Origin of the sequence: Arthrobacter sunyaminii, from assembly GCF_018866305.1 — a bacterium.
GTDB classification, from domain to species: Bacteria; Actinomycetota; Actinomycetes; order Actinomycetales; family Micrococcaceae; genus Arthrobacter_B; species Arthrobacter_B sunyaminii.
Genome location: NZ_CP076456.1, coordinates 1,547,879 through 1,605,549 on the forward strand (window position 1 = coordinate 1,547,879; position 57,671 = coordinate 1,605,549).

At 64.5% G+C, this 57,671-nt stretch carries 47 protein-coding genes and 3 pseudogenes (2 of these 50 running past the window's edge); 42 read left to right on the plus strand and 8 right to left on the minus strand.

Translation table 11 applies throughout. From position 1 onward, the window contains the following. The 22 genes from rsmH to nrdR form a co-directional block, all read left to right on the plus strand. A protein-coding gene (gene rsmH, locus KG104_RS06800; RefSeq protein ID WP_104160758.1) for a 16S rRNA (cytosine(1402)-N(4))-methyltransferase RsmH crosses the window boundary here: on the plus strand, positions 1 to 928 show its 3' portion. The gene continues 71 nt to the left of window position 1, outside the view; the window shows 928 of its 999 coding nt (coding positions 72-999); its start codon lies beyond the left edge, outside the window; it ends in the stop codon at positions 926 to 928. Beyond that, the gene (gene ftsL / locus KG104_RS06805; protein WP_207346535.1) at positions 925 to 1,638 is read left to right on the plus strand and encodes a cell division protein FtsL; all 714 of its coding nucleotides are present in this window, start codon (positions 925 to 927) and stop codon (positions 1,636 to 1,638) included. The genes rsmH and ftsL overlap by 4 nt, the downstream gene beginning before the upstream one ends. 34 nt (positions 1,639 to 1,672) lie before the next feature. Then, the gene (locus KG104_RS06810; RefSeq protein WP_237688687.1) at positions 1,673 to 3,463 is read left to right on the plus strand and encodes a peptidoglycan D,D-transpeptidase FtsI family protein; all 1,791 of its coding nucleotides are present in this window, start codon (positions 1,673 to 1,675) and stop codon (positions 3,461 to 3,463) included. Positions 3,464 to 3,602: 139 nt separating this feature from the next. Then, positions 3,603 to 5,243, plus strand: coding sequence for a UDP-N-acetylmuramoyl-L-alanyl-D-glutamate--2,6-diaminopimelate ligase (locus KG104_RS06815; protein WP_104160760.1), 1,641 nt, complete (start codon positions 3,603 to 3,605; stop codon positions 5,241 to 5,243). Positions 5,244 to 5,249: 6 nt separating this feature from the next. Further along, positions 5,250 to 6,767 (plus strand): UDP-N-acetylmuramoyl-tripeptide--D-alanyl-D-alanine ligase, encoded by a 1,518-nt coding sequence (locus tag KG104_RS06820; protein ID WP_207346536.1) that lies wholly within the window; start codon positions 5,250 to 5,252, stop codon positions 6,765 to 6,767. Beyond that, entirely contained in the window at positions 6,767 to 7,870 is a 1,104-nt protein-coding gene (mraY, locus tag KG104_RS06825; protein WP_104054696.1) for a phospho-N-acetylmuramoyl-pentapeptide-transferase, read from the plus strand. Before KG104_RS06820 ends, mraY begins: the two co-directional genes overlap by 1 nt. Then, positions 7,852 to 9,429 carry a UDP-N-acetylmuramoyl-L-alanine--D-glutamate ligase gene (gene murD, locus KG104_RS06830; RefSeq protein WP_207346537.1) on the plus strand — a complete coding sequence of 526 codons (1,578 nt, stop codon included), beginning with the start codon at positions 7,852 to 7,854 and terminating at the stop codon, positions 9,427 to 9,429. Before mraY ends, murD begins: the two co-directional genes overlap by 19 nt. After that, the gene (ftsW, locus tag KG104_RS06835; RefSeq protein ID WP_207346538.1) at positions 9,430 to 10,842 is read left to right on the plus strand and encodes a putative lipid II flippase FtsW; all 1,413 of its coding nucleotides are present in this window, start codon (positions 9,430 to 9,432) and stop codon (positions 10,840 to 10,842) included. Then, positions 10,839 to 11,948, plus strand: coding sequence for an undecaprenyldiphospho-muramoylpentapeptide beta-N-acetylglucosaminyltransferase (murG, locus tag KG104_RS06840; protein ID WP_104102966.1), 1,110 nt, complete (start codon positions 10,839 to 10,841; stop codon positions 11,946 to 11,948). The genes ftsW and murG overlap by 4 nt, the downstream gene beginning before the upstream one ends. Further along, a complete protein-coding gene (gene murC, locus KG104_RS06845; protein ID WP_207346539.1) occupies positions 11,945 to 13,438 on the plus strand; it encodes a UDP-N-acetylmuramate--L-alanine ligase in 1,494 nt (497 codons plus the stop codon). The genes murG and murC overlap by 4 nt, the downstream gene beginning before the upstream one ends. Continuing rightward, positions 13,431 to 14,363, plus strand: coding sequence for a cell division protein FtsQ/DivIB (locus KG104_RS06850; RefSeq protein ID WP_181032537.1), 933 nt, complete (start codon positions 13,431 to 13,433; stop codon positions 14,361 to 14,363). Before murC ends, KG104_RS06850 begins: the two co-directional genes overlap by 8 nt. A 227-nt stretch (positions 14,364 to 14,590) precedes the next feature. Beyond that, positions 14,591 to 15,787, plus strand: a complete 1,197-nt coding sequence (gene ftsZ, locus KG104_RS06855; RefSeq protein WP_104054691.1) for a cell division protein FtsZ — start codon at positions 14,591 to 14,593, stop codon at positions 15,785 to 15,787. Between the two features lie 53 nt (positions 15,788 to 15,840). Next, positions 15,841 to 16,593, plus strand: coding sequence for a purine nucleoside phosphorylase YfiH/LACC1 family protein (locus tag KG104_RS06860; protein ID WP_207346540.1), 753 nt, complete (start codon positions 15,841 to 15,843; stop codon positions 16,591 to 16,593). A 76-nt stretch (positions 16,594 to 16,669) separates the two neighbouring features. Beyond that, complete coding sequence (locus KG104_RS06865; RefSeq protein ID WP_207346541.1) at positions 16,670 to 17,446, plus strand: YggS family pyridoxal phosphate enzyme; 777 nt, start codon at positions 16,670 to 16,672, stop codon at positions 17,444 to 17,446. A 73-nt stretch (positions 17,447 to 17,519) separates the two neighbouring features. Further along, positions 17,520 to 18,080, plus strand: a complete 561-nt coding sequence (locus KG104_RS06870; RefSeq protein ID WP_207346542.1) for a cell division protein SepF — start codon at positions 17,520 to 17,522, stop codon at positions 18,078 to 18,080. Between the two features lie 66 nt (positions 18,081 to 18,146). Further along, positions 18,147 to 18,437: a YggT family protein gene (locus KG104_RS06875; RefSeq protein ID WP_104054687.1), complete on the plus strand. Its 291-nt coding sequence runs from the start codon at positions 18,147 to 18,149 to the stop codon at positions 18,435 to 18,437. Positions 18,438 to 18,592: 155 nt separating this feature from the next. Further along, positions 18,593 to 19,312: a DivIVA domain-containing protein gene (locus tag KG104_RS06880; RefSeq protein ID WP_104054686.1), complete on the plus strand. Its 720-nt coding sequence runs from the start codon at positions 18,593 to 18,595 to the stop codon at positions 19,310 to 19,312. A gap of 139 nt (positions 19,313 to 19,451) precedes the next feature. Beyond that, the gene (gene lspA, locus KG104_RS06885) at positions 19,452 to 20,081 is read left to right on the plus strand and encodes a signal peptidase II (protein WP_237685126.1); all 630 of its coding nucleotides are present in this window, start codon (positions 19,452 to 19,454) and stop codon (positions 20,079 to 20,081) included. Then, positions 20,078 to 21,013, plus strand: a complete 936-nt coding sequence (locus KG104_RS06890) for an RluA family pseudouridine synthase (protein ID WP_237686793.1) — start codon at positions 20,078 to 20,080, stop codon at positions 21,011 to 21,013. Before lspA ends, KG104_RS06890 begins: the two co-directional genes overlap by 4 nt. Positions 21,014 to 21,098: 85 nt before the next feature. Continuing rightward, on the plus strand, positions 21,099 to 24,635 hold the full coding sequence (gene dnaE, locus KG104_RS06895) for a DNA polymerase III subunit alpha (RefSeq protein WP_207346543.1): 3,537 nt from the start codon (positions 21,099 to 21,101) through the stop codon (positions 24,633 to 24,635). Between the two features lie 40 nt (positions 24,636 to 24,675). Further along, complete coding sequence (hisD, locus tag KG104_RS06900) at positions 24,676 to 26,028, plus strand: histidinol dehydrogenase (RefSeq protein ID WP_237688688.1); 1,353 nt, start codon at positions 24,676 to 24,678, stop codon at positions 26,026 to 26,028. A 201-nt stretch (positions 26,029 to 26,229) separates the two neighbouring features. Further along, on the plus strand, positions 26,230 to 26,715 hold the full coding sequence (gene nrdR / locus KG104_RS06905) for a transcriptional regulator NrdR (protein ID WP_104102978.1): 486 nt from the start codon (positions 26,230 to 26,232) through the stop codon (positions 26,713 to 26,715). Between the two features lie 138 nt (positions 26,716 to 26,853). On the opposite strand, the gene ppgK is transcribed toward nrdR, so the two are convergent. Beyond that, positions 26,854 to 27,657, minus strand: a complete 804-nt coding sequence (gene ppgK / locus KG104_RS06910) for a polyphosphate--glucose phosphotransferase (RefSeq protein ID WP_104054683.1) — start codon at positions 27,655 to 27,657, stop codon at positions 26,854 to 26,856. Positions 27,658 to 27,695: 38 nt separating this feature from the next. Further along, positions 27,696 to 28,574, minus strand: a complete 879-nt coding sequence (map, locus tag KG104_RS06915; protein WP_207346544.1) for a type I methionyl aminopeptidase — start codon at positions 28,572 to 28,574, stop codon at positions 27,696 to 27,698. Between the two features lie 130 nt (positions 28,575 to 28,704). Here map and KG104_RS06920 point away from each other — a divergent pair, with 130 nt between their 5' ends. After that, entirely contained in the window at positions 28,705 to 28,881 is a 177-nt protein-coding gene (locus KG104_RS06920) for an SPOR domain-containing protein (protein ID WP_146067205.1), read from the plus strand. Between the two features lie 36 nt (positions 28,882 to 28,917). On the opposite strand, the gene panB is transcribed toward KG104_RS06920, so the two are convergent. After that, positions 28,918 to 29,805, minus strand: coding sequence for a 3-methyl-2-oxobutanoate hydroxymethyltransferase (panB, locus tag KG104_RS06925; RefSeq protein WP_207346545.1), 888 nt, complete (start codon positions 29,803 to 29,805; stop codon positions 28,918 to 28,920). Positions 29,806 to 30,001: 196 nt separating this feature from the next. On the opposite strand from panB, the gene glnA (KG104_RS06930) reads away from it, so the two are divergent. The 14 genes and pseudogenes from glnA (KG104_RS06930) (at position 30,002) to KG104_RS06985 (ending at position 46,141) form a co-directional block, all read left to right on the plus strand. Beyond that, the gene (gene glnA, locus KG104_RS06930; RefSeq protein ID WP_104054680.1) at positions 30,002 to 31,342 is read left to right on the plus strand and encodes a type I glutamate--ammonia ligase; all 1,341 of its coding nucleotides are present in this window, start codon (positions 30,002 to 30,004) and stop codon (positions 31,340 to 31,342) included. A 16-nt stretch (positions 31,343 to 31,358) separates the two neighbouring features. Further along, on the plus strand, positions 31,359 to 34,376 hold the full coding sequence (locus tag KG104_RS06935) for a bifunctional [glutamine synthetase] adenylyltransferase/[glutamine synthetase]-adenylyl-L-tyrosine phosphorylase (RefSeq protein WP_207346546.1): 3,018 nt from the start codon (positions 31,359 to 31,361) through the stop codon (positions 34,374 to 34,376). Positions 34,377 to 34,510: 134 nt separating this feature from the next. After that, on the plus strand, positions 34,511 to 35,980 hold the full coding sequence (locus tag KG104_RS06940; RefSeq protein WP_372434078.1) for an amino acid ABC transporter substrate-binding protein/permease: 1,470 nt from the start codon (positions 34,511 to 34,513) through the stop codon (positions 35,978 to 35,980). Beyond that, a complete protein-coding gene (locus KG104_RS06945) occupies positions 35,977 to 36,705 on the plus strand; it encodes an amino acid ABC transporter ATP-binding protein (protein ID WP_104054677.1) in 729 nt (242 codons plus the stop codon). Before KG104_RS06940 ends, KG104_RS06945 begins: the two co-directional genes overlap by 4 nt. 672 nt (positions 36,706 to 37,377) lie before the next feature. Beyond that, positions 37,378 to 37,791 (plus strand): DUF2510 domain-containing protein, encoded by a 414-nt coding sequence (locus KG104_RS06950; protein WP_207346547.1) that lies wholly within the window; start codon positions 37,378 to 37,380, stop codon positions 37,789 to 37,791. Positions 37,792 to 37,927: 136 nt separating this feature from the next. Next, a complete protein-coding gene (locus KG104_RS06955) occupies positions 37,928 to 38,125 on the plus strand; it encodes a hypothetical protein (protein WP_207346548.1) in 198 nt (65 codons plus the stop codon). A 174-nt stretch (positions 38,126 to 38,299) separates the two neighbouring features. Further along, positions 38,300 to 38,430: pseudogene (locus tag KG104_RS18040) on the plus strand (recombinase family protein); the annotation flags it as partial. Positions 38,431 to 38,740: 310 nt separating this feature from the next. Further along, complete coding sequence (locus KG104_RS06960; protein WP_207346549.1) at positions 38,741 to 39,187, plus strand: hypothetical protein; 447 nt, start codon at positions 38,741 to 38,743, stop codon at positions 39,185 to 39,187. A gap of 49 nt (positions 39,188 to 39,236) precedes the next feature. Next, positions 39,237 to 43,673 carry a hypothetical protein gene (locus tag KG104_RS06965; protein WP_207346550.1) on the plus strand — a complete coding sequence of 1,479 codons (4,437 nt, stop codon included), beginning with the start codon at positions 39,237 to 39,239 and terminating at the stop codon, positions 43,671 to 43,673. A 37-nt stretch (positions 43,674 to 43,710) separates the two neighbouring features. Next, positions 43,711 to 43,842 (plus strand): hypothetical protein, encoded by a 132-nt coding sequence (locus KG104_RS18195; protein WP_273545210.1) that lies wholly within the window; start codon positions 43,711 to 43,713, stop codon positions 43,840 to 43,842. A gap of 5 nt (positions 43,843 to 43,847) precedes the next feature. Then, on the plus strand, positions 43,848 to 44,177 hold the full coding sequence (locus KG104_RS06970) for a PadR family transcriptional regulator (RefSeq protein WP_207346551.1): 330 nt from the start codon (positions 43,848 to 43,850) through the stop codon (positions 44,175 to 44,177). Positions 44,178 to 44,179: 2 nt separating this feature from the next. Further along, a complete protein-coding gene (locus KG104_RS06975) occupies positions 44,180 to 44,542 on the plus strand; it encodes a DUF1048 domain-containing protein (protein ID WP_207346552.1) in 363 nt (120 codons plus the stop codon). A 22-nt stretch (positions 44,543 to 44,564) separates the two neighbouring features. After that, positions 44,565 to 45,390: pseudogene (locus KG104_RS06980) on the plus strand (ABC transporter ATP-binding protein). Then, positions 45,390 to 46,141, plus strand: a pseudogene (locus KG104_RS06985) (ABC transporter permease). The pseudogenes KG104_RS06980 and KG104_RS06985 overlap by 1 nt, the downstream one beginning before the upstream one ends. A gap of 98 nt (positions 46,142 to 46,239) precedes the next feature. On the opposite strand, the gene glnA (KG104_RS06990) reads toward KG104_RS06985, so the two are convergent. After that, on the minus strand, positions 46,240 to 47,664 hold the full coding sequence (gene glnA, locus KG104_RS06990) for a type I glutamate--ammonia ligase (protein WP_104054675.1): 1,425 nt from the start codon (positions 47,662 to 47,664) through the stop codon (positions 46,240 to 46,242). A 250-nt stretch (positions 47,665 to 47,914) separates the two neighbouring features. On the opposite strand from glnA (KG104_RS06990), the gene KG104_RS06995 reads away from it, so the two are divergent. Continuing rightward, positions 47,915 to 48,355: an RDD family protein gene (locus KG104_RS06995; RefSeq protein WP_104160775.1), complete on the plus strand. Its 441-nt coding sequence runs from the start codon at positions 47,915 to 47,917 to the stop codon at positions 48,353 to 48,355. Positions 48,356 to 48,452: 97 nt separating this feature from the next. Here KG104_RS06995 and KG104_RS07000 read toward each other — a convergent pair whose 3' ends face one another. From KG104_RS07000 to lipB, 3 genes are all read right to left on the minus strand, one after another. Further along, positions 48,453 to 49,205, minus strand: a complete 753-nt coding sequence (locus tag KG104_RS07000; protein ID WP_104054673.1) for a DUF4191 domain-containing protein — start codon at positions 49,203 to 49,205, stop codon at positions 48,453 to 48,455. Between the two features lie 110 nt (positions 49,206 to 49,315). Continuing rightward, positions 49,316 to 50,320, minus strand: a complete 1,005-nt coding sequence (gene lipA / locus KG104_RS07005) for a lipoyl synthase (RefSeq protein ID WP_104054672.1) — start codon at positions 50,318 to 50,320, stop codon at positions 49,316 to 49,318. Beyond that, entirely contained in the window at positions 50,317 to 51,039 is a 723-nt protein-coding gene (lipB, locus tag KG104_RS07010) for a lipoyl(octanoyl) transferase LipB (RefSeq protein WP_207346553.1), read from the minus strand. Before lipB ends, lipA begins: the two co-directional genes overlap by 4 nt. Before the next feature lie 136 nt (positions 51,040 to 51,175). Here lipB and KG104_RS07015 point away from each other — a divergent pair, with 136 nt between their 5' ends. The 4 genes from KG104_RS07015 to crcB all read left to right on the plus strand — a co-directional run bounded on the left by KG104_RS07015 (position 51,176) and on the right by crcB (position 57,554). Then, the gene (locus KG104_RS07015) at positions 51,176 to 52,795 is read left to right on the plus strand and encodes a protein kinase domain-containing protein (protein WP_207346554.1); all 1,620 of its coding nucleotides are present in this window, start codon (positions 51,176 to 51,178) and stop codon (positions 52,793 to 52,795) included. A gap of 129 nt (positions 52,796 to 52,924) precedes the next feature. Next, positions 52,925 to 56,482 (plus strand): S41 family peptidase, encoded by a 3,558-nt coding sequence (locus tag KG104_RS07020; protein WP_207346555.1) that lies wholly within the window; start codon positions 52,925 to 52,927, stop codon positions 56,480 to 56,482. Between the two features lie 239 nt (positions 56,483 to 56,721). Further along, positions 56,722 to 57,180: a fluoride efflux transporter FluC gene (locus tag KG104_RS07025; protein WP_104160780.1), complete on the plus strand. Its 459-nt coding sequence runs from the start codon at positions 56,722 to 56,724 to the stop codon at positions 57,178 to 57,180. Further along, entirely contained in the window at positions 57,177 to 57,554 is a 378-nt protein-coding gene (gene crcB, locus KG104_RS07030; protein ID WP_207346556.1) for a fluoride efflux transporter CrcB, read from the plus strand. The genes KG104_RS07025 and crcB overlap by 4 nt, the downstream gene beginning before the upstream one ends. A gap of 73 nt (positions 57,555 to 57,627) precedes the next feature. Here crcB and KG104_RS07035 read toward each other — a convergent pair whose 3' ends face one another. Continuing rightward, positions 57,628 to 57,671, minus strand: the end of a protein-coding gene (locus KG104_RS07035; RefSeq protein WP_104054666.1) for a LacI family DNA-binding transcriptional regulator. Its footprint extends 973 nt past the window's final position; 44 of the gene's 1,017 nt are visible here — the last part of the coding sequence; its start codon lies off the right edge, out of view — the gene reads right to left on this strand; its stop codon occupies positions 57,628 to 57,630.

The window sequence follows — 57,671 nt, forward strand, 5'->3', positions numbered from 1 at the left end:
GCCTGCCATCGAAAAAGCCGTGGCGGACCACGGCAGCGCCGTGGTGGTGGACGCAACCCTGGGTATGGGCGGACACACCGAAGCCATGCTGGCACGCTTCCCGCAGCTGCATGTGATCGGCATTGACCGGGACCAGCAGGCACTGGCGCTGGCCGGAGCGCGCCTGGCGCCCTTCGAAGACCGCATCGATCTGGTGCACGCCGTGTACGACGAAATCGCCGACGTCGTCCGCGATTTGGGTTTTACCGGAATCGACGGAGCGCTCTTCGACCTCGGAGTGTCCTCACTTCAGCTCGATGAACGGGACAGGGGATTCGCCTACTCCTACGACGCACCGCTGGACATGCGGATGGACACCAGCCGCGGGCGCACCGCGGCTGACATCGTTAACAGCTACAGCGAAGCGGATCTGGTTTCCATCATCCGCAAGTGGGGTGAGGAAAAATTCGCCGGCCGCATTGCCTCGGCGATCGTTTCCACGCGCGCCGGCAAGCCCTTCACCACCACGGGGGAATTGGTCGATGCCATCCGTACCGTGGTGCCTGCCGGTGCGGCACGCACCGGGGGACATCCCGCAAAGCGGACCTTCCAGGCGCTGCGGATCGAGGTCAACGAAGAGCTGGACGTCCTGGAACGTGCCATTCCCGCTTCGCTCTCGGTCCTGAACCTCGGGGGCCGGGTGGTGGTCATGTCCTACCACTCGCTGGAAGACAAGATCGTGAAAGGTGTCTTCGCGGCCGGTGCCCGGTCCTCCGCACCCAAGGGATTCCCGGTGGAACTGGAACAGCACAAGGCGCAGCTGTTGCGGCTGACCAAGGGGACTGAAGTTCCCACCGACGAAGAAATTGCCGAAAATCCCCGTGCTGCCTCCGCGAAGCTGCGGGCCGTGGAACGGATTCGCATCGCTACCGACGGGGCAGATTCATGACGCAGGTACAGACCCGGCCCCATGCAGAGAGCGCCGCACACCGCCGGACCACGCACGGCAACACCGCCAGGGCTCTGGACTGGAGCCCGGTACCGGTTCGTCCGGCAGCCACCCCCGCCCCGCGCCGGAGGACTCCGCTGTCAGTGGTGCCCGCAGTGCGGCGCCGCCGCCGGGCCCCCGTTGTCATTTTCTGTTTCATTGCGCTCATCCTTGGATTGGGAGCAGTCCTGCTGCTGAACATCTCGGTTTCCAGCGGCCAGTACCAACTGGTCCAGCTGCAGAACGAGCGCACGGAACTTGCCCAGCGCAACGAGGCATTGACCCAGCAGCTGGAGAACCATCAGGCTCCCCAGGTACTGGCAGCCGAAGCCGCTGAACTGGGGATGGTGACTTCGTCCACGTTTGGAAGCATTGATTTGCAGACGCTGGCTGTGACAGGGGATCCCGTCCCGGCTGAGGAAGTCGAAGCACTGCCGGCCCTCATTCCCGCCCCCAATGTGCTGACGCAGCCGGTTGCCCCGGCCGTGACGACCGCGGAGGAAGAGGCGGCACCAGTGGCCGAGTCGGCAAGGGCGGCCGAAGAACGGGAAATGGCTGGAGCAGAATCGACGGCCGCCGGAGAAGCTGAAGCGGAACCGGCGCCCGCATTACAGGAAGCGGATCTGAACGGCGGAACCATTCCGGTTCCGGTCCAGAGAAGCGGACAATAGGTTTAGATTTACTAGGCAGTGACGAGGATACGTTGTGGCAAAAGTGCAGGACCCCGCGAAGGGGAACCACAGAGTAGCCGTCGTTACAGGCAGGCTCAGGACCGGGTTGATCCTGGCCCTGGTTCTGCTGACAGTGCTCAGCGTGCGCCTGTTCCAGGTGCAGGCCGTCGATCCTGAGGGGATGGCGGAAACTGCAGTCGCGGAGCGGCTGCAGACCAGAGCGGTGCCGGCACTGCGCGGCAGCATCCTCGATTCGGAGGGCAACTATCTCGCCCGCAGCGTGGAGCGTTTCGACATCGTGGTGGATCAAACCCTCTCCCACCCCTATGCGGAGGATCAGGAGTACGCGCGAAGCACTTCCGAGGGACAGGAAGTTGTTTCCTTTGACCAGGCCTTCGAGGAGCTTTCGGCGATTCTGGGGCAGGACGCCGAAACCCTGCGGAGCTCGGTACTCGGGGATGCCAGCTTTAATTTCGTCGCCAAGACCGTGACTCCGGAAATCAAGGACAAGGTCCTGGCCGTCAAGTTTCCCGGTATATACGCAGACCGCACCACGCTGCGCACCTATCCGTCCGGTTCGGTGGCCGGATCCATTGTTGGATTCCTGGGAACCGACGGCCCGCAGGAGGGCATGGAGCTGACCCAGGATGACGTCCTCGCGGGTGAGGCAGGCAGCAGGACGTACGAAATTGGCGGCGACGGTATCCGCATTCCGTATGCCACCAACGAGGACGTCCCCGTGCGGGACGGAGATTCCGTCAAACTCAGCATTGATCAGGACCTGCAGTGGTTTGCCCAGCAAACCATTGCGAGCCAGGTCCAGGAGTACAACGCGGATTGGGGAAACGTGGTGGTCGTGGAGGCCAAGACCGGCCGCATCATCACGATGGCAGAGTCCACCACAGTTGATCCAAACGATCCGGGCCAGACGCCGGCGGAGTCCCGGCAACCGCTGTCCGTGACCGTCCCCTTCGAACCCGGCTCCACCACCAAGGTCATCACCATGGCGGCGGCACTGGAACAGGGAATCATTGATCCGCTGTCCCAGTTCGAGATTCCGTCCACGTATACGGTCGACGGGCAGACGTTCAAGGACGCCTTTGACCACGGCACCGTGCACATGACGGCGGCGGGCATCCTGACCAAGTCCATGAACACGGGCACGGTCATGATCGGGCAGCAGCTCACTCCCCAGGAACGCTATGACTGGCTGAAAAAGTTCGGCATCGGCGAACCCCTGAACGTGGGCCTCAACGGTGAAACGGTGGGACTGCTGGCTAAACCGGAGGAATGGGACGGCAGGCAGCAATACACTGTGCTCTTCGGCCAGGGCCTGGCACAGACCGCTCTGCACACGGCGATGGTCTACCAAACGATCGCGAACGACGGCGTCCGGCTGGCACCGAGCCTGATCGACAGCTACATCGGAGCCGACGGTACGGAAACTGCCGCCGAAAAGGCTGAGTCCACCCGGGTGGTTTCAGAAGAGACCGCCCGTGAAGTCCAACACATGCTGGAGACCGTCACTGCCGAAGGTTCGGGCAAGGGAGGCGCCCTGGACCAGTACCGGGTGGGGTCCAAGACCGGTACTGCCGAGGCACCGGGAGCCAACGGTGGGTACGACGGCTATACACTCTCCTATGCTGGTATTGCACCCATGGATGATCCGCAGTACGTCGTGGTGGTGACGCTGCAGCGGCCCGAAGGTTCCCTGCAGGTCCTGGACCCCGGCAAGACCTTCAAGAAGGTCATGCAGCAGGTCCTCACCACCCGAAATGTGGCGCCGTCCTCGTCGGAACCGGAGCTGTACCCCGTGGAGTACTGAAACCGGCTGCGCGTCGCCGGGCAAGCACCCAGACGGCCGTCCGTATCGGACTGATCTTTTTCGAGTACCACGTCAATTTTTCTGGAGCAGTGCAGTGCCTACAAATGATCAAAGCAATCCGCAGCAGCAGGGGAGCGGAATGCGGCCGTCAGCAGTTCAGCCGGTGTCCCTGCGGGCAGCAGCGGACTCGCTCGCAGCGGCCGGCCTGCCCGGCGTTGAGCCCGCACGCGCGGCAGATGGGGAAGCGGACATTATGCTCACCGGGCTCACGATCAACTCCCGTGAGGTCCGGGCCGGCGACCTGTACGTGGCGCTGCCCGGTGCCCGCCACCACGGCGCCCGCTTCGCTGCCTCGGCGGCCGAAGCCGGAGCGGCGGCGGTGCTGACCGATGAAGAGGGAGCGCGCCAGCTGACGGAGCTGCCGGTACCTGTTTACGTGACCTCCGACCCGCGCCGGCTGGTGGGTCCGCTGGCCGGGGTAGTGTTCGGCAGCAGTCCGCAGGGCGGCAGTGGTCTCACACTGTTCGGAGTCACGGGAACCAACGGCAAAACCACCACCACCTACTTCATCAATTCCCTGCTCAGCGCCCTCGGCAAGAGAACCGGGCTCATTGGAACCATCGAAATCCTTGCCGGCGGAGAACCCATCGCGAGCACCCTCACCACACCGGAATCGCCCCAGGTGCACGGACTGCTCGCCCTGATGCGCGAAAAGGGCTTGGACGCAGCCGCCATGGAAGTTTCCTCGCATGCCATTTCGTACCGGCGCGTTGACGGCGTCGTTTTTGATGTAGCCGGATTCACCAACCTCACCCAGGACCACCTGGACCTGCACGGATCCATGGAAGAGTACTTTGCGGCCAAAGCCGCCCTGTTCTCACCGGAACGGGCTCAGCGGGCCGTCATCTGTGTGGACGATGAATGGGGCGAGCGGATGGCCGCGGCGGCTCCGGTGCCGGTCTGGACGCTTGCCACGCGCGACGGCGGCGCCGAAGCTCACTGGCGGGTCACCGACGTCGTCCGCGACGGGCTGGGCCACCGCTTTGTGCTGCGCGGCCCCGACGGAGCCGTTCTTCGGGCGGGAACCGGACTTCCCGGGACCTTCAACGTCTCCAACGCCGCACTTGCCGCCGTCATGGTCCTGGCCTCGGGCGTGGAGATCGAACAGCTCCAGAACGCGCTGGACCGCAGCGATCCGTTCACTGTCGAAGTTCCGGGCAGGATGCAGCTGGTGGGAGAAGCCCCGGCCGCAATTGTCGACTTTGCCCATAATCCCGATGCCCTGGCCCGCACCCTGGAATCCGTCCGCCGGGAATCCCAGGGCACGGGCGGATCTGCGCCTACCGGCTCCGAAAGCGGGGAAACCCCGCCGCGCGTCATCATTGTCTTTGGCGCAACCGGACAGCGCGACCAGTCAAAGCGGCCGCTGATGGGAGATATTGCCGCACGGCTCGCTGACGTGGTAATCGTCACTGACGATGACCCCCACGACGAGGATGAAGCCGCTATCCGCGCCGATGTCCTGGCCGGAGCACGCGCCGCCCGGGAGCGCGGCGCACTGGCGTGTGAAATCCTCGAGGTGGCGCCGCGTGCTGCGGCCATAGACCGCGCCGTGGCGCTTGCCCGCCCGCAGGACACGGTGCTGGTCGCCGGCCGGGGACATGAAGTATTCCAAGAAGTAAAAGGAGTGAATTTGGCCCTCGACGACCGCGTTGAACTACGGCAGGCTTTGACACGGTACGGATTCCCTGTGCTGTCCGGCGACGGGGTAGAGTCCTAAAACGTCATGATTGAACTTAGTGCAGCAGACATAGCGGCAATTACGGGCGGCGAACTGATCGGCGGTGCCGCACAGGCATCCGCGACGATCGTGAACTCGGCCACAACCGACTCTCGGGAAGCCTCACCCGGCTCCCTCTTCATCGCCAAACCCGGCGAAAACTCAGACGGCCACCTCTTCGTGGAAGCGGCCTTTGAACGCGGTGCCGTCCTGGCCCTCGTGGAGCGTCCCGTCGAGGATGCCTCCGGATCCGTGTACCCTGCGGTCCTGGTCCCGGATGCTGTTCTTGCCATGGGCACCCTGGCGGCGGACATCGTCCGGCGGCTGCGGGAAACGTCGCCGCTGACCGTCATCGGGATCACCGGATCAGCAGGAAAAACCACCACCAAGGACCTGCTGGCCGGAATCCTGCGCGCCGAAGGCGAAACGGTGGCTCCCGTGGGGTCCTACAACGGCGAGGTGGGTGTTCCGCTGACCATTTTCGGTGCGGACTACGGCACCCGCTACCTCGTCATGGAGATGGGGGCGACAGGCATCGGCCACATCGAATACCTGGCCTCCATGGTGAAGCCGGACATCGGCGTCGTCCTGTGCGTGGGAACAGCCCACGCCGGAGAATTCGGCGGCGTGGAAAACATTGCCCGTGCCAAGGGCGAAATGGTGGAGGCCCTGGCTCCCGGCGGAACAGCCGTCCTGAACGCCGACGATATTCGCGTGGCAGCCATGGCTGAACGTGCGGGCGCCGGCGTGGAGCTGCTGTATTTCACCTCCTCCCCGGAAGAAGCCCACGGCGCCAAATCGTCCGTTCGGGCGCTGGATGCCCGGACCGATGAACAGGGCCGGCCCGTCTTTACCCTCCGTTTCCCCGACGGAAGCGAGTATCCGGTGGAATCCGGCCTGATTGGTGCGCACCACACGGCGAATCTGCTGGCCGCCGCAGCTGCCGCCTTTGCCGCGGGCATCCCGGCCGAGCGGATCGCAGCCGCACTGTCCGGGCAGAAGGCCGCCAGCCGCTGGCGCATGGAGCGCACCGACCGTCCGGACGGCGTGAGCGTCATCAATGATGCCTACAACGCCAACCCTGAATCCATGCGGGCGGCCCTGCGCACCCTGGCCGAGCTGGGCCGGGGACGGCGCACCTGGGCCGTGCTGGGCGAAATGCTCGAGCTCGGGGAATCCTCCGTGACCGAACACGACGCGATCGGCCGGTACGTGGTCCGCCTGAACATCTCCCAGCTCATAGTGGTGGGCACAGGTGCCCGGGCCATGCACACAGGCGCAGTCATGGAGGGTTCCTGGGGCGACGAGTCCGTCTTCGTGGAGACCCCCGAAGACGCCGAACGCATCCTGGAGTCCTCGCTGCAGCCCGGAGACCTCGTCCTTTTCAAATCCTCAAACGGTGCAGCCCTGCGCCACCTCGGTGATCGGATAGCCTTGAACGCCCCCTCGTCAACCACCGCCCCGGCGTCCGCGCCGCAGCACACCAGCCCGGACCTCACCGGGGAAGCCGGAGGCGTCCAGTAGTGGTTTCCCTGCTTATCGGGTCTTCACTGGCTCTGATCCTTGCCTTTGCCGGCACGCCCCTGTTTATCCGTTTCCTCGTCAAGAAGAGTTACGGCCAGTTTGTCCGCGATGACGGACCGACGTCGCACCACACCAAGCGCGGCACGCCCACCATGGGAGGCGCCGTCATCGTGGCGTCCGTGGTGGCGTCCTACTTCATCACGCACCTCATCAGCCCCGTCATCAACCCGGGGACCTTCGGGCCCTCGGCGTCCGGTCTCCTTGTCCTGTTCCTGATGGTCGGGATGGGGCTCGTTGGCTTCATTGACGACTACACCAAGATCTCCCGCCAGCGCAGCCTTGGGCTGAACGCCAAGGCGAAGATCATCCTCCAGACACTCGTGGGCGTCACGTTCGCCATCCTGGCCCTGAATTTCCCCAACGCCCAGGGCCGGACGCCCGCGTCCACGGAGATCTCCTTTATCCGCGACACCGGCATCGACCTGGCCTTCGCCGGTACCCTGATCGGCGCCATCCTCTTCATCCTCTGGGCAAACCTGATCATCACGGGAACCACCAACGGTGTGAACCTGGCGGATGGCCTGGACGGACTCGCCGCCGGTGCCTCCATCCTGGTGTTCGGCGCCTACTTCCTGATCGGCATCTGGCAGTCCAACCAGAGCTGCGGATCACCCCTCGCAGGAGCCGTCTGCTACGAAGTCCGCGATCCCATGGATCTGGCGCTGCTTGCCGGTGCCCTCGCCGGCGCACTGGTGGGCTTCCTCTGGTGGAACACCTCACCGGCCAAGATCTTCATGGGCGACACCGGATCGCTGGCCATCGGCGGCGCCATTGCCGCCTTCGCGATCCTCTCCCGCACCGAACTGCTGCTGGTCATCCTGGCCGGCCTCTTCGTGATCATCACGCTTTCCGTGATCATCCAGGTGGGCTACTTCAAAATCAGCGGCGGAAAACGCGTTTTCAAGATGGCGCCGCTGCAGCACCACTTTGAGCTCAAGGGCTGGGCGGAAGTCACGGTGGTGGTCCGCTTCTGGATCGTGGCCGGACTATGCGTGGCCGTGGCCCTTGGCATCTTCTACGCGGAATGGGTGGTAGGAAATTGAGCGAAACAGCTGACTCCGCTGCCGGGACGTCCCGGCTTGACGAGCTGACCACGTGGGATGCCGACTGGCGCGGACTGCGCGTTGTCGTCACGGGCATTGGCCTCTCCGGTTTCTCGGCGGCCGATACCCTGATCGAACTCGGCGCCCGGGTAGTGGTGGTTGATGCCCGGGACACAGTGGAAAACCGGGCCAAGGCCGACACCCTGCGGATCGTCGGAGCGGCCGACGTCCTGCTGGGCGCCGATCACGCCGAAGCGCTGCCCGCCGTTGACGGCGAGCCGGCTGAGCTGGTTGTCACCTCGCCCGGCTTCAGCCCCAGCCATCCGCTGATGCGGGCGGCGGCCGACGGCGGCATCCCGGTATGGGGCGACGTCGAACTGGCCTGGCGCGTCCGCGTCCGTGAAGGGCGCAAGACCGCCCAATGGCTGACCATCACCGGCACCAACGGCAAAACCACCACGGTCTCGATGACCGAGAGCATGCTGCGCGCCGCGGGACTGCGGGCCATCGCTGCCGGAAACGTCGGAACCCCCATCCTGGACGCCATTCGGGATCCGCAGGGCTATGACGTCCTCGCCGTGGAACTATCCTCTTTCCAGCTGCACTGGACGCACTCCATCTCTCCGCTGGCCAGCGTGTGCCTGAACATTGCCGAAGACCACGTGGACTGGCACGGCTCCTACGAGGCCTACATGGCCGATAAAGCCAAGATCTACGAAAACACGCAGGTCGCCTGCATCTACAACGCCGAGCAGATCGAGACCGAGCACATGGTCGAAGAAGCCGACGTCGTTGAAGGCTGCCGCGCTGTCGGCTTCACGACCGGCATGCCGGCGGTGTCCATGGTGGGAATGGTGGAGAACCTGCTGGTGGACCGCGCCTTCATCGAACAGCGCAAGGATTCGGCGGCTGAGCTCGCCTCCATGGCCGATCTTGGCGAGTACGCTCCCCGGCACATGGTGGCCAACGCCCTGGCCGCCGCTGCCCTGGTCCGGGCGTACGGCGTTGAGCCGGCGGCGGTGCGGGACGGGCTTCGTGCCTACGCGCCCGGAGACCACCGCATCCAGCCGGTTGCCCGCCTCAACGACGTCCTGTGGATCAATGACTCAAAGGCCACCAACCCGCATGCCGCGTCAGCGTCTCTGTCCGCCTTCAACTCGGTGGTGTGGATCGCCGGGGGATTGTCAAAGGGTGTCCATTACGGGGATCTGGTCCGGGACCATGCATCCCGCCTTCGCTCCGTGGTGCTGATCGGTGCGGACTCCGCAGACCTCCGTGAGGCTTTGGCGCGACACGCGCCCGACGTCCGGGTGATTGATGCCGTTCCGCCTCACACTGGTGGAAGGCATGCCGCTGCTCCAGCGGTCAGCGGTGAGGACGTGATGGCTCTGGCTGTCGCGGCCGCAGCCGCTGAAGCCCAGTCAGGAGACACAGTCCTGATGGCGCCCGCAGCAGCGTCCATGGATCAGTTCGCGTCCTACGCGCACCGCGGAGACGCTTTCATCGAGGCCGTCCGCGGGTACGTGGAAGGACAGGCGCAGACTCCTAAGGAGCCCTAGATGGTCACTACGTCCTCAGGGAAGCCCCGGAAGCCTGTGCTCCGGTCCGCGCGCCCGGCCGCCCCCGCAGCCGCAGGCAAGTCCTCCACAGGCAAGTCCTCCACAGGCAAGTTCTCCGCTGACTCATCTTCCGGCAGGACGACGGCGGCGGCTGAGAGCGGTACGCGTACTCCGCGCGGCACCCGCACGCCGGCAAGCTCGAAGAAGGACCCCAACAAGAAGCCATCACTGCTGGAACGCGGGATCGTGCTGCTGGAAGGCAGCCGCCGGAAAGCAACGGGGTCGGCTTACTACACCATCCTGGGTGCCGCACTGGCGCTGACCGCGATCGGCCTGATGATGGTCCTCTCCGCGTCCTCCGTGGAGTCCATTGCCGCCTCCGCCGGTGAATCCGCGGGCAGTACGTTTAGTTTCTTCGTCAAGCAGGCCATGTTTGCCGGTTTTGGCGTCGTGGCCATGCTGGCGCTTTCCCGGCTTGGCCCCAGGGCGTACAAGAAGCTGGCCTGGGTGCTGTTGGTCCTGGCAGTCGTGCTGCTGCTGCTGGTGTTCATCCCCGGGGTGGGCAAAGAGGTCAACGGCAACAGGAACTGGATCGAGATCGGACCGATCGGCGGCCAGCCCTCGGAAGCAGCGAAGCTGGCCATGGCCATCTGGTTTGCCTCAGTGCTGTCCCTGAAGCAGAAACTCCTCAATCAGTGGAAGCATGCCCTGGTTCCGGTGGTGTTTCCGGGCGGTACCATCCTCATCGGCCTGGTAATGATCGGCAGGGACCTCGGCACGGTGATCATCCTGGGCCTCATTATGGTGGCCGCACTGTTTTTCGCCGGAACGCCGCTGCGCTTCATCGCGGCCCTGGTGGCCGCAGGCGGCGCTGCGGCCGCCCTGATGTCGGTGCTCAGCGACAACCGTGCGGGTCGGATCAGTGCCTGGCTGGGGAAGGACTGCGGTGCCGGGCTCTGCGACCAGGCCAACGCCGGCATGTACGCCCTGGCCTCGGGAGGCTGGTTTGGGGTGGGTATCGGACAGAGCCGGCAGAAGTGGAGCTGGATCCCTGAAGCGCACAATGACTTCATCTTTGCGATCATCGGCGAGGAGTTCGGCCTGCTGGGCACGCTCCTGATCGTGCTGCTCTTCGGCGTCCTGGCGGTCGCCACCATCCGCATGACCATGCGGCACACCGATCCGTTCATCCGGATTGTCTGCGGGTCCATCCTGGTCTGGATTATCGGCCAGGCGTTTGTGAACATCGCCATGGTGACGGGCCTGCTGCCCGTGATCGGAGTGCCGCTTCCCTTCATCTCCTACGGCGGGTCTTCCCTGACCATTACCCTGGCTGCCGTGGGGGTCCTGCTCTCCTTCGCCCGCAAAATCCCCGAACACAAACTTTCTGAAAGTGAACCATCAGCTCCATGACACAACGTCCCCTTTCCCTCGTCCTTGCCGGAGGCGGCACCGCCGGGCACATCAGCCCGCTCCTCGCGGTGGCGCGCGCTGTGCGGGAGTCCGCACCGGAGTCCCGCATTAAGGTTGTGGGCACGGCCGCCGGCATGGAAACCCGGCTGGTTCCGGCCGCAGGGTTCGAGCTGGCCGTCATCGACCGGGTCCCGATGCCCCGGAAACCGGGCGGGGACCTGGTCCGGCTGCCCGGCCGGCTCCTGCAGGCCGTTCGCCAGGCAGGTGCGATTCTCGACGAAGCTGCTGCCGACGTCGTGGTGGGTGTCGGCGGGTACGTTTCCACGCCGGTCTATCTTGCTGCCCGCCGGCGGAAGCTGCCGGTCATAGTGCACGAGGCCAATGCCCGTCCCGGGCTTGCCAACCGGGTGGGGGCACGGTTCGCCGACGTCGTCGGCACCGCCTTCGCCGAGACCAAGCTGCCCCGAGCGCAACTGGTGGGCATGCCCATGCGCCGCGAGATTTCGGGACTCGACCGCAGCCGGGCGCGTGCCGGCGCGCGTACCGCCCTGGGGCTGGAGGCGGACCGTCCCACCCTGGTGGTCACCGGCGGCTCTTCCGGAGCGGCCAGCATTAACCGTGCCGTTGAGGCGGCCCTGCCGGCCCTTGCGGAAGCGGGCATCCAGACCCTGCACATCACCGGACGGGGCAAGCAGCTCCTGACCTCCGAGGGCAAGCCGCTGGCGGCGCCGCTTTACCGGCAGGTCGAATATGTGGACGGGATGGAGCAGGCGTACGCTGCTGCGGACCTGCTGCTCGCCCGCTCGGGCGCCGGTACGGTTTGCGAGATCAGTGCCGTTGGCCTGCCCGCCGTGCTGGTTCCGCTGCCGCACGGCAACGGGGAACAGGCACTGAACGCAGCCGGGCTGGCGGCGGCCGGCGGAGCCGTTGTGGTTTCGGATGCGCTCTTCACCGCACAGTGGATAGCGGACAGACTGATACCTTTGCTGGCCGACCCCGCAGCACTGGATGCCATGTCCGCCGCTTCGTCAGCCCAAGGCATCCGTGACGCGGACCGGCGGATGGCGGAGTTTATTCTCGAAGCAAAGGTAAGGTCACGAGCATGAGCACCCTGAATCTTCCCGACCTCGGCCGGGTGCACTTTATTGGTCTGGGAGGCGCGGGCATGTCCGCCGTCGCCCGGGTCATGATCGGCCAGGGCGTTTCCGTGTCCGGCTCGGACTCGCGCGACTCCGCCGGCCTGCGTGCTTTGGAGGCCCTGGGCGCCGCAGTGTTCGTGGGCCAGGACGCGGCCAACGTGCAGGGCGCCGACACCGTGGTGGTTTCCACCGCCATCCGGTCCGACAATCCGGAACTGGCCGCGGCCCGGAACTTGGGCCTGCGGGTCATCCATCGTTCCGAAGCTCTCGCCGCGGCGATGGGGACGCAGGACACGGTTGCCGTCGCCGGAACCCACGGGAAAACCACCACCACGGCCATGGTGACCGTCCTGCTGCGCGAAGCAGGACTGGATCCCTCCTTCGCCATCGGCGGAGACGTGGCGGCACTGGGAGTGAATGCCGCTTTCGGAAGCGGCAGTGTGTTCGTCGCCGAAGCCGACGAGTCCGACGGATCGTTTCTGAATTACCGCCCGCGAATTTCCGTTATCACCAATGTCGAGGCCGATCACCTGGACCACTACGGCACCGAGGAAGCAGTCTTTGCCTCCTTCGACCGGTTTGTCCGGCTGCTGCCGGCGGACGGCCTGCTGGTGGCCTGCGCGGATGATCCCGGTGCCGCGGACGTGGTGCGCCGCTCCGGTGCCGCCCGCGTGTGCACCTACGGCTACAGCGAAAACGCCGACATCCGGATCACTGACACGCGGCCGGTCGCCAGCGGATCGGTGTCAATGCTGCGCTTCAGCCTGGACGGACTGGACTGCGAGCAGGAACTGAGGCTCCTGGTCCCCGGGGTGCACAACATCCGCAATGCCGCGGCTGCGTTCGCCGTCGGGCTTGGGCTCGGAGTTGACCCCGCCCAGGCTGCGGCAGGCCTGGCGGTCTTCTCCGGCGCAGCACGCCGCTTCGAAGCCAAAGGCGCCGTGCGCGGGGTGCGGGTCTTCGATGACTACGCGCACCATCCCACCGAGCTGGTGGCCGCGCTGGAGGCGGCGCGCACCGTTGCCGGGGACCACCGCGTCCATGTGTTGTTCCAGCCGCATCTGTTCAGCCGGACGCTGGCCTTCGCGGAAGAATTCGCTGCCGCCCTGGAACGTGCCGACACCGCCACGGTGCTGGACATTTATGCTTCCCGCGAGGATCCGGTGCCCGGCGTTACCAGCGAAGTCATCGCCTCCAGGGTGAACCGGCCGGGAGGCTACGCTCCGGATGCCGGCCAGGCCGTGCGGGATATCTGCCGCCGCGCCGCGCCGGGAGACATCATCCTCACGGTTGGTGCCGGAGACGTCACGCAATACGGTGCGCATCTGGTGCAGGAACTGGCCAGGACGGCGCCCGCCTTGGCTGGGGATGCCGGCGTTCAGACCGGTGCTGAGACAGACGCCGAACCGGAGTCGGACGCGGCACAGCCGGTGCTGCGGAAGGAACTCCGTGGCTAGCAAAAAACCCCGGCGCCCCGAGGTGGATCCCACCCGCCATGCCGGCGGCGGGCGCAGCAGCGTCCGCCGCTCCGCAGGCTACGGCGATTCCGTCTCCCGGGAGCGGAGGCTGCACGGAGGTGCCGGAAGGCCGAACCTCGCTGACGCCAAGACCGAGGGGCACATCCGGACGGAACCGGGCTCCGGGAACGGTGAATCGGTCACTGCCACGGTGCTGGCCTTTCCCGAACCGCCCGTCCGCAAACGCCGTCGGTGGCTGCTCATTTCAGTGTCGACAGCCGTTGTTCTTCTGGGTGCTTTCCTGGCATTCCTCTTCCTGTCTCCGGCGCTGGCCCTGAAGACGGTAACGGTCCAGGGTAACTCGCTGCTGCCTGAAGAAGAGGTCCACCGTGCCCTGCAGCCGCTCATGGGTGAACCGTTAACCACGATCGACGACGGCGACGTTGCCGGGCTGCTCGCGGACCGGCCCGAGGTGGCCGGGGTCGACGTCGTGGCCCTGCCCCCGTCCGAGATCGTGGTAACCATCACGGAACGCGTTCCGGTGGCGGTCCTGCAAAGCGGAAATGCTTTTTCGCTGATTGATGAAGACGGGTTGGTGATCGGAACCGCGGCCAACCGGGCCGAGGCGAGGCTGCCGCTGATCGATGGCGGCAGCGAGGCGGTGAACAGTGCAGTATTCAGTACGGTCACCTCCGTACTGTCCGTGCTGCCGGAAAACGTGCTCGCCCAGCTGGACCACGCCGCGGCGACATCCGTTGATTCGGTGGAACTGAAGCTGGTCAACGGGCAGACGGTATTCTGGGGGAGCGCCGAATCCAATGTGGCCAAGGCGCGTGTTTTGGAAGCCCTGCTTTTGATGCCGCCCAAGGATCCGCCGATCAGCGTGTTTGACGTCAGCACCCCAACCGCTCCGGTTACGCGGTGATTTTTTCCTCCTGCGGGAAAGAATAATCCGACACGCGGCAGAGGTAATTGCAGAACCAGTTTTCGCCCCATAGCGTCACTGGTAGAGGATTACTTGACATAACTATAACCTTCAACTGGAAGCTTAGGGTTTGCGGTTGAACGTTACAGGTCAGGTTCAAGGTTTTCGGCCGGAGCATTCCGGCCACAAATGATCAGTTGCACAGATTCGAACAAGGGACACAGGACGTGGCAGCACCGCAGAATTACTTGGCCGTCATCAAGGTCGTCGGCATCGGCGGCGGTGGCGTGAACGCCGTAAACCGGATGATTGATGTAGGGCTCCGAGGCGTGGAGTTCATCGCCATCAACACCGATGCACAGGCGCTGCTGATGAGCGACGCCGACGTGAAGCTCGACGTCGGCCGCGAACTGACGCGCGGCCTGGGCGCCGGCGCGGACCCCGAGGTGGGCCGCAAGGCCGCCGAGGACCACGCCGAAGAAATCGAGGAAGTCCTGCGCGGAGCGGACATGGTCTTCGTGACCGCAGGCGAGGGCGGCGGCACCGGCACCGGTGGCGCACCTGTCGTGGCCCGCATTGCCCGTTCCCTTGGCGCCCTGACCATCGGCGTGGTGACGCGGCCCTTTACTTTCGAAGGCCGCCGCCGTTCCAACCAGGCTGAGTCCGGCATTGATACGCTGCGCGACGAAGTCGACACCCTCATCGTCATCCCCAACGACCGGCTGCTCTCCATCAGCGACCGGAACGTGTCCATGCTGGACGCTTTCCGCTCGGCGGACCAGGTGCTGCTTTCCGGTGTCCAGGGCATTACCGACCTGATCACCACCCCGGGCCTGATCAACCTCGACTTTGCCGACGTCAAATCCGTCATGCAGGGTGCCGGTTCCGCCCTCATGGGTATCGGTTCCGCGCGTGGAGAGGATCGCGCCGTCAAGGCGGCCGAGCTGGCCATAGCGTCTCCTCTGCTGGAAGCGTCCATCGACGGCGCCCACGGCGTCCTGCTCTCCATCCAGGGCGGCTCCGACCTCGGCCTGTTCGAGATCAACGAGGCCGCGCGGCTGGTGCAGGAAGTTGCCCACCCGGAAGCCAACATCATCTTTGGTGCCGTCATTGACGATGCCCTTGGTGACGAAGCGCGCGTCACCGTGATCGCAGCGGGTTTTGACCAGGTGGATGTCACCTCGCAGCCGGTCTCGCACAAGCCGGCCGAACCTGTGCTGCCCCCGGCCAGCGCACCGGCCGGTGGCGGTTACGCGGCCGCTGCACCTGCTTCGGCAGGGCTGTCGGCATGGTCGCAGCGCTCCACGCAGCACAGCGATGTTCCTGCGGATGCAGGCTTCGACGTGGACCTGCCCGCCGTCGTGGAGTCAGATCTGTCCACGGGTCGCAATGATGACCTGGATGTCCCTGACTTCCTGAAGTAACACCGATCCGGGTCCTTGACCCGGACCATTTAGCGCAGCGAGGTTGTTCGACAATGTTTTGGTGGCAGACGCAGGCCGGTGACGGCCTGACGGTCGCGTTCACCAGTACAGCGGCGGGCAACCTCGCTTTGCATGTAGGGGATGACCCGGCGCTGGTATTGCGGCGCCGCCGGGCACTGGAGACGCACATGGGGGTGCCGGCCGGGTCGCTGCGCTTCATGAACCAGGTGCATTCGGCCGCCGTCGCCTCGGTCTCCGGCCCGTCACCTGCCGGCCCGTCATCTGCCGGGCCGGGTGCCGCTCCGGCGGCGGGCCCGTTCACTGCGGACCTACTCACCGCAGACGCCCTCGTCAGCCCGGATGGTTCCGTACCGCTGGCCGTCATGGTTGCCGACTGCGTGCCCGTGGTGCTGACCGGGCGGAACGGCGCCGGGGTGGTGACGGGGGTTGCCCATGCCGGACGCCGGGGATTGCTCGACGGCATCCTCGCCAACACTGTGCAGGAGATGGCCGCCGCGGGCGCTGAGAGCCTCCGCGCCTGGATTGGGCCGTCCGTGTGCGGAGAGTGCTACGAGGTTCCCGCAGCAATGCAGCGGGAGGCAACCGAGGTGATGCCGGAACTGCGCTCGACCACCCGCTGGGGAACTCCTGCCCTGGACCTTCCCGCCGGTGCCCGGACACAGCTGGAAGCCCTGGGGGTCGACGTCGTCCGGCTCCCCGGCTGCACCCTCGAATCCACCGACCTTTACTCGCACCGCCGCAGCAGCAGCGCAGGGCGCTTCGCCGGGCTGATCTGGCGAAACTGACGCTTGGGATTCCGGGATCCCGGATGACCCGCAGCTCCGCCTGCCTGAAATACCTGCTTGATACAAGGAGCACCCCATGACTGCCAGCCTTACCCCCGCCGAACGGTCCGCTGAACTTTCGAACCGGCTCAGGCGGGTGCACACGCGCATCACTTCAGCTACAGCCGGTGGGGCCGCACCAACCCTCATAGTGGTCACAAAGTATTTTCCGGCCTCAGACGTCGATCTCCTGGCCGGTCTGGGCGTCACCGACGTCGGTGAAAACAAGGACCAGGAGGCTGCTGCAAAAGCTTTGTCAGTGCAGGCCCAGGATCTTAACTGGCATTTCATCGGCCAGCTGCAAAGCAATAAGGCGAAATCCGTGGTCCGTTACGCTGCCGCCGTGCATTCAGTGGACCGGCTCTCGCTGGTCACAGCCCTTGGCAAAGCCATGGCTGCTGAACAATCGCGCCGTGCCCAGGCCGGGGAGCAGCCCAGAGCCGACCTGGACGTGTTTTTGCAGGTGGATCTGCGGGAGCAGGCAGCCGCAGGGGGATCCTCCGGAGCGGGCGCAGGGACCGGCGCAGGCCGCGGGGGAGCGTTGCCGCGGGAGCTGCCCGAGCTGGCTGAGGCAGCCGCGGCAACCCCCGGTCTTCGCCTGGCCGGGGTCATGGCGGTGGCGCCCCTTGGCGCCGATGCCCGGGAGGCATTCGCCCGTCTGGCGGCCCTGTCCGGCGAGCTGCAGAGGGACCATCCCGGGGCGGACGCGATCTCGGCCGGCATGAGCGGGGACCTGGAAGCAGCGTTGGAAAACGGGGCGACACACCTGAGGATCGGCTCCGATATTCTCGGGCCCCGGCCCCCGGTACGGTAGCGTCTATTGCAGGAAAGTCCCTCATCTGGCGAGGGGCGGGTGCTACGGCGCTGAAGTTCTAGAAGGAGCAACCATGGCTGGCGCAATGCGCAGGACAATGATCTACCTTGGGCTCGCCGACGGTGAAGAGCCCTACGAGTCTGAGCAGAAGAGCCAGCGGGAAGCCCCGGTGCGCAGCGCCGAGGAGTACACCCCCGAGTACGAGCGCACGGAGCGCCCCGAGCGGACTGAGCGGTCAGACCGTGACGCCGAGCCTGCACCGGCACCTGTGGTCCGCACCGCAGTCGAAGAATACCGGGCACCGGTCACCCCGATCAAGCGAGCCCCGTCATCCCGAGAGGAAGTGGCTGGCTTGCGCCAGATCACCACCGTTCATCCCCGTTCCTACAACGACGCCAAGATCATCGGTGAGAGCTTCCGGGACGGGATTCCCGTGATTATGAATGTCACCGACATGGGCGAAGCAGATGCGAAGCGCCTCGTCGATTTCTCTGCTGGCCTTGTCTTTGGGCTGCGCGGTAGCATTGAGCGCGTGACCAACAAGGTGTTCCTCCTGTCGCCGTCCTACGTGGAGGTGCTGGGGGATGACAAAAAAGTCAGTGAATCCCAGTCGGCATTCTTCAATCAGAGCTGACCGCGGGCCCGCAGCAGCGGGATCTCCCCGGATCGCTACGGCCTCCCCTGAAACGAAACAACACGCGTGAGTATTATTTTTGCCCTGCTGTATGTGCTGCTGGTGCTCTTTCAGTTCGCTCTGTTCCTGAGGATTGTCTACGACGCCGTCCAAATCTTCGCCCGACAGTGGCGCCCCAAGGGGCCGGCCCTGGTGCTGGCGTCCCTAATCTACGGCGCCACAGATCCGGCTATCCGGCTGCTGCGCAGGTTCATTCCCCCGCTGCGCCTGGGCGGGATCTCCCTGGACCTGGCCTTCATCGTGTTGTTCATCGTTGTTGCCATCGTGAAGCAGATCGTCGCGGGCGCCCTCTTCTAGGGGCGGCGGTGTTCCGGGTCCGGTTAGTGTTCCTTCTCCGGAAGATATACTGTGAAAAAGAATAAGACCCCTTAGATTTTTATGTTCGATATTCTGTACGTAGAACCGTCTGCTGAACTCGCAGGCGAATCTTATAACCAGTGTGAGGTGACCAGATGGCTCTGACGCCAGAAGATGTTGTCAATAAGCGGTTCCAGCCGACCAAGTTCCGTGAAGGCTACGACCAGGACGAGGTTGATGACTTTCTCGACGAGATCGTTATTGAGCTGCGCCGTCTGAACGCAGAGAACGAAGACCTGCGCAGCCAGCTCGCGGAATGCCTTGCCGGCAAGTCCGGTGAAAGCACGGCTGTTCCCGCTCCGGTCTCAGCTGCGGCTAAGACCGAGCAGGTCACGGCCCCGGTGAAGGAAGAAAAGAAGCCCGAACCGGTCAAGGCTGAGGAACCGAAGGCTCCCGCAGCCGCCAAGGCTGAAGAGCCCAAGGCAGCTGCTCCGGCCCCGGCCGCCGCAGCACCGGCTCCCGCAGCCGCAGCACCCGCTCCGGCAACTGCGGCCAGCAACACCGAGACCGCCGCAGGCATCCTGGCGATGGCCCAGAAGATGCACGATGACTACGTGGGCGCCGGTGTTGAGCAGCGCGACAAGATCATCGCAGAAGCACAGATGGAAGCCAGCGGGCTCGTTAGCGAAGCGCAGGACAAGAGCCGCAAGATCCTCAGCAACCTGGAACAGCAGAAGGCTGTCCTGGAGCGCAAGGTTGAGCAGCTGCGCGGCTTTGAGCGCGACTACCGTTCACGTCTGAAGGCCTACATTGAAGGCCAGCTGCGTGATCTGGATGCCCGCGGATCCGTTGCCTCGGAGACCGCCGACGCGTAACCGGAACACCACCGCGGCACCACTGGTGCACTAAACTGAATATAAGCACGGGCCGGCTGGCCGGGACGCCCCGGCCAGCCGGCCCGTTGTTTTGGCAGCGGCCCGCGTCCCGCCCCGTGCCACAACGAATGAAAGCACCATGACGAAATCTTCTGAGGAACCTGTGTCCGCGAAATCCGCCGGCAGCACCGGTGAGCATGTACGCCCGGCCTGGTCCGGGTATGCCCTGATCATGGCGGCGTGCGCCGCACTAGGGCTCGGAATAGACCAGCTCACCAAATGGTGGGTTGAATCCACCATGACGCTCGGCCAGGTCACAGACGTGCTGCCGCCGCTGCTGCGCTGGCACTATATCCTCAACCCGGGGGCCGCTTTCTCCATCGGCACCGACTACACATGGGTATTCACCATCATCATGGCGGCCGTGTGCGGTTTCCTCGTGTACCTCATGCTGAAGGTCCGCTCCGTGTCCTGGGCTGTAGCCCTGGGGCTGGTCCTGGGCGGGGCAGCGGGTAACCTGACGGACCGGCTGTTTCGTGAACCCTCGTTTGGGCAGGGCCACGTGGTGGACTTCATCGCACTGCCCAACTTCGCAATTTTCAACATTGCAGACACCTGTGTGGTCTCCGGCGTGATTCTCGTCTGCCTGTTGACGCTGCGGGGAGTGGGCCTGGACGGAGTGCGGACTCCTTCAGGCACGGCGCCGGAAACGGGCAGCACCGAGGAAATCGGCACCAAAGACATAAAGAACGGCAAAGACAACAAATGAACGAGATTCACACCGTCCTGCAGATTCCGGATGAGGCTGACGGAGGAAGAGCGGATGCCGTCCTCGCCAAGCTCCTGGATGTCTCCCGCTCCACCGCAGCCACCTGGTTTACCGACGGCTACTTCAGCATGAACGGCCGGTCGCTGGGAAAGTCCGACCGCCTTTCGGCCGGAGACCGGGTGAGCGTTGACATTCCCGAGCAGCGTGACCCGCTCGCCGTCGTCGTTGAACCGGTGGAAGGCCTGAAGATCCTGGCCGACGACGACCACTTTGTGGTCATCGACAAGCCTGTGGGTGTGGCCGCGCATCCCTCGCCCGGCTGGGTGGGCCCCACCGTGGTGGGCGGACTGGCTGCCGCCGGCTACCGCATTTCCACCTCCGGGTCCCCTGAGCGGCAGGGCATCGTCCACCGCCTCGACGTGGGAACGTCCGGCGCCATGGTGGTCGCCAAGACCGAACACGCCTACACGCTGCTGAAGCAGGCCTTCAAGGAACGCACCGTGGAGAAGATGTACCACGCCGTGGTCCAGGGCCTGCCGGATCCGCTGCGGGGGACCATCGACGCGCCGATCGGCCGCCACCCCTCCTATGACTGGCGCTTTGCAGTGCTGGAAGGCGGACGGCCCTCCGTTACCCACTATGAGGTGCTCGAAGCCTTTGGCAAGGCGTCCCTGGTGGAGGTGCATCTGGAGACCGGGCGCACCCACCAGATCCGGGTGCATTTCTCCGCCCTCAAGCACCCCTGTGCCGGAGATCTCACCTACGGTGCGGAGGCTAAGCTTGCGGCCGAGCTGGGCCTGACCCGGCAGTGGCTGCATGCCCGCAAACTGGCGTTTGCACACCCCGGCACCGGTGAACGCGTGGAAGTTATCAGCGAATACCCGCAGGATCTTCAGTACGCACTGGATGCCCTGCAGCGCGGCGACGTCTGAGGCTTCCGCCCGGAAGTGACGAGGCTGTCAGCCGGACGGCGGCGTGCCGTCCGGCTGCCGCTTTAACCCGGCCTAGAATGGTTCGGTGGCTTCAGCAACTTCTTCGAAATCGTTTGTCCATCTTCACAACCACACCGAGTACTCCATGTTGGACGGCGCAGCCCGCCTGACGGACCTCTTCAGCCACGCTGAAGAACTCGGCATGAACGCCGTGGCAACCACGGACCACGGATTCGTGTTCGGAGCTTTCGACTTCTGGAACAAGGCACGCAACGCCGGCATCAAGCCCATTGTGGGTGTTGAAGCCTACCTGACGCCGGGAACCGCACGGTCGGACAAAACCCGTGTGAAGTGGGGCGACGGCGGACGCAACGATGTCTCCGGTGCCGGCGCCTACACCCACATGACCATGTGGGCGGAGACCACCGAGGGCATGCACAACCTCTTCCGCATGTCCTCCCTGGCTTCCCTGGAGGGTTTCCTCTACAAGCCCCGCATGGACCGGGACCTGCTGCAGACCTACGGCAAGGGCCTCATCGCCACCACCGGCTGCCCCTCAGGGGAAGTCCAGACCAAACTGCGCCTGGGCCTGTACAAGGAAGCCGTCCAGGCGGCGTCGGATTTCCGGGACATCTTCGGGCCGGAAAACTTCTTCTGCGAGCTGATGGACCACGGCCTGGATATTGAACGCAACGTTCAGGCCGACCTGATCAAGCTGGCCCGTGAACTGCAGCTGCCGCTGGTGGCCACCAATGACCTGCACTACACGCACGCAGAGGACGCCTCCGCACACGCAGCACTGCTGTGCGTGCAGTCCGGCTCCTCCCTCGCCGACCCCAAGCGCTTCAAGTTCGACGCCGACGAGTTCTACCTGAAATCCCCGGCGGAAATGCGCGCCATCTTCCGCGACTACCCCGAGGCCTGCGACAACACACTGCTCATTGCCGAGCGGTGCGACGTTGAGTTCAACACCAAGGCCAACTACATGCCGCGTTTCCCCTGTCCGGAAGGGGAGAACGAGGAATCCTGGTTCGTCAAGGAAGTGGAAGCGGGCCTGCACCGCCGCTACCCGAACGGAATCAGCGACGACGTCCGCAAACGTGCCGACTATGAGGTGGGCATCATTGCCCAGATGGGTTTCCCGGGCTACTTCCTGGTGGTGGCCGACTTCATCAACTGGGCCAAGGCCAACGGCATCCGCGTGGGTCCGGGCCGAGGTTCCGGTGCCGGTTCCATGGCCGCCTACGCCATGGGGATCACCGACCTGGATCCGCTGCAGCACGGTCTGATCTTTGAGCGGTTCCTGAACCCTGACCGTGTTTCCATGCCTGACTTCGACGTCGACTTCGATGATCGGCGCCGCTCCGAAGTGATCCACTACGTCACAGAGAAGTACGGCGACGAGCGCGTGGCCATGATCGTCACCTACGGCACCATCAAGGCCAAGCAGGCGCTGAAGGACTCCTCCCGTGTCATGGGCTATCCGTTCTCCGTGGGAGAGCGCCTGACCAAGGCCATGCCGCCGGACGTCATGGGCAAGGGGCTGTCCCTGCAGGACGTCCACAACAAGGACGCCAAGCGGTACGGGGAGGCCGAAGAGCTGCGCGAACTGCTGCGCACCGATCCCGATTCCCAGCGCGTGTTCGACACCGCCTTGGGACTGGAAGGCCTCAAGCGCCAGTGGGGCGTGCACGCCGCCGGCGTCATCATGTCCTCCGACCCTTTGATCGACATCATTCCGATCATGCGCCGCGAGCAGGACGGTCAGGTCATCACGCAGTTCGATTACCCCACCTGCGAAGGCCTGGGGCTGATCAAGATGGACTTCCTGGGGCTGCGGAACCTGACGATCGTTTCCGACGCCGTGGAGAACATCAAGAACAACCGCGGCGAGGACCTGGTCCTGGAAGACCTGCCGCTCGACCTTAAAGAGGCCTATGACCTCCTGGCCGGCGGCGAGACCCTGGGCGTGTTCCAGCTCGACGGCGGACCCATGCGGTCGCTGCTCAAGAGCATGCGCCCGGACAACTTTGAGGACATTTCCGCCGTTATCGCCCTGTACCGGCCGGGCCCGATGGGTGCCAACTCGCACACCAACTATGCCCTGCGTAAAACGGGGCAGCAGGAAATCACTCCGATCCATCCGGAGCTCGAGGAACCGCTGGCAGAGATCCTGGGCACCACCTACGGCCTGATCGTCTACCAGGAGCAGGTGATGGCCATTGCGCAGAAGGTTGCCGGGTTCAGCCTCGGCCAGGCAGACATCCTGCGCCGCGCCATGGGTAAGAAGAAGAAGTCGGAGCTGGACAAGCAGTACGCCGGTTTCCACCAGGGCATGATTGACCGCGGTTACTCGGAGGCAGCCATCAAGGCCCTCTGGGACATTCTGCTGCCGTTCTCCGACTACGCCTTCAACAAGGCGCACTCGGCCGCCTACGGGGTGGTGTCCTACTGGACCGCGTACCTGAAGGCGCAGTACCCCGCGGAGTACATGGCTGCCCTGCTCACCTCGGTGGGTGATGACAAGGACAAGCTCGCCATGTACCTGAACGAGTGCCGCAAGATGGGCATCACGGTGCTGCCGCCGGATGTCAACGAGTCCAGCGTGAACTTCACCCCTGTGGGCAAGGACATCCGCTTCGGCATGGGCGCCATCCGCAATGTGGGCGCCAACGTGGTGCAGTCCATGGTGTCTGCCCGCGAAGAAAAGGGTGCGTTCACCAACTTCAAGGACTTCCTGATGAAGGTCCCTGCAGTGGTCTGCAACAAGCGCACCATTGAGTCGCTGATCAAGGCCGGCGCGTTTGATTCCATGGGCCACGCCCGGCGTCCGCTGGCGATGATCCACGAAGAAGCGATCGATTCCGTCGTCGTGCTCAAGCGCAACGAAGCCGTGGGCCAGTTTGACCTCTTTGCCGCCATCGCGGACCAGGAGCCGGAGGACTCGATCAGCATCGAGATTCCGGACCTGCCTGAGTGGGAGAAGAAGGACAAGCTTTCCTTCGAACGGGACATGCTGGGCCTGTACGTGTCCGACCACCCGCTGCAGGGTCTTGAGGGCATCCTCAGCCAGCACGCCGATTCTTCCATCACCAACATTGTGGGCGAGGAAGGTCCGCCCGACGGAGCGATCGTCACCATTGCCGGGATGATTACCTCACTGCAGCGCAGGATCGCCAAAAACAGCGGCAACGCCTACGCCCGCTGTGAGATTGAGGACCTGGCCGGCTCCATGGAGGTCATGTTCTTTGGCCAGGTGTACGGCCCGATTGCCGCAGTGCTCGCCGAGGACCTGATTGTGGTGGTCCGCGGCAGGCTCCAGCGGCGCGACGACGGCGCCGTGACCCTGAACGCCCAGGAGCTTACGGTTCCGGACCTGAGCGAGGGCCACTCCGGCCCGGTGGTGATTTCCATGGCCACCTACAAGGCCACGGAAACCGTGGTCACGCAGCTCGGTGACGTACTCCGGACCCACCCGGGAACCTCGGAGGTGCAGATCCGGCTCAACGGGTCACGGACGGTGGAAGTCATGAAGCTGGGGGTTGACCTGCGGGTGAACCCCACGCCGTCCCTGTTCGGCGACTTGAAGGTGCTGCTGGGCCCAACCTGTCTGGACGTGTAGCAAAGCGGCAGCGGGGCCGGTGGGGCAGTAGAATGAACCCGTGACTTCTTCCAGCCCCGCAGCCGTCAGCACGTCCTTCCGAACCCTTGACCTGCGCGGCCGGCATCTGTCGACCGCGGCACTGAAACAGGCGATGCCGCGTGCGGAGACCACCACAGACGTGGCCTCCGACGCCGTCGCCGCCATCATTGCCGACGTCCGCTCCCGCGGTTACAACGCGCTGAGCGAGCTGGCAGCCCGGTTTGACCGCGTGGAGCAGCACCGTCCGCTGGTTCCCCGCGCGGCGCTGAAGGAGGCCCTGCAGCAACTGGATCCTCAGGTCCGTGCGGCGCTGGAAGAATCCATCCGCCGCGCCCGGCTGTTTGCCGACGCCCAGCGCCCCCGGAACACCGACCTGCAGATAGGGCCCGGTGCCAACGTGGCCCAGAAATGGATTCCGGTCCGCCGCGTGGGCCTGTACGTGCCCGGCGGCCTCGCCGTTTACCCGTCCTCGGTGATCATGAACGTTGTCCCCGCCCAGGCTGCCGGCGTCTCTTCGCTGGCTCTGGCTTCTCCGCCTCAGCCGGCCTTCGGCGGCCTGCCGCACCCCACCATCCTGGCAGCGGCAGAGCTGCTGGGTATTGAAGAGGTGTACGCCATGGGCGGCGCCCAGGCCATTGCTGCCTTCGCCTACGGTGTTCCCGCCGCGGGGGACAACCCCGAGCTGGAACCGGTGGATGTGGTCACCGGACCGGGCAACGTCTACGTGGCCACCGCCAAGCGCCTGGTGAAGGGCGTCGTGGGAATCGACGCAGAAGCCGGGCCCACCGAGATTGCCATCCTGGCCGATGCCGGGGCAGACGCCCGTCTGGTGGCCGCGGACCTGATCAGCCAGGCCGAGCACGACCCGAACGCCGCCTCGGTGCTCGTCACCGACTCCGCTGAGCTGGAGCAGCGGGTTCGGGAAGAACTGGACCGTCAGGTAGCGGCGACCCGCCACCGCGAGCGTGTCGCCACCGCACTGTCCGGTCCCCAGTCCGGGACCATCCTGGTGGACAACCTGGAGCAGGGCATCGAGGTCTGCAACGCCTACGGAGCCGAGCACCTGGAAATCCAGACAGCCAACGCGGAAGAAGCAGCTGCGCGCATCACCAGCGCCGGCGCCGTCTTTGTTGGCAGCTACAGCCCGGTCAGCTTGGGCGACTACTGCTCCGGCTCCAACCATGTGCTGCCCACGGCGGGCACTGCCGCCTTCTCTTCGGGCCTGAATGTAACCACCTTCATGCGCGCGATCCAGGTCATCAACTATGACCGGGCTGCCCTGGCGGAAGTGAGCGGGCACGTGGTTGCTCTCTCCCGTGCAGAGGACCTGCCCGCGCACGGTGACGCCGTATCCGTGCGGTTTTCTTCCTGAGGCTGCGCCGACGCAGACGCCGAACCACCATATGTAGTGCAGACCGGTACTACATATGGTGACGAGCAGTTGGTGATGGGCCGTTCCGGACCCTAGAATGAGTGCGCAGCCGGCGCCGTGCCGGTTTGTACGAGTTCCTTCCGGGGCTTAGCGGCAACAAGCTGCCGTCCCGGACCCTGGACCCCAGCGAAAGGACACCGGATGTACTGTCCGTTCTGCCGCAACGCTGATTCCCGCGTCGTGGACAGCCGCCTGGCCGAGGACGGCTCGGCCATCCGCCGCCGCCGCCAGTGCCCGGAGTGCGGCCGCAGGTTCAGCACTGTGGAGACCACCAGCCTGAGCGTTATCAAGCGGTCCGGTGTTGGGGAGCCGTTCAGCCGCGGGAAGGTGATCAACGGCGTGCGCAAGGCGTGCCAGGGCCGGCCCGTGAGCGAAGATGACCTGGCCATGCTTGCGCAGGAGGTGGAGGAATCCATCCGCGCCAGCGGCGTGGCTGAAATTGATGCCCATGAGGTGGGCCTGGCCATTCTCAAACCTCTGCAGAAACTGGATCAGGTGGCCTACCTGCGTTTCGCTAGCGTCTATCAGGCCTTTGAGTCGCTGGAGGACTTTGAGGCCGCCATCGCTGTGCTGCGCCAGGATTCCCTGCACGGTTCGTCCGCTCCGGCAGGCTCCCGGGGCCGCTGACAGCGCTAAGTCGATTCTTTCTCCGCACGCGGACCAGGAGCGGCCATAAGAGAGGCGGCAGCAGGATAATCCTGCTGCCGCCTCTCTTATGGCCGTCCCGGCTGTCCGGCGCCCGGCTCAGCTGATCCCGGCCAGTGTCTACTTAATGAATTTGAAGTGCAGGGCAGCCTGCAGTGCTGCGCCCACAATGCCGGCGTTGTTCTTGAGGTTGGCCGTGACCAGCGGGGTGCGGAGGTTCAGCAGCGGCAGGAAGTCCTCGCTGCGCTTGGAGATGCCGCCGCCCACCACAAAGAGGTCCGGCGAAAACAGGAACTCCACATGGGAGAAGTACCGCTGCAGACGCTGCGCATATTCCTCCCAGCTGATGCCGTCGCGTTCCCGCGCCGAGGCTGAGGCCTTGGACTCGGCGTCGTGCCCGTCAATTTCCAGATGACCGAGTTCGGCGTTGGGAACCAGCATGCCCTTGTAGATCAGCGCCGAACCAATACCGGTGCCGAGGGTGATCACCAGGACCGTGCCGTCCACCTCTCGGCCGGCGCCGTAGCGGGCCTCCGCCAGGCCTGCCGCATCGGCGTCGTTCATCACCTGGACGTCGCGGCCCAGCGCCTTGGTGAGCAGCGTGTCCACATCCGTATCAATCCAGCTGTTGTCCACATTGGCCGCGGACCGGGCAATGCCGTGGGAAATGATGGCCGGGAACGTGACACCCACGGGGACGTCGGGTCCGGGGCCGCCCTTCCGGGAGGACAGTTCTTCGACAATCTGCGCCACGACGCCGGCTACCGCTTCGGGGGTGGCAGGCTGCGGGGTGGGAATGCGGTAACGGTCACCAATCAGCTTGCCCTTGGCCAGGTCGACGATGCCGCCCTTGATGCCAGTGCCCCCGATATCAATTCCAATGACGGCGTCGACATGCTTGTCGGACTTGTGCTTCTTGGCCATGGGTTCTCCAGTAGTAGTTCTCAGCTCGGACTAACAGGTCAGGGAAGGGTCAGAACTTCGGCGCCGGAGTCCGTCACGAGCAGCGTGTGCTCAAACTGGGCGGTGCGTTTGCGGTCCTTGGTAAGGACGGTCCAGTTGTCATCCCACATGTCCCACTCAATGGTGCCGAGAGTGAGCATAGGTTCAATCGTAAACACCATTCCCGGTTCGATCAGCCTGCTGTAGGCGGGCGCGGCGTCGTAATGGGGAATGATCAGGCCGGTGTGGAAGGCTTCACCGACGCCGTGGCCGGTGAAGTCACGGACAACACCGTAACCGAAACGCTTGGCGTAGGACTCGATGGTGCGGCCGATGACGTTGATTTCCCGTCCCGGCATGACGGCCTTGATGGCACGGCGGAGGGATTCCTGCGTGCGCTCCACCAGCAGCCGGGACTCTTCATCCACGTCTCCCACGAGGAAGGTCCAGTTAGTATCCCCGTGCACGCCGTTGATGTACGCGGTGATGTCGATGTTGATGATGTCGCCGTCTTCCAGCACCGTAGTGTCCGGGATGCCGTGGCAGATGACCTCGTTGACGGAGGAGCACAGCGACTTGGGGAAGCCGCGGTAGCCCAGCGTGGACGGGTAGGCGTGGTGGTCCAGGAGGAATTCATGGCCTATGCGGTCCAGCTCGTCCGTGGTGACGCCGGGGGCGATGTGCCTGCCCACTTCCACGATGGCCTGGGCGGCAATTTTTGAGGCCGCCCGGATCTTTTCGATGATTTCAGGGCTCTTGACCTCTGAACCGGTGAAGGGCGTGGGAGCTTCCCTGTCCACGTATTCCGGTCGCGGAATCGAGGCGGGAACCGGACGCCGCCGGCTCACGATTCCCGGGGTGAGATGGCCAAGGGGTGCAGTGGCAACTGTGTGGGGCATACCATCGATCTTATCGCCGCACGGCTGTGCCGCGGCACGCCGTCCCCTCGGCCGGAGCTCCGGAACGTCTTTATGAGCACGGAGCAAAAGTTCTGGGAAGAAAACGCACCACGTTCAAGGAGATCCGACCATGACCGAATACTGGTTCAACGTTGTCACGCACGAGGTTGAAAAGGGCCCCCAGTCCGACTGGACGAAACTGCTCGGCCCCTACAAAACAGAGGAAGAGGCGCAGTCAGCTCTTCTGAAGGTGCAGCAGCGCAACGAAGCCTGGGACAAAGAGGACGAAGAAAACCGCAGCTGGTAGCGGCTCCCGCCGCGGGCGGGCCAAGAACCTCACCGGCTAAAAGCTGTGCTCCGGGCCGGGAAAGGTTCCGCTGCGCACTTCGTCCGCATAGCTCCGGGCAGCAGCTGCCAGTACTGAACGGACGTCCGCGAACGCCTTGACGAACCGCGGCTGCTTGCCGCTGCGCAGGCCTGCCATGTCCTGCCAGACAAGGACCTGTCCGGTGGTGGCGTTGCCGGCGCCGATGCCGATGGTGGGAACCGCGACGGCGGCATCCACCTCGGCAGCGACATCGGCCGGCACCATTTCCATCAGGACACAGAAGGCGCCCGCTTCGGCCAGGGCGGCGGCGTCGTCGAGCACTGTGTGCCGGGCGTTCCCGCGCCCCTGTACCCGGTAGCCGCCCAGGGCATGCTCACTCTGCGGCGTGAAGCCCACGTGGGCCATGACGGGGATCCCTGCCGCCGCCAGGGCCCGGACGTGCGGCGCGTAAGCGGCCCCGCCCTCCAGCTTGACGGCGTGCACCAACCCCTCTTTGAGCAGCCGTATCGAGGATTCCACGGCCTGTGCGGGGGAGACCTCGTAGGAGCCGAAGGGCAGGTCGCAGACCACCAGGGCGCGGATGGCTCCCGCCGTGACGGAGCGGGCGAACACGAGCATCTCATCCAGTGTGATGGGCAGCGTGGTGGCGTGGCCCATGACATTGTTGGCGGCCGAATCACCCACCAAGAGCACCTCGATGCCGGCCTCGTCAAAGATGGCGGCGGTGTATTGGTCGTAAGCGGTGAGCATCGCAAAGTGCTCCCCTGAGTTCTTGAACTGCTGCAGGTGCGGGATGCGGATCCGGCGGGGCGTGGACGGGTTCGCAGGATCCCCGGGGGTGCCGGAAAGCGGCGGGCTCCCGGGATCCGGCGCGTACGGAGCGGACTGTTGCGCATCGGTCATGACCTGAGCGTACTAAACACGCGCGGCGTTGCCGCCGTTCTCCCGAAAGCCGCCGGTGTCCGCCGTAACGCAGGGTCCCCTTCAGGGCCTGCGGCGGCAAAAGGCCCGAGGATGGGTAGAGTGAACCCAGGCTTGTAATACTGGGACGGCACCGGAGGATCCGGGCCGTCCCACCGTCTGAAGAAAGAGGGTAGGGATGAACCGCCAGCAGGAATTCGTTTTGCGCACCATTGAAGAGCGAGACGTCCGGTTTGTGCGGTTGTGGTTCACCGATGTTGTGGGCACGCTGAAGTCCGTAGCCCTGGCCCCGGCCGAAGTCGAAGGCGCGTTTGAAGAGGGTCTGGGGTTCGACGGGTCCTCCATTGAGGGACTGGCACGCGTTTTTGAATCAGACATGCTGGCCCAGCCGGATCCGTCCACCTTCCAGATCCTTCCCTGGCGCGGAGACTCCGAGCAGACCTCGCGCATGTTCTGCGACATCCTCACCCCCGACGGCCAGCCCTCGGCGGCGGATCCCCGCAACGTGCTCAAGCGGCAGCTCGCCAAGGCCGCGGACATGGGCTTCACCTGCTACACGCACCCCGAGATTGAGTTCTACCTGCTGAAGTCCGATGAGCTCGGGCCCGACGGCGAACCCGTCCCCGTAGACCGCGCCGGCTACTTTGACCACGTGCCCGGCGGCGTGGCCCAGGACTTCCGCCGCACCGCGGTGTCCATGCTGGAAGCCGTAGGCATCTCGGTGGAGTTCAGCCACCACGAGGCCGGCCCCGGCCAAAACGAGATTGACCTGCGGTACGCGGATGCCCTGCAGACGGCAGACAACATCATGACGTTCCGCACCGTGGTCAAGGAAGTGGCCCTGACCACCAACTGCTACGCCACGTTCATGCCCAAGCCGTTCTCGGATCATCCCGGTTCCGGGATGCACACGCACCTGTCCCTGTTCGAAGGCGACACCAACGCGTTCTTCGAAGCCGGCGCCGAGTACCAGCTGTCCCGCACCGCCCGCCAGTTCATTGCCGGCATCCTGCGGCACGCACCGGAATTCACTGCCGTCACGAACCAGTTCGTGAATTCCTACAAGCGCCTGTGGGGCGGCGGGGAGGCGCCCAGCTACGTGTCCTGGGGCCACAACAACCGTTCCGCGCTGGTCCGGGTGCCGCTGTACAAGCCGGGCAAGGGCCAGTCAGCGCGGATTGAATACCGCGGCATCGACTCCGCAGCCAACCCGTACCTGTCCTACGCCGTCCTGCTCGGTGCCGGGCTCAAGGGCATCGAAGAAGGCTACGAGCTTCCCGCCGGTGCCGAGGATGACATTGAGAGCCTCTCGGCTGCCGAACGCCGCGCCATGGGCCTGGATCCGCTGCCGGCATCCCTGCATGACGCTGTCCGGGCGATGGAAGAGTCTGAACTGGTGGCCGAGATCCTCGGTGAGCAGGTCTTTGAGAACTTCCTGCGCAACAAGCGTGCCGAATGGAACGAGTACCGCCAGCACGTCACCCAGTTTGAGCTGAAGAAGAACCTGGGCATTCTCTAGAGATGGAGGTCCTCGCGTGAGTCTCACCCGCCGGCTGATCGCCGCAGGCTTCAGCGACCTGGACAAAAGCAGCCGTTTCCTGCAGGCTCCCGAGCTGGAGGGGCTTGATGAGCAGGCGCTGTTTACCGGGTTCCTGCAGGCCGCGGATCCGGATATGGCGCTGCAGTCGCTGGTCCGGCTGCTGGACCGCGTTCCCTCGCTGCGGGAGCTGGTTGAGGCGGGCGAACAGGAAAGCGAAGCCCTCTTCAGGCTCCTGGGTGCTTCAGAGGCGCTGGGAGAGTTCCTGATGCGCCACCCTGAGGCAGCGGACAGCCTGCGGGCTCCGCTGCGTGCCGAACCCGCGGAGGTGCCCGGGGACACCCTGCGGACGTCGCTGCTGGAATCCGTCAAGGCCGGTACCGGGACTGCACCGGTGGCCGGACTGACGGGAACGGAAGCCTACGTTGCCCTGCGGACCAGATACCGCAGGCACCTGCTGGACCTTGCCGTGCGGGACCTTGGCTCCGCCTCGCCCACCGACGTGCTGCCCGCCGTCGGACGCGAGCTCGCAGACCTTGCGGGTGCCGCTCTGGAGGCGGCGCTGGCTGTCTCGCGTGCCGAGCTGGCCACCAGCTACCCGGCAGAGGACATTTCCCGGGTGCGCCTTGCCGTCATCGCCATGGGCAAAGCCGGTGCGCGGGAACTCAACTACATCTCCGACGTCGATGTCATCTACGTGATGGAGGCTCCGGGGCTGGACGAGACGCTCGCGTCGCGGATAGGAACCGCTCTGGCGGCCGGGATCTCCCGTGCCATCAACGCCTCCGCCCCCGAGCCGGGGCTGTGGGAAGTGGACACCAACCTGCGGCCCGAGGGCAAGGACGGGCCCCTGGTGCGCACCCTCGACTCACACCTGAGTTACTACTCGCGCTGGGCGCACACCTGGGAGTTCCAGGCGCTGCTCAAGGCCCGTGCCGCGGCAGGGGACCCGGACCTCGGCCGCCGGTATGAGGAGGCAGTGGCGCCGCTGATCTGGTCCAGCACCGAGCGCGAGGGCTTCGTGGAAGCCGTGCAGGCGATGCGCCGCCGGGTCACCGACAACATTCCCGCCCACGAAGAAGCCCGGCAGCTGAAGCTGGGCAGCGGCGGTCTGCGCGACGTCGAATTCACCGTCCAGCTCCTCCAGCTGGTCCACGGGCGGACCGATGAAACCCTGCGCGTCCGCAGTACGACGGCGGCCATCGCGGCGCTGAGCGAGGGCGGCTACATCGGACGCACCGATGCCGTGGACCTGGATGCCGCCTACCGGTACCTGCGCGTGCTCGAACACAGGATCCAGTTGGTGCACATGCGGCGCACGCATCTGATGCCGGAGTCCGAAGCGGCCCTGCGGGCACTGGCCAAGGCCGCCAGCGGATCGCTGGCCGCGGGGCGTCCCACGGCGGAACGGCTCACCGAGACCTGGCAGCGCACCAAGCGGCTGGTGCGCCGTCTCCACGAGAGCATCTTCTACCGGCCGCTGCTGAACACGGCATCGAACCTCAGCGCGGACGAGGTACGTCTTACGCCGACAGCCGCGCAGGCCAGGCTGGCTGCCCTGGGCTATGCGGACCCCAAGGGGGCCATGCGGCACATCGAGGCGCTGACCACCGGCATCAGCCGCCGTGCTGCCCTGCAGCGCCAGCTCCTGCCCGTGCTGCTGGGCTGGCTCGCCGACGGGGTGGATCCCGACGCCGGCCTGCTGGGCTTCCGGCGCCTCAGCGAATCGCTGGGAGAGACCCACTGGTACCTGGGAATGCTGCGCGACTCGTCAGCCGCGGGGGAGCGGCTGTGCTCCATCCTGTCCTCCAGCAGGTTCATCACCGATTTGCTGGAGGTCTCGCCGGAGGCCACGGCCTGGCTGGACACTGATAAATTCCTGGTCCCAATGACCTTCGACGCGCAATGGCAGGAAATCCGGTCGAAGATGTCCCGCCATCCCAAACCGCAGGAGGCCATGCGGCTGATCCGGCTGATCCGCCGGCGCGAGATGCTGCGGATTGCGCTTGCCGACAGCGCATGCCTGCTTACCCAGGAAGAGGTGGGCCAGGCGCTCGCTGACGCGGACCGGGCTGCGGTCCTGGGGGCACTGCACGTTGCCGAAGGCGCAGTGCTGGAGCAGGAGGAGAAGCTCACCGACATGCTGGTGGTGGCCATGGGCAGGCAGGGCGGGCGGGAAATCGGCTACGGATCCGATGCAGATGTCCTGTACGTCCACCGGGCGCTGCCCGGCGCGGATCCCGGGGCTGCACAGTCCCAGGCCGAGCGCATTGTCGGGCAGCTCTCGGCCCTGTTGCAGCAGCCGTGCACGCCTGCCATCCTGGCAGAGAAAGTGCTGGTCCTGGATGCCGGCCTGCGCCCGGAAGGACGCAACGGGCCGCTGGTCCGCAGCCTGGGGTCCTACCGCGAGTACTACAGCCGCTGGTCGCTGATCTGGGAAGCGCAGGCACTGCTGCGGGCCCGGCCCATGGCCGGCAGCGACGACCTCGCCGCCGACTTTATCGACCTGATCGACCCGATCCGCTATTCGGCGGGTGTCAGTGAGCACGACATTGTGGAAATCCGGCGCATCAAAGCGCGCGTGGAAAACGAACGCCTGCCGCGCGGTGCCGATCCCTCGCGGCAGCTCAAGCTCGGCCGCGGGGCGCTCAGCGACGTCGAGTGGCTGGTGCAGCTGCTGCAGCTTGAACACGCCGGCACCCATCCTGAACTGCGCACCACATCCACGCTCCCGGCACTGGATGCCATTGCTGCGGCGGGTCTGATTCCCGAGGCGGACACAGCGATCCTCCGTGAAGCCTGGCTGCTGGCCAGCAGGATCCGCAGCGCCAATGTCATCAGGGGCGGACGTTACCCCGACGTGTTGCCTTCCTCACGCCAGGAACTGGAAGCTGTTGCCCGCTGGTGCGGTTACGGGGCGGGACAGGGCGGCGTTCTGGAGGAGGATTACCTGCGGATCACGCGCCGATCAAGGGCAGTTTTTGAGCGCTGGTTCTACGGCTACAGCACGCACTGACACCTGCTTCGACGGCGGGCGAATCCCGGCCCGCCGCACTCCCGGTTAGTTCCTGAGCTCCCCGCTGGGTAGGCTCTATGAGGCATTATCGGCATTTCTGTGCCGATTCGGAACATCTAGGAGACGTTTTCACCTTGCAAACCGGCACACGGGCCCGTCGAGGCCCGGCTAAGCTCGCCGCCCCGTTCATAGCGGCGACCGCGGCCATCGCACTGCTCCTTGGCGTCCCCGCAACCGCGGCCTACGCCGCTGAGGACCCCAAGACCGTCGAGGGCGAAAGCTTCTCCGTCGGCACGGACACCACTTTCGCGCCCTTTGAGTTCCGCCAGGACGGCGAACTCGTGGGCATCGACATGGACCTGCTCAACTCGATCGCCGAGGAAGAGGGCTTCACCGTCGACATCCGCTCCCTCGGGTTTGATGCGGCGCTCCAGGCGCTGCAGTCCAACCAGGTGGACGGTGTCATTGCCGGCATGTCCATCACCGAGGAACGCCAGAAGACCTTCGACTTCTCCGACCCGTACTTCGAGTCCGGCATCCAGATGGCCGTTGCCGAGAACAACAATGAGATCACCGGCTACGAAGATCTCGCCGGAAAGCGTGTGGCGGTCAAAACGGGCACCGAGGGCCAGACCTTCGCGGAGTCCATCAAGGACCAGTACGGTTTCACCGTGGTGGCCTTTGCCCAGTCCGCGCAAATGTACGACGACGTCAAGTCCGGCGGCTCCGTGGCCGTCTTCGATGACTACCCCGTGCTCGCCTACGGCATCAAGTCCGGCAACGGCCTCAAGACCGTCACGGACAAGGAAGTTGGGTCCTCCTACGGCTTTGCCGTGAACAAGGGCACCAATCCCGAACTGCTGGCGGCATTCAACTCCGGCCTGGCCGAGCTGAAGGACAGCGGCGAATACGACGAGATCCTGGACCGCTACCTCGAAGCAGGTGCTGAAGACTCCAGTTTCTGGTCCCTGGTAACGGACAACGCTCCGGCCTTTGCCAAGGGCCTGGGGCTGACGCTGCTCGCCACCGCACTGTCCCTGGTCTTCGCTCTGGTGCTCGGCGTGCTCTTCGGCTTCTTCAAGGTCAGCCACAACGTGATCCTGCGCGGCATAGCCACCACCTACGTGAGTATCTTCCGCGGCACCCCCGTCCTGGTGCAGGCGTTCTTCTTCTACTTCGGCCTGCCGCAGCTGATCGGACAGCCGGTGGACGTGCTGACCGCCGGCGTTCTGACGCTGTCGCTGAACGCGGGTGCCTACATGACGGAAATCGTGCGCGGCGGCATCCAGTCAGTGGATCCGGGCCAGATGGAAGCTGCACGCAGCTTGGGCCTCGGCTACGGAAAGACGATGCAGAAGGTCATCATCCCGCAGGCCGTGAAGATTATGACGCCCTCCTTCATCAACCAATTCGTCATCACCCTGAAGGACACATCGCTGCTGGCGGTGATCGGCTTTGCCGAACTCACGTACCAGGCCCAGCAGATCTATGCCGTGAACTTCCGCACCGCCGAGGTGCTGCTGATCGTGGGCGCCCTGTACTTCATCGTCATCACGCTGCTGACCAAGCTGGCGGATGTACTGGATAAGAGGTTTAACAAGTGAGCAAGATCGTCACCCGCGGACTGCGCAAGTCCTACGGCACCAACGAGGTTCTCAAAGGCCTCGACGTCACCGTTACCGAAGGCGAGGTGGTCTGCGTTATCGGCCCCTCCGGCTCCGGAAAGTCCACCTTCCTGCGCTGCCTGAACAAGCTGGAAGACATCACTGCCGGTGAGGTGGAGGTCAACGGGGTCAGCATCACCGATCCCAAGGTTGACCTGAACAAGGTCCGCCAGAACATCGGCATGGTGTTCCAGCACTTCAACCTGTTCCCGCACATGAGCGTGCTGCAGAATGTCATGCTGGCGCCGCTGGAGCTGAAGAAGGGTTCCAAGGCCGAGGTGCGGGCCAACGCCCTGCGCCTGCTGGACCAGGTGGGTCTGGCGGACAAGGCCGATGCCCGCCCCGCGCAGCTCTCGGGCGGCCAGAAGCAGCGTGTAGCGATTGCACGGGCACTGGCGATGGCTCCGGACATCATGCTTTTCGATGAAGCCACCTCCGCCCTTGACCCCGAGATGGTGGGCGAGGTGCTGCAGGTCATCCGCGACCTCGCCAAGGCCGGCATGACCATGGTGGTCGTAACCCACGAAATGGGCTTCGCCCGCGAAGTGGCGGACCGGGTGATCTTCATGGCGGACGGTCACATCGTGGAAGAAGGCGACCCCGAGACGTTCTTCTCCTCACCCAAGCATCCCCGGCTGCAGGATTTCCTGGCCAAGGTGCTCTGACTCACCCCGGCGGCGTGCATCGGCTGCGCCACCCTAACGACGGCGGCTGTCCCCCTGAGCGGGGGCGGCCGCCGTCGTCGTTTGGTCTCCAGGCAGTGAGCAGACCCACGTTGAGGAAGTTCCGAAAGGCTCCTAGTCTTAAGGAAGCAGGGATTGCGGCGCATCGGGGTTTTCCCGAAAGACGCCGCCCTGCACTGCAGCGGCCGCGCTGTACGTCAAAGACTGCACTGCAGCAGCCGCACTGCCTTCCCGGCAGGAGCAGTATCCGCATTCCCCATTACGGCGCAGAGACGCCGCATGCGTGCGCTTGCATGCCAGCCGGAAGGCAGCCGCTCGCCTAAGGAATGCAACACCAATCGATTGGAGAATCCATCCATGCTGAAGCATGTCGCCAAGACCCGTCGCAGGACAAATCCATCAGTAACCGCACAAGTGGCAGCCATTGTCCTTGGCTGCGCCCTCGTGGCCGGAGGCGTTTCAGCGGCTGAGATCAGCATGCTGAACAGCTCTGGCGCTAATACTTCCGTCAGTACCGGATTTACGCCCTGACCTGCAACGGCGCTCGATCTGCCGGCTGAAAGCGGATACCGCGCACGGTCGGTTACGGTAGAACCTACAACACAGGTCCACCCGTGACCGCAATGCCTGCCGCCGAACCACCAGGAGATCCGCATGACAACGCCACTGCCCGGCTGGTACCAGGATCCGGCTCATCCCGGAGAGCAGAGATGGTGGGACGGCAGGGAGTGGAGCACTTACACCTTGCCCTTGGCAGCGCCTGAATCTTCAGGGTCAGGAGGCTCGACGGCGGGGAAACGGCAGCGGACCGGCAGCCAGCCAGATCCCGGTCAACCCGTTCACCCGGGGCCTTCCGGCCGTCCCGGATCCGCAGAAGCTGCGGCGCCTGAAGCGCCGGTATCTGCCGTTGACGCGGCCGACACCGAAGTGGCGCAGTCCTACCCCGGTGCCTCGTCGTACCCCGGTGCCTCGGGATATCCCGGCGGCAGGGAACAGGCATTCCCCTCCTTCCAGGCCAGCCGGTCGCAGCAGCCGCTGGGCTACACGGATCCGGCCGCGGGCTACTAGAGGTATCAGCAGGGATACGCAGGCACACATCCTGCCTATTCGGGATACTCCGGGTTATCCGGGCCACCTCAAGAACCCCCTGCGTTCAAACCCGCTTGCCCTGACCGGATTTATTCTGGGGATCGTATCCCTCTTCATGTTTTTTATCTCAATCGTCGGCACTGTCATTGGCCTTGCTGCCGGTGCCTTCTCGGCCATCGGGCTCACGAACCAGCGGGACCGGGCGCCCATGTACAAGGTGTTCGGCATCATCGGTTTGATTCTTGGCGTCATTGTTACGCTGCTATCGGTCCTGATCATTGCCCTGGTTTTCTCCGAGCCGTACACCTACTAGCCCCTCCCGCCTCCTGGTGGACCCAACCGTCCGGCAGGAGTAACGCCTGCCTCCCGCGGCCCGAACTGAAGGAGCCCGACGATGAACAGGTACACCGTGACCGCCGCCCCGGGCGAGCAGAACATGACCTTCACCCGGGATCCGCGGGGGAGCGAACCGCGGATTCGCGACTTCGTGGATACCGGTACCCCGAGGGGCTCCACGGTCTTCAGGTCATGCCTGCACTGGCCCAGATGGAGATCAAACGCGAACGCATCAACGACTCTGTTTCCAAGCGCCGTGCTGCCGGCAAGGACCTCGGCGGCCTGACTCCCAAACCGTGGGGCAGGGCCCCAATTCTATGGAAGTGGAACAGAGATCATAGTGGCTGTTAATTAATCTACTAGGAGCTAGGCTCACGCGTGAATGAACAAAAGCCCGACTTCTCCCGGTTACCACCCCGGCTAAGAACGCCGCAGTGCCCAAGCGCCGGCCAACGTTTCGCGAGCGATTTTTAGATGAGATAAGAACCTCGGTCCACGAGCACCACAGATGAGTCTTGTAGAAGCCTATGCGGCCCTCCCTTTCGTTACTAGAATCGCCAGTGTCGTTGCGAATCCGCAGGGAGGAAAAGTCATGGTTCTGGAGATCTTGGTTCCGATTCTCATGGGTGCGCTACTGAAGGGTGCCGACAAGTTTAGCGAGGGTGTGCTCAGCGCCGTTGAGGAAACCGCGGAGAAAGGAGCAGCCAGTGTGTTCGCGAGACTTAAGGCATGGTGGTCCTCCGACAAGTCCGCCGCTGAAGACCTGGGCAAGTTTGAGGAAGAACCCGACATCTATGCGCCGGTGATTGAGGCACGCCTGGTCAAGAAACTGACAGCGGAGCCACAGAGGCAGGCCGAATTCGCAGCGATCTTCGAGACCATGGGCTCCCAGATCGAAGTCTTTCAAACCATTGCCCGGGCGCACGGCATCACGGGGGCCAAGGTGGAGGAACTCTTGCGCGGAAGCGTAAACGTCCACCAGCGCATAGATGACGCATCTGATGTCGTCGGTGTGGATGTCAAGAAAATGGGTGCGTAAAGATGACACAAGGCAGCGCACCCCAGCCATCGGGTAGAACATAGTCCCCATGAGCCATGGGATGGGAGGACCGGGACTTCGCGGCGCAGACGACGAACAACTCTTCTATGAAGACCTAATCGCCGGGTATGTGCACTCTGATGGGTACGTGCGCCGGACCTGGCTCGAACAAGAGGTTATCGACCGACTCGGGCGCCCCGAATGTCAGTATGTCTTGTTGGTCGCCGAGCCCGGAGCTGGCAAGACTGGTCTGATGGCCGGCTTGGCTGATAGAAATCCCCAATGGCTGCGCTACTTCAACCGCCGCGACAGCACAACACCGCTGAGCGGTGGGGACGCCACCTCGGCGTTGATCCGTATTGGGCACCAGTTCGCGGCCCGGCAACCAGCCCTTTTCGACCCGCAGCGACTTGAGGTCGTGGTGAACCAACGCGTCACCCAGGCCGGTCCAGAGTCGAGCGTAGTAGGAGTGCGCATCGAGGATCTTCATGTCTCGCCATTCCATCGGACCGCCATCCGCGTTTCACAGGAAATCGGAGGGCTGAACGGTCATCTCGTCGGCGTGGAAGTGACAAACGCCACATTGGAGCCTCGGTTGCTGGCACCTGAGACCCTCCAGTACCTGGCCCTGATCGATCCGGCTGTGGTCTTGGGGGCCAGCCAGCCAGGAGAGCACGTTGTGGTACTCGTCGACGCGCTCGACGAGGTGTTTCGTTTCCGGGGTGGTATGAGCATTCTGGACTGGCTCGAGAGCGGACCCGAACTGCCGCCCAACGTGCGCTTCGTGGTGTCTTCACGACCTCATCCACGGCTCAAGGCGTTTGAAGGTGCCCGTGCCGGCAGCATCGAGGTTATTCGACTGGACGCAGCGTCAGCGGGGGTGCTCGACGACACACGGGAATTCTCTCGCCACTTGTTGGCGGTGTCGATCGCTGAGGAGCACCTGCCCGACCATGACGCCGCTGCCGAAAGGTTGGCACAAGCATCGGAGGGAAACTTCGCCTATCTCACGGCCTACGCGCGGGCTCTTCGCTCTGCAATGCAGGACGATAACGAGGCGACGCTCGATGATCTCCTTCGCCTGGATGAATTGCCGAAAGGTCTGGGTGCTCTCTACGCCACTTTCCTCCGTAACGTCCGTGAAGAAATCAACCTGCTCGGGGGCCTGGACGTTGAGAGTCCAGTTGGGCCTGCTGACAGGCTGACGCCGGCGTGGGAGGGGGCTGGCCAGCGTATGCTGGGCGTCCTAGCGGTTGCCAGGGCGCCGATGACGCTCGAACAGTTGATGAATCTAGGCGGCATCCGTGTGTGGAGGAGTGCTGCCATCAGCGTGTTGCAACGTCTTACCCCTTTCCTAGATGAGGTGGGTGTGGCCTGGCAGCTCTTCCACCCATCCGTCGCGGAATTCTTGACACGCGACGCCGTGGAGGAGGCTCCCGATCTCGGCGTGGAGGGCGATGAATGGCATCGCCGTATCGTACGTGCTTACCAGAAGGACACAAGCTGGGACAAGGTCGGCTGGGAGTCGATCGACGACTATGGGCTCCTGCATCTTGTCGAGCACCTCGTAGAGTTAGGTGATGCCAGCCGCAATGAAGTCAAGGCGCTCGTCAACCCGAGTTTGCGAGCCGCCTCCCGCAAGCGATTCCTGACAGACCTGCCGTTCAAACGTATCGTTGAAATAGCATTGGCCGAAGCCAATAAGGAGGCCGACCCCGGTAAGGCGTTGGCCGCCACGCTTTTCCTTGATGTGGTGAGAACTGAGTTAAGCAGTAGCGAGCGACTGCTTGCCCCCGCTGTCTTTGGGCTCATGGCCAAACTCGGCCGGTTGGGCGAAGCTGATGCGCGCGTCCAACTTCTGCTACCCAGTGAGCACCAGTTCACAGCGCTTCAGGCCATTGTCGCGTGCACGCCAGCCGCACAACGTCCGCTTCTTGGTGCACATGATGGAGCCGACCGTCTGGTGGCCGCTGCACTCGAGATGCCCGTTGCGCGCAACAAAGCCATCAAGGCGGCTGCCGAGACACTTGCTCCTTATGACCTCGATCGGGCTCTCGCAACGGCGGCAGAAGCCGAGAATGACGGCGCCCACAACGTGCACGACTCAGTGGTCGCCGCAGCGGTCCGTGCGGCCGGTCCTGCTTCAGCTCTGGGCCTGCTTGATCGCTTGCACGAGGGTCGGGCCACCGTTGCCGTTGACGTGGCGCAAGGAGCGGAACTCGTCGACCGCGAGCGACTGCTGTTGTTCGCCGAGCAGCACCTCGACGCCGAGACACTCCAAGGACGGATAACTGCCCTCGCAGGATTGGTCGCCGGATGGCACCAGTCGGACCAAGGGCGCTCCGCCAACGCCGCCTTAGAACTACGAGCCATGATCCAGCAGCCGCTCGAACAGAACGACTCTTCGGGGGACCGGCGGCGTGCCATGCTGGAGGCTGCGTCGATGGTGCGTCTGGCCGAGCCGGACCTGGCCGTATGGCTGCTCGACCGCATAGAAGAGGTAGACTCCACGAACAGTTGGGTGATGACCAGGGCCGCTGCGTTGTGGGCAGCATGGGGTGAGCGCGATAAGTGCCGCAAGGTGGCGGAACGCGTGCTGACCTACGAGCGGAGCCTGGGCTGGTACGGGCCAGCGGCGAATATTGCGGCGCTGGCCGTGGCCGTGAACACCGCAGATCCTGCCTGGGCTCTGGAATTGGCTGATGAAGCGGAGGGGCTCATCGTGAAAGCGGCGGGTTCAGTGCACGACCCGTTCGAGCGCAGCCGCGTCGACGCCACGCTGGGCGAAGTCGCCCGAGCCTTCAGTGCTTGGGATCGTGAACGCGCACTGAGGGTGGGCCGGCTCATGGGCGGCAGCTGGATCAGGGGCGGATCATGGGACTCATTCCACGGACGCTCCTCGGTTCTTGCCTGCATCGGTATTGACGCCTCCGACACCGACATCGACTTGGCCCGTGACCTGCTAGACGAATGCGCACCCGATCAAGCGCCGGCGGCCGTTCTGGGTCGTCACGACCCCAAGCTGATACGCGGCGGCCTGTTCCGCCCTGCCGAAGGCCTGGTCAGCAAAGATGAAGGGGTATTGCGGACGACAAATTTCATCGTCTTTATTAGGAATTCGGTGAATTACTGGTTTAGAGGCCGAGACTGGAGGTGGTTCGTCGAACCGGCGGAAGTCGCCCGCAGTATAGGGATGCCTCCCGGCAGCGCGGGTGCTGTTGCGTCATGGGCGGGGGTGATAGCAGCCGCTATCGAGCCAGTGGCTAAACTGGACAGGGATATGGCCATAGACCTGGCTGGATGGCCCTCAGATTCTGGTGAGCGCCTGATTGCCTGCGCCGCCTTGGTCAGGGCACTGACCGAGGCGGGCGACGGGCGCGCGGCTGCTGCCCTGGACGCTCTAGACCGCGCCGCTGTTAGCCTGCCCCGCTACGTCGCCGAGCTGGATCTTGAGAAAGTGGATCAGGGACCTGTACTGGCCTACCTCAACCCGTCCGTACGGGCGCGATGGGAGGCTGCCCTATTACTTCCGTCGAACGCCATGCACATCGCTGAGGAGCTCTCCAAAGCGACGGATTCTTGGTACTTAGATGCCACGCTGCGAGCCCAACGCCTCTGGGAGTTGATCTTGGCAAAGAGCCCAGAAGGCTGGGATCGCCAAACCATCATGGAAAGTATTAGCCGGGGTCTTTCCTCCATGGCAGGATATCCTGACGATATCCAATCGGACCTTGTCCGCGTAGCCGCAGCGTTGGCGCTGTCGCGCTTTGACGCCACTCAGGCCGAGGCGATTGCGGCCACAATCCAGCATCCCGGTCGAGCCCTTCTAGCGCGCATTCATGTAGCCGCCATGACAGCCGACGCTGACGCTGTGCCCGCAGCTTGTCGCGCCACCTTAGAGAGTGCACCCGCCGACCTCTCCGTCCTGGACCGTGCGGCCGCTGCCGCTACAGCTACCGCATTAGCCGCCGGCGAAGACAAGCAAGGGGCACTGGACCTAACGGACATTGGCGTAGCAGCACTTGAAGGGGCCGACGCGTTATCGGCGACGTGGGGTCTGGTTATGCTCGCGGCCAAAATCGACGGGCCTAGACGGGTCTTTCTCTTGCACGAAGCGCTGAGACGCGCTGAGGAGGTGGGCAACGTATACCTACGCAACGATGTACTGGCCAGTATGCTTGAACCAGCGACGCTCACCAACGATTCCTCAGTGATTACCATGGTTGCCCGGAGACTGCTAGCCGCTGATTGGCAGGTTCTGATGGAGGGCCTGCGCCGCGCTATTGGACCTCTTGTGACGCTCGCCGGTCCGGGTCTCCTTACCCAATTGGACGAAGCACTGTGGGCGGCGCAGCAGGTCGTGGGCGCAAACGGGCCACCGAAACACCTCGATGCCGTCGCCTCTCCGCCATTGAGGGTGCAGGTTCTGACCGCAACTTCGCCTGAGGCCGGGACCGTCGACACTGTTGGCTTTGACGTCCTCTAACTTGCGGCGGACGGCCTCCCGGTCTGCGGCTCGCTTCATGAAACAGCTGTCCAGTCTGCTGGGCACAGCTCCGCCGGTGGACGCCTACAACGTGCTAAAGGTCATCGGCAATCTCTCTATCGGTGCCGATTCTGACCAGCATTATGACGCTGAACAGCTGTACAGCTGACCGAGATGCTCAAAGGCACTTTGGAGGGCATTGTCCTTGCGCTCCTGGCCGTGAGCCCGGCATACGGCTATGAGATCACGGCCAAACTGCGGGAACAGGGATTCGCGGACATTGTAGAGGGTACCGTCTATGCACTCTTGGTTCGGATAGAAAAGCGGGGCCTCGTCGATGTCCAGAAGGTCCCTTCGGAGCAGGGGCCGCCCCGCAAGGTCTACTCACTCAATGCTTCGGGCCGGAAGTATCTCGAGGATTTCTGGGAATCTTGGGGATTTCTGGCAGACCGGATTGGCATGATCCGCCGACAGGCGGACCACGCGCAGGAAGAAGGGACGTAACCATGGCCGCGAAATGGATTGAGAAGGTGACCGGCCCCTTCGAAGACAAAAAACGTTGGCGGCAGTACAAGGCACGCAAGGACCGGCTGCCGCCGGGCTATCGCAAGGCAATCGACGGACTGGAACGGTACCCCATGTACGCCGGCCCGATCGCCAGGGGTGACGTTTTCCTGCAGATGCTGGAGGACCTCGCGGACCTGATTGAACGGGCAGCCGTTGACGAAACTCCCATCCGCGACATCGTGGGGGAGGACCCGGCGGAGTTTGCCGAGGCCTTCCTGCAGAACTATGCGGACGGCCAGTGGATTAACAAGGAACGGCTGTGCCTGAACAACACCATCAAAGAGGCCGCCGGAGAAACCTAGTCGCCTCGACTGGAGATCGAGCATGACAGCCAATCCACCCGCCGTCCCTGTGATCAGGGTCTGCGGGCTAAAGAAGTCTTTCCAAGATCTGCAGGTCCTGCAGGGGGGGCATAGACCTGGACGTAGCCGCGGGGAGCGTGCTCGCGCTGCTCGGGTCCAACGGGGCAGGCAAAACAACGCTGGTGCGTATTCTGGCAACAACGTTGAAAGCCGACTCCGGTGCCGCCGCGGTTTGCGGATTCGACGTCGGCACGAAGCCCGGCGAGGTGCGGCAATCCATCAGCCTCACCGGCCAGTTCACGGCAATCGACGATATGCTCACCGGCCGGGAGAACCTGCTCCTGATCGCCAGGCTGCGGCAGCAGGAAGACCCGAAGAGAACAGCCGACGGTCTTCTGGCCAGGTTCGCGCTGACCGAAGCAGGTAAGCGCAGGGCAGCCACCTACTCGGGCGGAATGCGCCGGCGCCTGGACATCGCCATGAGCCTGATCGGCGACCCGTCGGTGGTCTTCCTGGCCGAGCCCACAACAGGCCTTGACCCCCAGTCACGGGCCGAAGTCTGGGAAACCGTGAGAATCCTGGCAGACAGCGGGATCACGGTGCTGCTGACGACCCAATACCTCGAAGAGGCTGAACAGCTGGCGGACCGGATTGCCATCCTGCATCAGGGGGTCATCATCCGGAGCGGCACCCTCACTGAACTGAGGGCCCTGCTCCCGCCGGCCAGGGTCGAATATGTCCAGAAGCAGCCCACCCTCGAGGACGTTTATCTGGCACTCGTAGGAACCGGAGATTCCGGGACGGGTCTGGGCCTGGACGCCGCGGCGCCCGCAGGAGAGGAACCGTGATGAGCACGCATGCGCTGAGCAACACCCTTGCACTGACAGGACGCTCTCTGCGTCACGTCTTCCGCAGCCCGGATACGATCGTCACCACCGTACTGACGCCGATCGTGCTGATGCTGCTTTTCGTCTACGTGTTCGCGGGAGCGATTACCACCGAGTCCAATGAGTCATATCTCAGCTACACGCTGCCGGGGATCCTGTTGATTACCATTGCGTCAGGGGTGGCCTATACCGCATACCGGCTTTTCCAGGATCTTCAGGGCGGGATTTTTGAACGGTTTACGTCGATGCCGATCACGCGGTCAAGCGTTCTCTGGGCCCATGTCGTGACGTCGCTGGCGGCGAAACTGTTGTCCCTCTCCGTCGTCCTGATCATGGGTTTCCGGACAGGCGCTTCCGCTGGTGCCTGGCTCACAGTGGCGGGATTCCTCATCCTGTTCACGCTGGCGCTAACCTGGATAGCCGTCCTTGCCGGGCTCTCGGCGAAGACCATCGACGGTGCCAGTGCGTTCAGCTACCCGTTGATCTTCCTGCCGTCATCAGCTCGGCGTTTGTTCCCACCAGCACCATGCCGGGACCGGTTGCGTGGTTTGCCGAGAACCAGCCGGTTACCGCTGTGGTGGACACCATCCGTGCCCTGTTTGCGCAGGAGCCGGCCGGCACCGGGAACTGGGTTGCCCTGGCCTGGCTAGCGGCAGTCCTGGCCGTTGCTTACGCGCTGGCGATCACCAAATATCGGGGCAAATTCAGGTGATCCCGGACCCCTCATAAACACAGAGCCCCGCATGCCTTGCCGTGAGGCAGGGTATGCGGGGCTCTGCTGCGGGGTTGGCCCGCTGCCGGAGCTAGGGCTTAGCAGCCGTAGTAGAGCTCGAACTCGTAAGGGTTCGGGCGCAGCAGCAGCGGCTGGATTTCGTTTTCGCGCTTGTATGCGATCCAGGTGTCAATCAAGTCCTGGGTAAACACGCCGCCGGCCTGGAGGAACTCGTTGTCGTTCTCCAACGCATCGAGTGCCTCTTCCAGCGAACCCGGTGCCAGCTGGATGCCGCGGGCCTCTTCGGGGGGAAGCTCGTAGAGATCCTTGTCGATCGGGTCAGCGGGCTCGATGCGGTTCTTGATGCCGTCCAGGCCTGCCATCAGCTGTGCGGCGAAGGCCAGGTACGGGTTGGAGGAAGGGTCCGGAGCGCGGAACTCAAGGCGCTTGGCCTTCGGATTGGAACCGGTGATCGGGATCCGGATACCGGCCGAGCGGTTGCCCTGCGAGTACACCATGTTGACCGGAGCTTCGAAGCCCTTGACCAGGCGGCGGTAGGAGTTCACCGTCGGGTTGGTGAAGGCCAGGACGGCGGAAGCGTGCTTGAGCAGGCCGCCGATGTACCAGCGGGCTACGTCGGACAGACCGGCGTAGCCCTTCTCGTCGTAGAACAGCGGCGTGGAGCCGTTCCAGAGGGACTGGTGGCAGTGCATGCCCGAACCGTTGTCACCGAAGACCGGCTTCGGCATAAAGGTGGCGGACTTGCCCCAGGCATCGGCGACGTTCTTGACGATGTACTTGAACTTCAGCAGGTCATCGGCCGCGTGCGTCATGGTGGTGAACTTGTAGTTGATCTCGGCCTGGCCGGCACCGCCAACCTCATGGTGGGCGCGCTCAACCTCAAGGCCCGCGTTGTCCAGCTCCACGCAGATGGCGTCGCGCAGGTCAGCCTGCTTGTCCACGGGAGCCACGGGGAAGTAGCCGCCCTTGAACGGGGTCTTGTTGCCAAGGTTTCCGCCGGCTTCTTCGCGGCCGCTGTTCCACGGTGCCTCGATGGAGTCGACCTTGTAGAAGCTGCCCTGCGGGGAGGACTCGTACTGGACGTTGTCGAAGATGTAGAACTCGGCTTCGGAACCGAAGTAGGCCGTGTCGGCAATGCCGGTGGAGGCCAGGTAGGCCTCAGCGCGCTCGGCTACGCCGCGCGGGTCGCGGTGGTACGGCTCGCCGGTGCGGGGATTGACGATGGAGAAGTTCAGCGCCAGGGTCTTCTCGATGCGGAACGGATCCAGGAACGCGGTGGTCACGTCGGGAATCAGCTGCATGTCGGATTCGGCGATGCCCTGGAACCCGCGGATGGAAGACCCGTCGAAGAGCTGGCCGTTGATGAAGAAGTCGGCATCTACGGACTTCGCCGGTACGTTGAAGTGCTGCTGCACTCCGGGGAGGTCGGTGAATCGGATGTCGACGAACTTCACATCTTCGTCAGCGATGAACTTGAGGACTTCGTCCGCAGTTTTGAACATCGGTACTTTGCTCCTTATACACAATTGGGTGGATGACTCCGGACTGCACATCCTGACCTGCAGCAGGCTGGAAACGGGATCGCTGTCAACTGCTTAGAACTCTAGGGCCAACTAATTTCTCATCCGTGACGGCCGTGTTTCAGCCAAGTTACGCAAACCGAAGTCTCCCCTCCACCCTAGCGTGTACGGAACTGACGCGGGCATTTGCCACCCGGGCCGGCGCAACACACAGTCCGGGTAGTCTTAAACGGTGGTTGATAGAAGAAGTTTAGGTTCGTGGCTTGAAGGGCCTCCCTCCGACGAGAATTCCTGGCCGGGCAAGCGGCTGGGGCGGCCAAAGACCGGTCCCGGCAGCATCGCGCGCGTGGGCCCGCGGCTGGGCGCAATCATTATTGACTGGGCTATTGCCTCGGTCATTGGTTATGCGTTTTTTGGCGGCTCCTCCACCGCCATCCTCGCCATTTTCGCCGTGGAACAGATCGTGCTCGTGTCACTGCTGGGATACGGCATTGGGCACCGCGCGTTCAGCCTGCAGGTCCAGAAGCTGGACGGCCGGCCCGCAGGCCCGCTGGCCGCCGTCGTGCGCACGCTGTTGCTGTGCGTGGTGATTCCGGCCGTTGTCTTCGATGAGGACCAGCGCGGCCTGCACGACCGCGCCATGGGAACCGTCCTCGTGAAGGTCAAGCACTAGCGAAACCGTCCCACCCGCTGATTTGTTTGCTTTCCGTCAACAATGAAGGGCCCCTCCAGAGGAGGGGCCCTTCATTGTTTTGGTGTTGTGGAGGCCTTTACCGTCCGCGTGAAGCTTTGCGGTCCGGACGGGCCTTGTACGGGTCAATGCCCTTGGGGATCGGCAGGCGCGTTCCCAGGGCCGCCAGGCGCTTGTTGACGGCCTGGACTTCCTGCTTGGTCAGCGCCTTGGGCAGTTTCTTGGCCTTCTTTGCGACCTGTGACAGCGGGGTGAGGTTCTCTCCCTTGCCGGTCTGGATGACATGCACGGGTACGTTCGGCGCGATGCGGTTCATACGGCGGCGTTCGCCGTCGGCCAGTGCCTTTGCGCGGCCCGGTGCGCCCTCGGTCACCAGGACGATGCCCGGGCGTCCGATGGCACGGAAGACGGCTTCCTGGCTGCGCGGGTTCACGGCAACGGGCTGCTCTTCCAGGATCCAGCCGCGGCGCAGGATGCTGAGGGCGGCACCGGACGCTCCCGGCTGACCCTCAATTTGGGTGAAGGCTGCGCGTTCGGCGCGGCGGGACAGGATGAATACAGCGGCCAGCAGGCCCAGGGGGACCGCGATGATAAGCATCGTGATCCAGTTGTCGATCAGCAGCCCGATCAGCAGCCCGACGGCGATGATGCCCAGGAACGCACCTGCCATCACCCACACCAGGTTGGGGTCGTTGCGCCGCGTCATCTTGAAGACGTCGGCGATCTGCTTCATGCGGCCCGGGCCTTTTTTCTTCTTTTCCGCTTTGGGCTTGCGGGAGAAGAGGCCGCGGCGGGCGCTCTTGGGTGCGTCGGAATCTGTGCTGTTGGCCATAGTGGTTCAATTCTACGTGATATCCGTATCCGCTCCGTGCCGTGAAACAGTGCGAAAGCGTAACTCCGGCGGTTTGGGCGGTGCCGGTTCGCGCCGGGCGGACAGAGCGGTCAGCCGCGCGCGAGAATGGTGGACGCTTCCTGGAGGGTGGAGCCTGAATCCTCGATATGTGCCAGCTGAGGGGGCAGGTCAAGCCCTTTCCTGCGCATGGCGCCCGCCCAGAGCCGTCCCGCCCGGTAAGAGGAACGGACAAGGGGTCCGCTCATCACGCCCAGGAAACCCAGTTCCGTGGCTTCGTCGCTGAGCTCGACAAACTCCTGCGGCTTCACCCACCGGTCCACCGGAAGGTGGCGCTCACTGGGGCGCAGGTACTGGGTGATCGTGATCAGGTCGCAACCGGCGTCGCGCAGATCCCGGAGGGCGCCGGAAAGCTCCTCGCGTGTTTCACCCATCCCCAGGATCAGGTTGGACTTGGTGACCATGCCCAGCTTCTGTCCCTGCGTGATGACGTCAAGCGAACGCTCGTAGCGGAAGGCCGGCCGGATGCGCTTGAAGAGCCGCGGCACGGTTTCCACGTTGTGGGCAAAGACCTCGGGGCGGGCAGCGCAGATTGCCTCGATGTGCTCGGGTTTGCCGGAAAAGTCCGGAATCAGGATTTCGACGCCGGTGCCCGGGTTCAGTTCGTGGATCTTCCGGATGGTTTCTGCATAGAGCCAGACACCCTCATCCTCGAGGTCGTCGCGGGCCACGCCGGTGACCGTGGCGTAGCGCAGGTTCATCTTCTGCACCGAACGGGCAACTTTGGTGGGCTCGAAAAGGTCCACTGCTGAGGGTTTGCCGGTGTCGATTTGGCAGAAGTCGCACCGGCGGGTGCATTCAGAGCCGCCAATCAGGAATGTGGCCTCCTTGTCCTCCCAGCATTCGAAAATGTTGGGGCAGCCGGCTTCCTCGCAGACGGTGTGCAGGCCTTCCTTCTTGACCTGTTCCTTCAGGTGCACGTACTCGGGGCCAATGGCCACTTTGGCCTTGATCCACTCCGGCTTGCGTTCCACGGGCACGGCTACGTTGCGCTGTTCGATGCGCAGCAGGCGGCGTCCTTCGGGGGCGAGGGTCATAGGAGGGATCCTTTCAGCCGGCCCGGCGCGGTGGCGCCCGGTTCCGGAGAGATGGTGTCCGTGACCCGAACAGGATGTTCGCGGACAAGATGGTCCCTGCGGTGAAGGAGTTCTTCCTCCACCCGGGACACCAGATCGGCAGGCGTGACAACTTGGCCGGTCTCGGCCGAGATGGAAGTGGTTCCCGCGTCCGTGATTCCGCAGGCCACGATCTGCGCGTAGGGGGCCAGATCGTTGCTGCAGTTCAGTGAGAAGCCGTGCATTGTGACGCCATGGTTGACCCGGATGCCGATTGCGGCGATCTTCCGGTCGGGGCCGCCGTCGCGCACCCACACGCCGGAGCGGCCGGCGACCCGTTCGCCGCGGATCCCGTAGTCGGCGAGGACGGCGATGAGTGCGTCCTCCAGCGTGGCCACATAGTCTGCGACCTTGCTGGGATCGGGCAGCCGAAGGATGGGGTATCCCACCAGCTGGCCCGGGCCGTGCCAGGTAAGCTTGCCGCCGCGGTCCACGGGGATCACCGGTGTTCCGTCAAAGGGCCGTTCATGGTCCTCAGTCCGTTTGCCGGCTGTGTACACGGGGGAATGCTCCAGCAGCAACACCGTGTCCGGTGCCGAGCCGGCCAGAACACGCTCATGCAGGACACGTTGCCGGTCCCAACCATCCAGGTAATCCACGTAATCCGGGGCAAGGCCGATGCGCAGGAACTCCAAAGCCATGGGGACAGCCTAGACTGCCGCGGCAGAAGTTCCGACTATGGCGTTGATCACACCTTGGAAGAGGGTGTGATCCCGTGCCTGGAACAGCTGTGGATAACTTCTGCACGATGCGGCGGTTCGGACTACAACAGAGTGCATGGAGTTCAATGAACCGGCTGGTCCAGCCCGCCCGCCGGAAGTCGATGAGGGGTACCGGGCCGGGCAGCTGCTCGGCTCGGGCGCCACGGCCCGGGTATGGGCCGTGGCGAGGGAGGGCGACGGCGCCCGCTTTGCGCTGAAGATTCCCGCTGCCGCACCGGGTGGTCCCGGAACCACCTTTGAAACCCGGCGGGAGCTGAACATCCTGTCCCGTTTTGAGCATGAAAACCTGCTGCGCGTCCACACCGTCCTGGATACGGATCAGGGACCGGGGCTGCTGATGGAGTGGGCCCAGGGAGGTTCCCTTGGCCGGGTGCTGCAGGCCCGGGGCACTCTCGGGCCGGGAGAGGCCGTGACGGTGCTGGTGGGGGTGGCGTCAGTGCTGGCTTATCTTCATACCCTGAACGTCTGTCACGGTGAGGTTTCGCCCAACAACATCCTCTTCACTTCCAGCGGTAAACCCCTGTTGGCCGATCTCGGGACCGCGGCCCTGCTCGGAACCGGGCGGGTATCAGCGGCGTCGCAGGAGGGTGACGTCCTGGCCCTCGCCTCGGTGGGATGGCTCATCCTGACGGGACGGGCGCTGCCCCCGGCTGAACGACGCCTGCCGCTGTCCGTTCTGGTTCCTGAAATCCCGGCAGCGCTCGCTGAGGTTATTGATGCCGGACTGCAGGAGGAAGCGGGGCTTCGGCCTGACGCTGCTGAGTTTGCCCGCCGGGTGTTTGAATCGATGCCCGCCGAGCCGTTGAACCTGGCCCTGGCGAAGGCTCCCGGCCCCGCTGGCGGATTACCCACGCGCCGATCCCGGCTGGAGCGGGGAAGAGGCGCCGGGGGTTTGCTGAGGCGGGTCCGGCGGGCAAACCCGGGGCAGGCGCACCGGGAGGGCGCCCTTCCGGAACACCGGGAGGAGAAACACCGGCCAAACCGGGTGCTGCTGGGGGCAGCTGCCGTGCTCGTGGCAGCAACCATGGGACTGGGAGCTGTGGCGGTAGCCGCGCCGGAAATCCTGCAGGGCGCGGCGTCAGGGGAACCCGAAACCGCGCCGCCTGCGTCGGGTGCCGCCCCCGTCAATGACGCGGACAAAGGAGCAGACCCGGATATCGGTTCGGGAGCAAACACACCCGCTCCGACGGGCACCGACGACGGATCGGGGACGGAACCGGGTGAACCTGCCGAACAGTTGTCGCTGGCCCGGACAACGGGTCCGGAGCTTCAGCTCATGGTCAACGGCAGCGATCCCGTGGCAGCGGCGCGTGCCCTCGCCGAATTGAGGGCACGCGCGTTCACCGCAGCTGACGCGGAGTTGCTCACGGACATCAACGTGCCGCGCTCGCCGGCCATGCAAGCGGATCAGGCGGAAATCTCCAAACTCGAGGCCTCCGGCACAGTGCTCTCCGGACTGGCGGTCGAGATTGTGTCCGCGGGACCGGCCGTACCGGGGCAGGAAGGGAAGGTCAGCATACGGGCCGCCGTCTCCACTTCTGCCTACGCGGAGCGTGACGCACGCGGGGCAATGGTCCGGAACGTGGCGGCAATATCCAACCAAGACGTTGTCCTGGTCATGGTGCGGACCGCAGACGGCTGGCGCATCGAGGACATTTTGGCGCCGCCCGCCTGAGCCGTAGCTGTCATCGGTGCCGCCGGTGCCGCCGGTACCGTCCTCATCGGGCTGACCCGGTCTCTGCGATATGCCGCAGCCGGTCTGTTTCTGAAAAGCCGAGCGGTCCGTGAAAGATAGGATCGATCCATGAGTTCAACTGCTTACCTTCGTTACCCCGATCTGCATGGCGATCTCGTCACCTTTGTGGCGGAAGACGACGTCTGGATGGCGCCGGTTACCGGCGGACGTGCCTGGCGCGTTTCTTCCATGCAGCTGCCGGCCCGCAGCCCGAAGTTCTCTCCGGACGGCACCCAAGTGGCGTGGCAGGTGCTCCAGGGCGGTGCTCCGGAGATCGTCACGGCGGATGTCAGCGGCGGGAACTTCCGGCAGCTGACCTTCTGGGGCAGCCAAAGTACCCGCATGAAGGGATTCAACTCGGCGGGGCAGGTTATAGCCACCAGTTCCGTGGAGCAGGAGGACAGCCGCCTGCGGTGGGCCTTCGCCGTTCCCCTGGACGGCGCAGCGCCCGTCAAGCTTCCGTACGGCCCGGTGGAAACCATCGCCGAAGGACCGGCCGTCGGTGATGAACGCCCCATGGTCATCGGCAGCATGCTCACCCGTGAACAGGCCTGGTGGAAGCGCTACCGCGGCGGCACGGCCGGAAAACTGTGGATTGACGCGGACGGCAACGGGGAATTCGAACGCCTTGTCCCCGAGCTTGACGGCAACTTGTCGGACCCCATGTGGATTGAGGGGCGGGTTGCTTTCCTGTCCGACCACGAGGGATACGGCAACCTGTATTCGGTGACGCCGTCGGGCTCGGATCTGCGCCGGCACACGGACTTTGACACCTTCTATGTCCGCCACGCTTCCTCGGACGGCAGCCGCATTGTCTTCGAATCGGCAGGACGTTTGTGGCTGCTGCCCTCACTGGACGCTGAAGCCCAGCCCCTGGACATCGTCCTCGGGTCCGCCGGCACTGCCCGGCGCCCGCGTCCGCTGGACGTTGCCAGGCATCTTGCCGGCGTCGTCCCCGATGCCGCCGGAAACGCCAGCGTGGTGGAAACCCACGGCACGCTTCACTGGCTCACCCACCGCGACGGGCCTTCCCGGGTCATTGAGGCGGATTCCGCGGTGCGCGCCCGCCTGGGCCGCCCGCTGGGCGATTCCCGGGCCGTGTTCGTCTCGGACCGCCAGGGGGAAGAAGCGATTTACATTAAGGATGTCTTCGCCGAGCTGTCGGTTGGATCCGCTGCCGGCTCCCGGGCCGCGGAGGAGGCGCCCGTTTCCGATCCTGCCGCGAAAGACGCAGACGGCGCCGGCCTGGTTCTGCCCAGCCCGGTGTCCGCAGCCGGGTCTGCCGGGTTGCCGCAGGCAAGACCGCTGGCTGCAGAATCTCCGGCGGGAGGACAGTCGCCCGAATCCGCCTCCACGCCTGAATCCGCCCCCAAACCGGGGGACAGCACTGTCCGTGTGGAGTTCGAGCGGCCCACCCGGGTCAGCCAGCTGGCGCCCAGTCCGGACGGAAAGCGCGTGGGCGTGGCCACCGAATACGGTGAAGTCTTTGTGCTCGACGTCGCTGCGGCCCAGTTGTTCCCGGTGGCCTCCACGGGCTTCGGCGCCGTAGATCAGCTCGCCTTTTCGCCGGACTCCCAGTGGCTTGCCTGGGCGGAACCGTCCAGCGCGGACGGGCGCACCCGGATCCGGCTCCGGTCCGTGCTGGATACGGAAGCACCGGTGATCGATGTGACTGACGGCCGGTTTACGGACCACGATCCCTCGTTCACCACTGACGGCCGCTACTTGGCCTTCCTTTCCGAGCGCAGCTTTGATCCTGTCTATGACACGCACCGCTTCGATTTGAGCTTCCCGTCCTCCACCAAGCCGTTCCTGGTGGCACTGGCAGCGGGCACACCGTCGCCCTTTGGGCCTTCGGTTTCGGGCACCGCGGCGGTTGCCGCAGGGGACGCGGCTAAAGATGACGGTGGGGCAAAGGCCGCCGCGGTTCCTGATGTGGTGGTGGATGCTGACCGGATAGGGGACCGGATTATTGCCGTTCCCGTCCCGCAGGGACGCTACGAGAAGCTCCGGACCGCAGACTCAGCCCTGCTGTGGCAGGCCGCTGACATCTACGGAGTGACCGGCGATGGCCGGGCCACAGCCACTGACCGCGACCCGGCCTCCCGGCTGGAACGCTTCGATCTTGTGAAGAAGGATCTGTCCATCCTTGTACCGGCCCTGGACGATTTTGAGGTCAGCGGTGACGGCACCAAGGTGGTGCTGCGCCACGACAGCGGTGTCCGGGTGGTTCCCGCCTCCGCCAAAGTTGAGGAAGATTCCGGCGAGAACATCCGGGTGGAGTTGGGCCGGATCCGGGTGCGGATTGATCCGGTTCAGGTGTGGGGGCAGGCTTTTGACGAGGCCTGGCGGCTGCAGCGCGACTTCTTCTGGGCTCCGGACATGGGCGGTCTGGACTGGGAAGGCGTCCACTCCCGCTACCGGCCGCTGGTCCAGAACCTCGGCGGCCACGATGACCTGGTTGACCTGCTCTGGGAAATGCACGGGGAACTTGGCACCTCCCACGCCTACGTCACTCCGGCTCCCGTCACGGAACCGGGCTCGGGAAGCCAGGGGTTCCTCGGCGCCGACCTGCTGCCGGGAGCCGGCGGCTGGGAGGTGGTGCGCATTCTTGGCGCCGAGTCTTCGGACCCGCAGGCTACGTCACCGCTGAGCGCCCCGGGTGCGGACGTCCACCCCGGCGACATTATCGCCGCCGTGGACGGGCAGCCCGTTCCGGCCGGCGAAGGACCCGCTCCGCTGCTTGCCGGGGCGGCCGGCCGCACCGTGGAGCTGACCATTGTCTCCACAAACGACGACGGCGCACCCTCCCAGCGCCGTATCGCCGTCGTGCCGCTGCGCAGCGAGGAACGCCTCCGTTACCAGAACTGGGTCCACGCCAACCGCCGCATTGTCCGCGACGCATCCGACGGCGCTTTCGGTTATCTGCACATCCCGGACATGGTGGCCAACGGCTGGTCACAGCTGCACCGTGACCTGGACCAGGAGGCATCGAAGCAGGCCCTGGTGGTGGACGTCCGGCGCAACCGCGGGGGACACACGTCCCAGCTGGTGGCCGAGCTGATCGGGCGGAAGGTGACTGCCTGGGCCAACCCCCGCGGCGGAAAGCCCACCCCCTATCCGGACCATGCTCCGAGGGGGCCCGTGGTGATCCTGACGGACGAGTTCGCCGGTTCGGACGGTGACATCATCACCCAGGTGGCCAAGCTGCGCAGTATCGGACCGGTGGTCGGCACCCGGACCTGGGGCGGCGTCGTCGGCATTGACGGCCGGTTCCACCTGGTGGACGGGACCGTGGTCAACCAGCCCCGGTACGCCTATTGGTTCACCGGAGGTGTGGGCTGGGACGTGGAAAACCGGGGAGTGGAGCCGGACATTGAGGTGGCGTTCCCGCCGCATGCCTATGTGGCAGGGGATGACCCCCAGCTGGAGCACGGCGTTGGCATCCTGCGCGAAATGCTGTCGGAGATCCCCACGGATCAGCCGCCGGCCATGACCGGCTACCGGTCACTTCAGCCTGCCCCGCTTCCTCCGCGTCCGCAGGCGGAGCCCGGGGCGGCGGCTGTGCCCGGAGGTACGGTTCCCGGACCGGTTGCGGCTTCCTCTGCGGTTCCGGGCCGGCACTAGCCCCTGGTCTTGGGCTGTCCGCGGCCCTGCTTCTGCTTCGCAGGCAGGGCCGCGGGCAGCGGGGCTGTGAGTCCCTTCATTTTGCGGCGTTCCGGCCAGCGCAGACACCCAAGAGCTTGCAGCGTTGAAGGCGCACGGGCGTAGGAGTACCGTCGGAAAATGGGCATCTATCCCGACGTTTCCGAGGAGCGACCGGACATCGGCGTTTCCCGGAACCCCACCCAACCTCGGAGCATCGAATGAATACCGCTACGCGTCCGTCCTACCTGCGCTGGGCGGCGATTGCGCTTGTTTTCGTCGGCGGTGGATTCGGTGCCGCCAGCCGCGAGGGCCTTTCTCTCGCCATCCCGAACCTCGGCGAGGTTCCTATCGCCATCCCGATCATCAACGTGGTCGGCGCTTTCCTGCTCGGTTACCTCTATGAAGCCGTCACCCGCCTCGACAAGGCGCGCCCGACCGGCGCGAACCTCAAGCTGCTGCTCGGCACCGGCTTCTGCGGCGGCTTCACCACCTACAGTTCGCTGGCCACCGACACTGCGGTGCTCTTTCGTGACGGGCTCCCCGGGTCCGCGGTGATCTACGCGCTTGCAACGGTGATCATCGGCGCCTGCGCCACCTGGGCGGGCATCGCCATTGCGAGTGCCGTCAATAACCGGAGCTCGAGTCCGCGTAAAGATGAGCAGGAGGACGCAACATGACCCCGGGAATTTTCCTGATGCTCGCCCTGGCCGGCGGGTTGGGCGCCGTGGTGCGGTTCATCCTGGACGGCTTCATCCGCGCCCACTCCAAGACGCGGTTCGCGTGGGCGACGACGATCATCAACGTCTCCGGCTCCCTGGTGCTCGGTTTTCTTACCGGCCTCACCATCGAGCACTTTGTGTCGACCGACGTCAGCATCGTGATCGGCACCGGTTTCCTCGGCGGTTACACGACCTTCAGCACGGCGAGCTACGAGACGGTGCAGCTCATCAAGAAGGGTCGCTACGGCGCGTCATTCATCAGCGGTATCGTCATGCTCGTGGTGTCGGTTGCGGCCGCCGTGATCGGCCTCTGGGTCGGTGCGGAGCTGTAAAGAGCAATGGTGGAGATCCGAGCAGGACTCGAAGGTGAGATGAAGGCCGAGGGGTTGATCTCTGCTTGGCCCGTCAGCCCGCAGCCGGCGCGGCCGTACTGTCACGGATGACGAGCC

Excerpts from the sequence above, each read along its gene's own strand:
- KG104_RS06870 (WP_207346542.1), top strand. The coding sequence starts at position 17,520 with ATGGCTGGCGCAATGCGCAGGACAATGATCTACCTTGGGCTCGCCGAC.
- glnA (WP_104054675.1), bottom strand. The coding sequence starts at position 47,664 with ATGTTCAAAACTGCGGACGAAGTCCTCAAGTTCATCGCTGACGAAGAT.
- nrdR (WP_104102978.1), top strand. The coding sequence starts at position 26,230 with ATGTACTGTCCGTTCTGCCGCAACGCTGATTCCCGCGTCGTGGACAGC.
- KG104_RS07020 (WP_207346555.1), top strand. The coding sequence starts at position 52,925 with ATGAGTTCAACTGCTTACCTTCGTTACCCCGATCTGCATGGCGATCTC.
- KG104_RS06960 (WP_207346549.1), top strand. The coding sequence starts at position 38,741 with ATGGTTCTGGAGATCTTGGTTCCGATTCTCATGGGTGCGCTACTGAAG.
- KG104_RS06820 (WP_207346536.1), top strand. The coding sequence starts at position 5,250 with ATGATTGAACTTAGTGCAGCAGACATAGCGGCAATTACGGGCGGCGAA.
- KG104_RS06970 (WP_207346551.1), top strand. The coding sequence starts at position 43,848 with ATGCTCAAAGGCACTTTGGAGGGCATTGTCCTTGCGCTCCTGGCCGTG.
- KG104_RS06890 (WP_237686793.1), top strand. The coding sequence starts at position 20,078 with ATGAACGAGATTCACACCGTCCTGCAGATTCCGGATGAGGCTGACGGA.
- KG104_RS06955 (WP_207346548.1), top strand. The coding sequence starts at position 37,928 with ATGTTTTTTATCTCAATCGTCGGCACTGTCATTGGCCTTGCTGCCGGT.
- KG104_RS06865 (WP_207346541.1), top strand. The coding sequence starts at position 16,670 with ATGACTGCCAGCCTTACCCCCGCCGAACGGTCCGCTGAACTTTCGAAC.
- map (WP_207346544.1), bottom strand. The coding sequence starts at position 28,574 with ATGCCCCACACAGTTGCCACTGCACCCCTTGGCCATCTCACCCCGGGA.
- KG104_RS06950 (WP_207346547.1), top strand. The coding sequence starts at position 37,378 with ATGACAACGCCACTGCCCGGCTGGTACCAGGATCCGGCTCATCCCGGA.
- murC (WP_207346539.1), top strand. The coding sequence starts at position 11,945 with ATGAGCACCCTGAATCTTCCCGACCTCGGCCGGGTGCACTTTATTGGT.
- KG104_RS18195 (WP_273545210.1), top strand. The coding sequence starts at position 43,711 with ATGAAACAGCTGTCCAGTCTGCTGGGCACAGCTCCGCCGGTGGACGCC.
- KG104_RS06965 (WP_207346550.1), top strand. The coding sequence starts at position 39,237 with ATGAGCCATGGGATGGGAGGACCGGGACTTCGCGGCGCAGACGACGAA.
- panB (WP_207346545.1), bottom strand. The coding sequence starts at position 29,805 with ATGACCGATGCGCAACAGTCCGCTCCGTACGCGCCGGATCCCGGGAGC.
- ftsL (WP_207346535.1), top strand. The coding sequence starts at position 925 with ATGACGCAGGTACAGACCCGGCCCCATGCAGAGAGCGCCGCACACCGC.
- KG104_RS06815 (WP_104160760.1), top strand. The coding sequence starts at position 3,603 with ATGCGGCCGTCAGCAGTTCAGCCGGTGTCCCTGCGGGCAGCAGCGGAC.
- crcB (WP_207346556.1), top strand. The coding sequence starts at position 57,177 with ATGACCCCGGGAATTTTCCTGATGCTCGCCCTGGCCGGCGGGTTGGGC.
- ppgK (WP_104054683.1), bottom strand. The coding sequence starts at position 27,657 with ATGGCCAAGAAGCACAAGTCCGACAAGCATGTCGACGCCGTCATTGGA.
- KG104_RS07000 (WP_104054673.1), bottom strand. The coding sequence starts at position 49,205 with ATGGCCAACAGCACAGATTCCGACGCACCCAAGAGCGCCCGCCGCGGC.
- KG104_RS07025 (WP_104160780.1), top strand. The coding sequence starts at position 56,722 with ATGAATACCGCTACGCGTCCGTCCTACCTGCGCTGGGCGGCGATTGCG.
- KG104_RS06880 (WP_104054686.1), top strand. The coding sequence starts at position 18,593 with ATGGCTCTGACGCCAGAAGATGTTGTCAATAAGCGGTTCCAGCCGACC.
- murG (WP_104102966.1), top strand. The coding sequence starts at position 10,839 with ATGACACAACGTCCCCTTTCCCTCGTCCTTGCCGGAGGCGGCACCGCC.
- lspA (WP_237685126.1), top strand. The coding sequence starts at position 19,452 with ATGACGAAATCTTCTGAGGAACCTGTGTCCGCGAAATCCGCCGGCAGC.
- KG104_RS06920 (WP_146067205.1), top strand. The coding sequence starts at position 28,705 with ATGACCGAATACTGGTTCAACGTTGTCACGCACGAGGTTGAAAAGGGC.
- KG104_RS06860 (WP_207346540.1), top strand. The coding sequence starts at position 15,841 with ATGTTTTGGTGGCAGACGCAGGCCGGTGACGGCCTGACGGTCGCGTTC.
- ftsW (WP_207346538.1), top strand. The coding sequence starts at position 9,430 with ATGGTCACTACGTCCTCAGGGAAGCCCCGGAAGCCTGTGCTCCGGTCC.
- glnA (WP_104054680.1), top strand. The coding sequence starts at position 30,002 with ATGAACCGCCAGCAGGAATTCGTTTTGCGCACCATTGAAGAGCGAGAC.
- KG104_RS07015 (WP_207346554.1), top strand. The coding sequence starts at position 51,176 with ATGGAGTTCAATGAACCGGCTGGTCCAGCCCGCCCGCCGGAAGTCGAT.
- lipB (WP_207346553.1), bottom strand. The coding sequence starts at position 51,039 with ATGGCTTTGGAGTTCCTGCGCATCGGCCTTGCCCCGGATTACGTGGAT.
- KG104_RS06975 (WP_207346552.1), top strand. The coding sequence starts at position 44,180 with ATGGCCGCGAAATGGATTGAGAAGGTGACCGGCCCCTTCGAAGACAAA.
- lipA (WP_104054672.1), bottom strand. The coding sequence starts at position 50,320 with ATGACCCTCGCCCCCGAAGGACGCCGCCTGCTGCGCATCGAACAGCGC.
- murD (WP_207346537.1), top strand. The coding sequence starts at position 7,852 with ATGGGTGGTAGGAAATTGAGCGAAACAGCTGACTCCGCTGCCGGGACG.